General features: G+C 67.8%; 52 protein-coding genes and 1 tRNA gene (2 of these 53 running past the window's edge). 30 read left to right on the forward strand and 23 right to left on the reverse strand.

Translation table 11 applies throughout. The annotated features are described in order from the left end of the window. The 3 genes in view from ACPP3B_RS09445 to ACPP3B_RS09455 are tightly spaced (each overlapping or abutting the next) and all read right to left on the reverse strand, a layout consistent with a single transcriptional unit that may run on beyond the window. Window positions 1-40 carry the beginning of an error-prone DNA polymerase gene (locus ACPP3B_RS09445; RefSeq protein WP_424858817.1) on the reverse strand. It extends 3,260 nt beyond the left edge of the window, so only the first 40 of its 3,300 coding nucleotides appear in the window; its start codon is at window positions 38-40; its stop codon lies beyond the left edge, outside the window. Further along, window positions 37-1,371 (reverse strand): hypothetical protein, encoded by a 1,335-nt coding sequence (locus ACPP3B_RS09450; protein WP_424858818.1) that lies wholly within the window; start codon window positions 1,369-1,371, stop codon window positions 37-39. The genes ACPP3B_RS09445 and ACPP3B_RS09450 overlap by 4 nt, the downstream gene beginning before the upstream one ends. Next, the gene (locus ACPP3B_RS09455; protein WP_424858819.1) at window positions 1,313-2,080 is read right to left on the reverse strand and encodes a translesion DNA synthesis-associated protein ImuA; all 768 of its coding nucleotides are present in this window, start codon (window positions 2,078-2,080) and stop codon (window positions 1,313-1,315) included. The genes ACPP3B_RS09450 and ACPP3B_RS09455 overlap by 59 nt, the downstream gene beginning before the upstream one ends. 206 nt (window positions 2,081-2,286) lie before the next feature. On the opposite strand from ACPP3B_RS09455, the gene ACPP3B_RS09460 reads away from it, so the two are divergent. Continuing rightward, window positions 2,287-3,516: a DesA family fatty acid desaturase gene (locus ACPP3B_RS09460; RefSeq protein WP_424858820.1), complete on the forward strand. Its 1,230-nt coding sequence runs from the start codon at window positions 2,287-2,289 to the stop codon at window positions 3,514-3,516. A 93-nt stretch (window positions 3,517-3,609) separates the two neighbouring features. On the opposite strand, the gene rpmG is transcribed toward ACPP3B_RS09460, so the two are convergent. From rpmG to trxB, 3 genes are all read right to left on the reverse strand, one after another. Continuing rightward, the gene (gene rpmG / locus ACPP3B_RS09465; protein WP_143901721.1) at window positions 3,610-3,780 is read right to left on the reverse strand and encodes a 50S ribosomal protein L33; all 171 of its coding nucleotides are present in this window, start codon (window positions 3,778-3,780) and stop codon (window positions 3,610-3,612) included. A 20-nt stretch (window positions 3,781-3,800) separates the two neighbouring features. Beyond that, window positions 3,801-4,034, reverse strand: coding sequence for a 50S ribosomal protein L28 (rpmB, locus tag ACPP3B_RS09470; protein ID WP_043698877.1), 234 nt, complete (start codon window positions 4,032-4,034; stop codon window positions 3,801-3,803). 238 nt (window positions 4,035-4,272) lie between these two features. Beyond that, window positions 4,273-5,223: a thioredoxin-disulfide reductase gene (gene trxB, locus ACPP3B_RS09475; protein ID WP_299023019.1), complete on the reverse strand. Its 951-nt coding sequence runs from the start codon at window positions 5,221-5,223 to the stop codon at window positions 4,273-4,275. A gap of 131 nt (window positions 5,224-5,354) precedes the next feature. Here trxB and ACPP3B_RS09480 point away from each other — a divergent pair, with 131 nt between their 5' ends. From ACPP3B_RS09480 to lysS, 8 genes are all read left to right on the forward strand, one after another. Beyond that, a complete protein-coding gene (locus tag ACPP3B_RS09480) occupies window positions 5,355-7,790 on the forward strand; it encodes a DNA translocase FtsK (protein WP_299023020.1) in 2,436 nt (811 codons plus the stop codon). 53 nt (window positions 7,791-7,843) lie between these two features. Further along, window positions 7,844-8,503 (forward strand): outer membrane lipoprotein chaperone LolA, encoded by a 660-nt coding sequence (lolA, locus tag ACPP3B_RS09485; protein ID WP_424858821.1) that lies wholly within the window; start codon window positions 7,844-7,846, stop codon window positions 8,501-8,503. Then, window positions 8,500-9,816, forward strand: a complete 1,317-nt coding sequence (locus ACPP3B_RS09490; protein ID WP_299023023.1) for a replication-associated recombination protein A — start codon at window positions 8,500-8,502, stop codon at window positions 9,814-9,816. Before lolA ends, ACPP3B_RS09490 begins: the two co-directional genes overlap by 4 nt. A 258-nt stretch (window positions 9,817-10,074) precedes the next feature. Continuing rightward, the gene (locus ACPP3B_RS09495; protein ID WP_299023025.1) at window positions 10,075-11,004 is read left to right on the forward strand and encodes a branched-chain amino acid ABC transporter permease; all 930 of its coding nucleotides are present in this window, start codon (window positions 10,075-10,077) and stop codon (window positions 11,002-11,004) included. A 25-nt stretch (window positions 11,005-11,029) separates the two neighbouring features. Further along, complete coding sequence (locus ACPP3B_RS09500; protein ID WP_424858822.1) at window positions 11,030-12,130, forward strand: ABC transporter permease subunit; 1,101 nt, start codon at window positions 11,030-11,032, stop codon at window positions 12,128-12,130. 10 nt (window positions 12,131-12,140) lie between these two features. Beyond that, entirely contained in the window at window positions 12,141-12,911 is a 771-nt protein-coding gene (locus ACPP3B_RS09505; protein WP_299023028.1) for an ABC transporter ATP-binding protein, read from the forward strand. A gap of 1 nt (window position 12,912) precedes the next feature. Continuing rightward, window positions 12,913-13,641, forward strand: a complete 729-nt coding sequence (locus ACPP3B_RS09510; protein WP_424858823.1) for an ABC transporter ATP-binding protein — start codon at window positions 12,913-12,915, stop codon at window positions 13,639-13,641. Window positions 13,642-13,754: 113 nt separating this feature from the next. Then, the gene (gene lysS / locus ACPP3B_RS09515; protein WP_424858824.1) at window positions 13,755-15,305 is read left to right on the forward strand and encodes a lysine--tRNA ligase; all 1,551 of its coding nucleotides are present in this window, start codon (window positions 13,755-13,757) and stop codon (window positions 15,303-15,305) included. 15 nt (window positions 15,306-15,320) lie between these two features. On the opposite strand, the gene rpoH is transcribed toward lysS, so the two are convergent. Beyond that, window positions 15,321-16,271 (reverse strand): RNA polymerase sigma factor RpoH, encoded by a 951-nt coding sequence (rpoH, locus tag ACPP3B_RS09520; RefSeq protein WP_299023035.1) that lies wholly within the window; start codon window positions 16,269-16,271, stop codon window positions 15,321-15,323. A 201-nt stretch (window positions 16,272-16,472) separates the two neighbouring features. Here rpoH and ACPP3B_RS09525 point away from each other — a divergent pair, with 201 nt between their 5' ends. The 6 genes from ACPP3B_RS09525 (at window position 16,473) to ACPP3B_RS09550 (ending at window position 22,632) form a co-directional block, all read left to right on the forward strand. Then, the gene (locus ACPP3B_RS09525; RefSeq protein WP_424858825.1) at window positions 16,473-16,784 is read left to right on the forward strand and encodes a PQQ-dependent sugar dehydrogenase; all 312 of its coding nucleotides are present in this window, start codon (window positions 16,473-16,475) and stop codon (window positions 16,782-16,784) included. After that, window positions 16,766-17,068 carry a hypothetical protein gene (locus ACPP3B_RS09530; RefSeq protein WP_424858826.1) on the forward strand — a complete coding sequence of 101 codons (303 nt, stop codon included), beginning with the start codon at window positions 16,766-16,768 and terminating at the stop codon, window positions 17,066-17,068. Before ACPP3B_RS09525 ends, ACPP3B_RS09530 begins: the two co-directional genes overlap by 19 nt. Window positions 17,069-17,257: 189 nt before the next feature. Then, window positions 17,258-20,014: a preprotein translocase subunit SecA gene (secA, locus tag ACPP3B_RS09535; RefSeq protein WP_424858827.1), complete on the forward strand. Its 2,757-nt coding sequence runs from the start codon at window positions 17,258-17,260 to the stop codon at window positions 20,012-20,014. Window positions 20,015-20,031: 17 nt separating this feature from the next. Continuing rightward, window positions 20,032-21,267, forward strand: a complete 1,236-nt coding sequence (gene argJ, locus ACPP3B_RS09540; protein WP_424858828.1) for a bifunctional glutamate N-acetyltransferase/amino-acid acetyltransferase ArgJ — start codon at window positions 20,032-20,034, stop codon at window positions 21,265-21,267. Between the two features lie 5 nt (window positions 21,268-21,272). Continuing rightward, the gene (locus tag ACPP3B_RS09545) at window positions 21,273-22,151 is read left to right on the forward strand and encodes an ATP-binding protein (RefSeq protein ID WP_424858829.1); all 879 of its coding nucleotides are present in this window, start codon (window positions 21,273-21,275) and stop codon (window positions 22,149-22,151) included. Window positions 22,152-22,170: 19 nt separating this feature from the next. Next, on the forward strand, window positions 22,171-22,632 hold the full coding sequence (locus ACPP3B_RS09550; protein WP_424858830.1) for an NUDIX domain-containing protein: 462 nt from the start codon (window positions 22,171-22,173) through the stop codon (window positions 22,630-22,632). Between the two features lie 7 nt (window positions 22,633-22,639). On the opposite strand, the gene ACPP3B_RS09555 is transcribed toward ACPP3B_RS09550, so the two are convergent. From ACPP3B_RS09555 to ACPP3B_RS09590, 8 genes are all read right to left on the reverse strand, one after another. Further along, window positions 22,640-22,846, reverse strand: a complete 207-nt coding sequence (locus ACPP3B_RS09555; RefSeq protein WP_424858831.1) for a DNA gyrase inhibitor YacG — start codon at window positions 22,844-22,846, stop codon at window positions 22,640-22,642. Between the two features lie 31 nt (window positions 22,847-22,877). Further along, the gene (gene zapD / locus ACPP3B_RS09560) at window positions 22,878-23,636 is read right to left on the reverse strand and encodes a cell division protein ZapD (protein ID WP_424858832.1); all 759 of its coding nucleotides are present in this window, start codon (window positions 23,634-23,636) and stop codon (window positions 22,878-22,880) included. A 7-nt stretch (window positions 23,637-23,643) separates the two neighbouring features. After that, window positions 23,644-24,249 (reverse strand): dephospho-CoA kinase, encoded by a 606-nt coding sequence (gene coaE, locus ACPP3B_RS09565; RefSeq protein WP_424858833.1) that lies wholly within the window; start codon window positions 24,247-24,249, stop codon window positions 23,644-23,646. Further along, a complete protein-coding gene (locus ACPP3B_RS09570; RefSeq protein WP_424858834.1) occupies window positions 24,249-25,124 on the reverse strand; it encodes a prepilin peptidase in 876 nt (291 codons plus the stop codon). Before ACPP3B_RS09570 ends, coaE begins: the two co-directional genes overlap by 1 nt. Window positions 25,125-25,212: 88 nt before the next feature. Continuing rightward, window positions 25,213-25,980 carry an ABC transporter permease gene (locus tag ACPP3B_RS09575; RefSeq protein ID WP_424858835.1) on the reverse strand — a complete coding sequence of 256 codons (768 nt, stop codon included), beginning with the start codon at window positions 25,978-25,980 and terminating at the stop codon, window positions 25,213-25,215. A 28-nt stretch (window positions 25,981-26,008) separates the two neighbouring features. After that, entirely contained in the window at window positions 26,009-26,845 is an 837-nt protein-coding gene (locus ACPP3B_RS09580; protein WP_424858836.1) for an ABC transporter ATP-binding protein, read from the reverse strand. Window positions 26,846-26,850: 5 nt separating this feature from the next. Beyond that, window positions 26,851-27,882, reverse strand: a complete 1,032-nt coding sequence (locus ACPP3B_RS09585; RefSeq protein ID WP_299021114.1) for an ABC transporter substrate-binding protein — start codon at window positions 27,880-27,882, stop codon at window positions 26,851-26,853. A 195-nt stretch (window positions 27,883-28,077) separates the two neighbouring features. Next, the gene (locus tag ACPP3B_RS09590) at window positions 28,078-30,387 is read right to left on the reverse strand and encodes an NADP-dependent malic enzyme (protein ID WP_424858837.1); all 2,310 of its coding nucleotides are present in this window, start codon (window positions 30,385-30,387) and stop codon (window positions 28,078-28,080) included. A gap of 44 nt (window positions 30,388-30,431) precedes the next feature. Between ACPP3B_RS09590 and ACPP3B_RS09595 the strand changes: the two genes are divergently transcribed. The 3 genes from ACPP3B_RS09595 (at window position 30,432) to ACPP3B_RS09605 (ending at window position 32,075) form a co-directional block, all read left to right on the forward strand. Further along, window positions 30,432-30,836 (forward strand): DUF2946 family protein, encoded by a 405-nt coding sequence (locus ACPP3B_RS09595; RefSeq protein ID WP_299021121.1) that lies wholly within the window; start codon window positions 30,432-30,434, stop codon window positions 30,834-30,836. 93 nt (window positions 30,837-30,929) lie between these two features. Then, window positions 30,930-31,565 carry an SCO family protein gene (locus ACPP3B_RS09600; protein WP_424858838.1) on the forward strand — a complete coding sequence of 212 codons (636 nt, stop codon included), beginning with the start codon at window positions 30,930-30,932 and terminating at the stop codon, window positions 31,563-31,565. A 33-nt stretch (window positions 31,566-31,598) separates the two neighbouring features. Further along, the gene (locus ACPP3B_RS09605) at window positions 31,599-32,075 is read left to right on the forward strand and encodes a copper chaperone PCu(A)C (RefSeq protein WP_424858839.1); all 477 of its coding nucleotides are present in this window, start codon (window positions 31,599-31,601) and stop codon (window positions 32,073-32,075) included. A gap of 53 nt (window positions 32,076-32,128) precedes the next feature. Here ACPP3B_RS09605 and ACPP3B_RS09610 read toward each other — a convergent pair whose 3' ends face one another. Then, window positions 32,129-33,268: an ABC transporter ATP-binding protein gene (locus ACPP3B_RS09610; protein WP_424858840.1), complete on the reverse strand. Its 1,140-nt coding sequence runs from the start codon at window positions 33,266-33,268 to the stop codon at window positions 32,129-32,131. Between the two features lie 154 nt (window positions 33,269-33,422). On the opposite strand from ACPP3B_RS09610, the gene ACPP3B_RS09615 reads away from it, so the two are divergent. Beyond that, window positions 33,423-35,015, forward strand: a complete 1,593-nt coding sequence (locus ACPP3B_RS09615) for an ABC transporter permease (protein ID WP_424858841.1) — start codon at window positions 33,423-33,425, stop codon at window positions 35,013-35,015. 36 nt (window positions 35,016-35,051) lie between these two features. On the opposite strand, the gene ACPP3B_RS09620 is transcribed toward ACPP3B_RS09615, so the two are convergent. The 5 genes from ACPP3B_RS09620 to ACPP3B_RS09640 form a co-directional block, all read right to left on the reverse strand. Beyond that, a tRNA-Arg gene (locus ACPP3B_RS09620) sits at window positions 35,052-35,126 on the reverse strand. 96 nt (window positions 35,127-35,222) lie between these two features. Beyond that, on the reverse strand, window positions 35,223-39,155 hold the full coding sequence (locus ACPP3B_RS09625) for a translocation/assembly module TamB domain-containing protein (protein ID WP_424858842.1): 3,933 nt from the start codon (window positions 39,153-39,155) through the stop codon (window positions 35,223-35,225). Then, the gene (locus ACPP3B_RS09630) at window positions 39,155-40,936 is read right to left on the reverse strand and encodes an autotransporter assembly complex protein TamA (protein ID WP_424858843.1); all 1,782 of its coding nucleotides are present in this window, start codon (window positions 40,934-40,936) and stop codon (window positions 39,155-39,157) included. Before ACPP3B_RS09630 ends, ACPP3B_RS09625 begins: the two co-directional genes overlap by 1 nt. Window positions 40,937-41,057: 121 nt before the next feature. Then, window positions 41,058-42,245 (reverse strand): vWA domain-containing protein, encoded by a 1,188-nt coding sequence (locus tag ACPP3B_RS09635; RefSeq protein WP_424858844.1) that lies wholly within the window; start codon window positions 42,243-42,245, stop codon window positions 41,058-41,060. Between the two features lie 7 nt (window positions 42,246-42,252). After that, entirely contained in the window at window positions 42,253-43,095 is an 843-nt protein-coding gene (locus ACPP3B_RS09640; protein ID WP_299019431.1) for an AAA family ATPase, read from the reverse strand. Window positions 43,096-43,181: 86 nt separating this feature from the next. On the opposite strand from ACPP3B_RS09640, the gene ACPP3B_RS09645 reads away from it, so the two are divergent. Further along, window positions 43,182-43,847: a c-type cytochrome gene (locus ACPP3B_RS09645; protein ID WP_299019430.1), complete on the forward strand. Its 666-nt coding sequence runs from the start codon at window positions 43,182-43,184 to the stop codon at window positions 43,845-43,847. Between the two features lie 192 nt (window positions 43,848-44,039). After that, entirely contained in the window at window positions 44,040-45,317 is a 1,278-nt protein-coding gene (gene speE, locus ACPP3B_RS09650) for a polyamine aminopropyltransferase (RefSeq protein ID WP_424858845.1), read from the forward strand. 14 nt (window positions 45,318-45,331) lie between these two features. Here the strand turns inward: speE and argH are convergent, their stop codons facing one another. After that, the gene (argH, locus tag ACPP3B_RS09655; RefSeq protein WP_424858846.1) at window positions 45,332-46,783 is read right to left on the reverse strand and encodes an argininosuccinate lyase; all 1,452 of its coding nucleotides are present in this window, start codon (window positions 46,781-46,783) and stop codon (window positions 45,332-45,334) included. Between the two features lie 127 nt (window positions 46,784-46,910). Here argH and ACPP3B_RS09660 point away from each other — a divergent pair, with 127 nt between their 5' ends. From ACPP3B_RS09660 to ACPP3B_RS09680, 5 genes are read left to right on the forward strand one after another with little or no spacing between them, the layout of a single operon-like run. Continuing rightward, on the forward strand, window positions 46,911-47,699 hold the full coding sequence (locus ACPP3B_RS09660) for a LytR/AlgR family response regulator transcription factor (protein WP_424858847.1): 789 nt from the start codon (window positions 46,911-46,913) through the stop codon (window positions 47,697-47,699). Window positions 47,700-47,709: 10 nt separating this feature from the next. Further along, entirely contained in the window at window positions 47,710-48,729 is a 1,020-nt protein-coding gene (gene hemC, locus ACPP3B_RS09665) for a hydroxymethylbilane synthase (protein WP_424858848.1), read from the forward strand. A gap of 6 nt (window positions 48,730-48,735) precedes the next feature. Further along, window positions 48,736-49,518, forward strand: coding sequence for a uroporphyrinogen-III synthase (locus tag ACPP3B_RS09670; protein WP_424858849.1), 783 nt, complete (start codon window positions 48,736-48,738; stop codon window positions 49,516-49,518). After that, on the forward strand, window positions 49,515-50,651 hold the full coding sequence (locus ACPP3B_RS09675; protein WP_424858850.1) for a uroporphyrinogen-III C-methyltransferase: 1,137 nt from the start codon (window positions 49,515-49,517) through the stop codon (window positions 50,649-50,651). The genes ACPP3B_RS09670 and ACPP3B_RS09675 overlap by 4 nt, the downstream gene beginning before the upstream one ends. A gap of 48 nt (window positions 50,652-50,699) precedes the next feature. Beyond that, on the forward strand, window positions 50,700-51,974 hold the full coding sequence (locus ACPP3B_RS09680) for a heme biosynthesis HemY N-terminal domain-containing protein (protein WP_424858851.1): 1,275 nt from the start codon (window positions 50,700-50,702) through the stop codon (window positions 51,972-51,974). A 24-nt stretch (window positions 51,975-51,998) separates the two neighbouring features. On the opposite strand, the gene ACPP3B_RS09685 is transcribed toward ACPP3B_RS09680, so the two are convergent. Next, window positions 51,999-52,604 carry a DUF2062 domain-containing protein gene (locus ACPP3B_RS09685; protein WP_299022979.1) on the reverse strand — a complete coding sequence of 202 codons (606 nt, stop codon included), beginning with the start codon at window positions 52,602-52,604 and terminating at the stop codon, window positions 51,999-52,001. Window positions 52,605-52,691: 87 nt separating this feature from the next. On the opposite strand from ACPP3B_RS09685, the gene ACPP3B_RS09690 reads away from it, so the two are divergent. From ACPP3B_RS09690 to glnA, 4 genes are all read left to right on the forward strand, one after another. Next, window positions 52,692-53,441, forward strand: coding sequence for a 16S rRNA pseudouridine(516) synthase (locus ACPP3B_RS09690; protein ID WP_299022981.1), 750 nt, complete (start codon window positions 52,692-52,694; stop codon window positions 53,439-53,441). A 23-nt stretch (window positions 53,442-53,464) separates the two neighbouring features. Further along, window positions 53,465-54,382: an EI24 domain-containing protein gene (locus ACPP3B_RS09695; RefSeq protein ID WP_299022978.1), complete on the forward strand. Its 918-nt coding sequence runs from the start codon at window positions 53,465-53,467 to the stop codon at window positions 54,380-54,382. Next, on the forward strand, window positions 54,379-55,233 hold the full coding sequence (locus ACPP3B_RS09700) for a competence/damage-inducible protein A (RefSeq protein WP_299022977.1): 855 nt from the start codon (window positions 54,379-54,381) through the stop codon (window positions 55,231-55,233). The genes ACPP3B_RS09695 and ACPP3B_RS09700 overlap by 4 nt, the downstream gene beginning before the upstream one ends. Window positions 55,234-55,370: 137 nt before the next feature. Further along, window positions 55,371-56,284, forward strand: partial view of a type I glutamate--ammonia ligase gene (gene glnA / locus ACPP3B_RS09705; RefSeq protein WP_299022976.1) — the 5' portion only. The gene runs 502 nt beyond the window's last position; 914 of the gene's 1,416 nt are visible here — the first part of the coding sequence; the start codon lies at window positions 55,371-55,373; the stop codon falls past the right edge of the window.

Here is a 56,284-nt window from a genome sequence, read left to right on the forward strand (position 1 = left end):
GCGCGGCGGGCGCATCGGCGGATGGGGGCGATGGGGTCATGCATACACCCCGGCCAAGAACCAATGCGGGCCTTCGGCCGCGCCGTCATGCACCCGGTACAGCCACCAACAGCGTCCGTCGGGCGTGGCGGCCACGTAAATATCCCGCGCGATGGGCATGTTCCACCAGCCGGTGACAATGCGCTGCGGGCCGAGCAGACGGCGCAGGGGTTGGCCCTGCAGCAGTGGACGCCCCCGCGCATCGAGGGCCAAGCGCCGAGGGTGCGGCAGCCGCCAGGCGGGTTCCCAGAGGGTGTCGGCTGGCGCCGTTGGCACCGCAGCCGACCGAGTCTCGCTACGGGCGCGCACACAGCCCGTCGCTGCGGTGCGTGGTTCGTGCGCCAGCGCCGGGTGCCAGGTTTGGCGCTGCAGCGGGTCCCAGTGTGCGGCCAATTGCGCTGCTTGCACCCGCTCGGGCCCTAGGCGGGCCACCAGCCGCTCCAGCACGGCGCTCCAGGTGAGCGCCTCGTCGGCGGGACGCCCCGGCAGCAGGCTGGCTGCCTCGGCGTGGTACGGTGCGATGTCGATCGTCTCGAGCCACAGGGCGTCGACCGGGGCGCTGAGCGCGGTGCGCGCCAGCGCTTCGTGCAGCAGCGGTCGCAGTTGTGCCGGGTCGCGCAACGGTCGACGGTGGCGAAAGTGCAGCGCGGCGTCGGTCGGCTGGCCCACCCAGCCCAGGCGCCATTGCAGCACGCCCGCCTGCCGCCGGTGCAGCCAGCGCGCCATCTGGACCAACAGGCGCTGGGCCGCAAAAGCGAGTGCACTGCCGTCGCTGCTGGGTGCGGGCAGCGCCAGGGTCTGGCGAAAGCGGGGCGGCGGCTGCCAGGGGCGCACGGCCAGCGCCGCCGTGCCATAGAGCGCGTCCAGCGCTTGCAGCAGCGCGGGCGAGGTGCGCTGCGCCAATTCATGACGCGGGCAGCCGCGCAGGGCCCCCAGGGTGCGCAGGCCCAGGGCATCGAGCACCGCGCCGTGGGGGCGGGTGGCGCTCAGGTGCGCGATGGGCAGGGCGTCGATGCGGGCCGTCCAGTCTGGCCCCAGTGCAGCGTGCAGCCCACCGTTGGCGGGAGTGCGGTGGGCGCAGGCCAGAGCGGCCAGCGCGGTGGGGGCGGCACCCAGGCGGCCCCAGCCATGCGTCAGGCCCTCGCGCCGCAAGCGTTGCAGCAGCGCCACGCGGCCACCGAAGAGGCGAATGCTGGCCGACACGTCGAGCACCCAACCGTCATCGTGTGCGGCGGGCTGGGGGCCATAGTGCGCCAGCCACGGACCGGCGGGTTCAGGCGCAGGCGAGTGGCCGGTGGGCAGGCAGGCGATCCACAGGGCAGGGGTCGACATGGCGGGTATTTGGGCTGGCACAGAGGGCGTCGGGCGCGGGCAACAGGCGGCGCAGCGGCAGCGGCGCATCCAGCCAGATAGGATGGGACAGGGGCGGTCCGCGGCGCTTGCGGACGTGCACCCGCAGGCCATCGGCATCGCCGGGTTCGACGACCAGCCGCAGCGCGGCGGCCGAAGCAGGCAGGGCGCGCGTGTCCTCCACGCTGGCCAACACCAGTGGCGCGGGCCAGGCGCCGGGGCGTGTGGTGTCGCGCCGCGCCGCGGCAGCCGCTAGCTGCAGCCGCCGCATCCATGCCACCGTGGGCTGACGGGCGTGCACCCAGCACACAGCGCCATCGGGGCAGCGCAGCACCTGCTCGGCCGCCCACAGGGCATCGGCATCGGTGTGCGTGTGCACGCGCAGCAGCCGTGAGGGTTCCACCCCCTGGGCCGCCCAGGCGGCGGCGTGGGGCTCCAGCGGCAGGCCGATCAGGACGATCGGGCCGTGTGCTGCGGCCGCTCGCAACGCGGGCTGCAGCAGCCGCCACGGCAGCGCCTCTGGGGCCACGGCACATTCGATCAACGCGCCCAATGGCCAACCGCGCCCCGGCAGGGCGGCATCGAGCGCCGACCATCCGGTCGGGGTGGTCGGCTGTTCGCTGGGGGCGAGCTGGTCGGCCCACCAGACGTCGGGGCGAGGCAACGGCAGCGGCATACCGATACTGTACATAAAAACAGTATCTCGTGGGCGGCTGCTGTCCGTCGATACCCGCGCAGGCGCCCCAACGGGCTTCCCCATCCGCCCAACGGTGGCCCGCCCTCTTGGTGAACGGCCCGTCTGCCCCTACAATGGATTGGTCACTGGGTGCGGTGGCAGCTCACCATGGGCTGAGCTCCGCGCGGCAAGTGGCGTGTCGAGTTTGTCAAAGGTATCGCATGTTTGCAATGGAATCGGCCTGGAGCGCGTTCATCGACTTCCTGGCCCAGGGGCTGACCGCAGCCTCGTGGTGGCAGATCGTTCTGTTCACCCTGGTGATGACGCACATCACCATCGTCAGCGTCACGCTGTTTTTGCACCGCCACCAGGCGCACCGCGCGCTGGATCTGCACCCGGTGGTGTCGCACTTCTTCCGCTTCTGGCTGTGGCTGACCACCGGCATGGTTACCAAGGAGTGGGCGGCCATTCACCGCAAGCACCACGCCAAGTGCGAGCAAGAGGGCGACCCACACAGTCCGCAGGTGTTTGGCATCCGCAAGGTGTTCTGGGAAGGCGCCGAGCTGTACCGGGCCGAGGCGAAAAACCCGGACACCCTGCGCCGCTACGGGCACGGCACGCCCGACGACTGGATCGAGCGCCATCTGTACACCCGCCATTCGCGCCTGGGCGTGAGCCTGATGCTGATCCTGGATGTGGTGCTGTTCGGTGCTGCGGGTCTGGCCGTGTGGGCGGTGCAGATGGTGTGGATCCCGTTCTGGGCGGCGGGCGTCATCAACGGCATCGGCCACTACTGGGGGTATCGCAACTTCGAGGCGCCCGACGCCAGCACCAACGTGTCGCCCTGGGGGGTGATCATCGGCGGTGAGGAGCTGCACAACAACCACCACACCTTCCCGACGTCGGCCAAGTTTTCCGTCAAGCCCTACGAGTTCGACATCGGCTGGCTCTACATCCAGGCGCTGGCCAAACTGGGGCTGGCCACGCCGAAGAAGGTGCCGCCCAAGTTGGCGTTTGGCGATGTCAAGCCGGTGCCGGATGAACAGACGCTGGAAGCCATCGTGGCCAACCGCTACGAAGTCATGGCCCGATACGCGCGCGAGATGCGTGCCGCCATGCGCGCGGAGTGGGCGTCGCTGCGTGCTCAGGTGGGTGACGAGTCGCTGCTGAAGTTGGCGCGGCGTTGGCTGCACCGCGACACCGATCACGTGCCCACGCCGGTGCGCGAGCGGCTGCAGCAGGTGCTGCACGCCGCGCCGACGCTGGCCACCATGCATGCCATGCGCGAGGAGCTGCGCCGACTCTGGAGTGACAGCACGCTCACGCGCGAACAAATGGCGCGCGAGTTGCAGGCGTGGATCCAGCGCGCCGAAGCCAGTGGCATCCAGGCGCTGCGTGACTTTGCCCAACGGCTGCGCGCCGCCCGCATGAACACGGCTTCGCCCGCATGAACACGGTGGCCGTCTAAAAACAAAAACCGCCAGCAGCGCTGGCGGTTTTTTATGGGTGGGAAACGATCGTCACCGGCCGGGACCGGCCGATGCTCACTTGAGCTTGGTTTCCTTGTACTCGACGTGCTTGCGCGCCACCGGATCGAACTTCATGAACGACAGCTTGTCCGGCGTCGTCTTTTTGTTCTTGGTGGTGGTGTAGAAGTGGCCGGTCCCCGCGGTGGATTCCAGCTTGATTTTTTCGCGTCCGCCTTTGGCAGCCATGATGGACTCCTATGTGGTGATCAGGCCTGACCGCGGGCACGCAGGTCGGCGAGCACGGCATCGATGCCGACTTTGTCGATCAGGCGCAGCGCCGCGCCCGAGACGCGCAGCCGCACCCAGCGGTTTTCGCTCTCGACCCAGAAACGGCGGGTTTGCAGGTTCGGCAGGAACCGGCGCTTGGTTTTGTTGTTGGCGTGGGAGACGTTGTTCCCCACCATGGGCTTTTTGCCCGTGACTTCGCACACGCGTGCCATGTTGGCCACTCCAGAAAAAATGTAAGCCGCCCCGGCCTGGTGGGCCAGGGCTGCACCTCGCTTGCGTCCTGTGTTGCGCCGCCTGCCACACGTGGAGTGCCTGTTGGAAAAGGATTCACGCCGTGTGGACGGCTCCGGCTCGCAAGCGGCCCAATTGCTGCTACCAGTCTGCTGCCACCAGTCAGCAGCAAACCCAAGATTATAACGGCTCGCGCAGTGGGTGTCCTGCGCGGCGGCCTCAGGCGGATTGCTGTTCCAGAAAGCGCTGCGCGTCCAGCGCCGCCATACAGCCCGTGCCGGCACTGGTGATGGCCTGGCGGTAGACGTGGTCGGCCACGTCGCCAGCGGCAAACACGCCTGGTACGCTGGTCATGGTGGCAAAGCCCTCTTGCCCGCCGCGGGTGACGATGTAGCCGTCTTTCATCTCGAGCTGGCCTTGGAAGATCTGCGTGTTGGGGCTGTGCCCGATGGCGATGAAGACGCCTTGCAGCGCCAGCTCTTCGGTGGCGTCGGTCTGCACGTGGCGGATGCGCACGCCGGTCACGCCGCTGGCGTCCCCGAGTACCTCGTCGAGCACGTGCCACAGCTTGAGTTCGATTTTTCCCTCGCGCACCTTTTCCATCAGCTTGTCGACCATGATGGCCTCGGCGCGAAATGTGTCGCGGCGGTGAATGAGCGTGACTTTGCGCGCGATGTTGGACAGGTACAGCGCTTCTTCGACCGCGGTGTTGCCGCCGCCGACCACGCACACGTCCTGGCCGCGGTAGAAAAAGCCGTCGCAGGTGGCGCAGGCGCTGACGCCTTTCCCCATGAACGCCTGCTCGGAGGGCAGGCCCAGGTATTTGGCCGAGGCGCCGGTGGCGACGATGAGGGCGTCACACGTGTAGGTGCCGCTGTCGCCCGTGAGGGTGAAGGGGCGGCGCGACAAGTCCACGGTGTGGATGTGGTCGAAAACGATCTGGGTGGCGAAGCGCTCGGCGTGCTGTTGGAAGCGCTGCATCAGCTCCGGCCCCTGCACCCCGTGCACGTCGGCAGGCCAGTTGTCCACCTCGGTGGTGGTCATGAGTTGGCCGCCTTGCGCCAGCCCGGTGATGAGCACCGGTTTCAGGTTGGCGCGCGCCGCATAGATGGCGGCGGTATAACCGGCCGGGCCGGAGCCGAGAATGAGCACGTGGGCATGGGTCGTCATACGCCCGATTGTACGGAGACGTCGGCCGCGCCGGGCATGGGTCTGGTCATGACCATGGGTGCACGGGTGGTCGTCGGCGGGTGCCAAGCCGGGTTAAGCTTCGGGGTGCGCATCAACCTTCGTCTGTCCCCATGAGTCGATCCGTCAATGCCCTCAACGCCGATCTGGCCGCGCCCGGCCGGGGCTGGATGCGTTTTGCGCAAGAGATCGCCTTGCTGTTGGGTGCCGTGGTGCTGGGGTTTTGGTGGTTGGCGATGATCAGCCACCATCCCGCCGATCCCGCATGGTCCACCTCGGGCACGGGGGTGGGGTGGCGCAACTGGGGAGGGCGGCTCGGGGCCTGGGTGGCCGATATCGGGTACTACGTCTTCGGCGCGTCGGTTTGGTGGCTGTTGCTGGCCGCCGCGCGCGCATGGCTGGCCGGGCTGGCGCGCTGGCTGCGCGCGGCGCCGACACAGCCACCCCAAGCACCCGTGCCGTGGTGGCGCACGCCGCTGTGGCGGGGTCTGGGCTACGCGCTGGCGCTGGTGTTGCTGATGTTGTCGAGCTGCGTCATCGAGTGGAGCCGGCTGTATCACTGGGACGCGTGGTTGCCCGGCCATGTCGCCGGTGGCGTGGTCGGTGCGCTGGCCGGGCCGGTGGCGGTGCGCTGGCTGGGCGAGACGGGGTCCGCCCTGGTGGCGATTGGCGTGTGGGCGGTGTCGGTGGCGGTGGTGTTGCGCTTTTCGTGGGCGCAGGTGGCCGAGCGCGTGGGCGCGGCGATCGACCATGGGATCGAAGCCTGGCGCGAGCGCCGCGAGCGTGACGAGGATGTGCGCATCGGCCAGCGGGCGGCGCGCGAGCGCGGCCGCGAAGAAGCCGCGGCGCGCGCGGCCCACCCCGCGCACGAACCGCATCTGCCGCCGGACGCCGCGGCTGTGCCGACGTCCGATGCCGACACCGCGTCGGCGACGAGCGACGAGGCACCGCCCCCGACACCGCCCAAGAGCGCGCGGCTGCAGATCGAGCCCGCGGCTGCCGCCGTCGAGCCCAGCGCGCGCGTCGTCAAGGAACGCCAGCAAGCCCTATTCGCCGAGGGCGAATCGCCGCTGCCACGGTTGGATCTGCTCGACCCGCCGGCGCGCCAGCCCACGACCGTGGCGCCCGAGACGCTGGAGATGACCAGCCGCCTGATCGAGAAAAAGCTCGCCGACTTCGGGGTCGAGGTGAGGGTGGTGGCGGCCCAGCCCGGCCCGGTGATCACGCGCTACGAGATCGAGCCTGCCACTGGCGTCAAAGGCTCACAGATCGTCAACCTGGCCAAGGATTTGGCGCGTTCGCTGTCGCTGGTGTCGATCCGCGTGATCGAGACGATTCCGGGCAAGAGCCTGATGGCGCTCGAGTTGCCCAACGCGCGCCGCCAGACCATCCATTTGAGCGAGATTCTGGGCTCCCAGGTCTACCACGAGGCCAAGAGCCTGCTCACGCTGGGCCTGGGCAAGGACATCGCGGGCCACCCCGTGGTGGCCGATCTGGCCAAGATGCCGCACTGCTTGGTGGCGGGCACCACGGGCTCGGGCAAATCGGTGGGCATCAATGCCATGATCCTGAGCCTGCTGTACAAGGCCGAGCCGAAAGATGTGCGGCTGTTGCTGATCGACCCCAAGATGCTCGAGCTCAGCGTCTACGAAGGCATCCCGCACCTGATCGCGCCCGTGGTGACCGACATGAAGCAGGCCGCCAACGGCCTGAACTGGTGCGTGGCCGAGATGGAAAAGCGCTACCGCCTCATGAGCAAGCTGGGCGTGCGCAACCTGGCCGGCTACAACGCCAAGATCGACGACGCCGCGGCCCGCGGCGAATCCATTCCCAACCCGTTTAGCCTCACGCCCGAAGCGCCCGAGCCGCTGCAGCGCTTGCCCTACCTCGTCGTCGTCATCGACGAGCTGGCAGACCTGATGATGGTGGTGGGCAAAAAGATCGAGGAGCTCATTGCCCGCCTGGCGCAAAAGGCGCGCGCCGCAGGCATCCACCTCATTCTGGCCACCCAGCGGCCCAGCGTGGACGTCATCACCGGCCTCATCAAGGCCAATATCCCGACGCGCATCAGCTTCCAAGTCAGCAGCCGCATCGACAGCCGCACCATCCTGGACCAGATGGGTGCCGAAGCTCTGCTCGGCATGGGCGACATGCTCTACCTGCCTGCCGGCACGGGGTTCCCGACCCGGGTGCACGGCGCTTTCGTCAGCGACGACGAGGTGCACCGCGTGGTGGCGTTTTTGAAGGAACGCTACGGCGAGCCCGACTACATCGACGACGTGCTGGAACACGCCGGCGGCGATGGCCTGGGCGGGCCGGACGCGGCGGGCGAGGGCGATGCCGCAGGCGAAAAGGACCCGCTGTACGACCAGGCGGTGGCCATCGTGCTGCAGGACCGCAAGGCCAGCATCAGCTACGTGCAGCGCAAGCTCAAGATCGGCTACAACCGGGCTGCGCGGCTGCTGGAGGATATGGAAAAAGCCGGCTTGGTCAGTGCGTTGACCGCCAGCGGCCAGCGCGACATTCTGGTGGGTTCGCGGCCCGAGTGAGCGCGTGACAACGCTCATCGGAACCCGCACCCCCTTCAAAGCTTCCAACACCCATGAACCGACGCCGTGTTTTGTCGACCCTGACCGCCTCACTGGCCGCTGCGGGATGGCTCGCGTGGCCCGCGCACGCCGCTGACGGCTTGCGTGAGTTGGAGGCATTCCTGGCTGGTGTACAGCAGGGGCGGGCAACGTTTACGCAAACGGTGACGGCCCCGCTGCGCGATGGGGAAACCGTGGCCCGCACCCGCACCAGCCGGGGGGAGTTCACCTTTTTGCGCCCGGACCGCTTCCGTTTTCATTACACGCAGCCATTCGAGCAGCTCATCGTGGCCGATGGGCAGACGCTGTGGCTGTACGACCCGGACCTCAACCAGGTCACGGCGCGCCGTCAGGCCGAGGTGCTGGGCAACACGCCGGCGGCGCTGTTGGCCGCGGCAGCCGACCTGCGCTCGGTGCGCCAGGCGTTTACGCTGTCCGAAGCCCCGCCGCAAGACGGTCTGCGCTGGGTGGAGGCGGTGCCCAAGGCGCGCGATGGCCAGGTGCAGCGCATCCGCATCGGCTTTCGGCAAGGCGAACTCGAAGTGCTCGATATTCTGGACAGCTTTGGCCAGCGGTCGGTCATGCGCTTCGGTCCGCTGGAGCGGGCAGCGGGTTTGACCGCAGCGAGCTTTCGCTTCCAACCACCCGCAGGGGCTGAGGTACTGCGTCCGTGACCGCGGTCACGCACGTCCCGCTGGCCGAGCGGCTGCGCCCGCGCAGCCTGGGCGAGGTCGTCGGTCAGGCCCACCTGCTCGGCGACGGCATGCCGCTGCGGCTGGCCTTCGAGAGTGGCCGACCGCACAGCTGCATCCTGTGGGGGCCGCCTGGCGTGGGCAAGACAACGCTGGCGCGCTTGATGGCCGACGCGTTCGATGCGCAGTTCATCGCCATCAGTGCGGTGCTGGGCGGCGTGAAAGATATCCGGGATGCGGTCGAGCGGGCCGAAGCCGCGCGTGCCGGGCTGCATCCCCAGCCCACCATCGTTTTCGTCGACGAGGTGCACCGCTTCAACAAAGCACAGCAGGACGCGTTTTTGCCGCACGTGGAAAGCGGCCTGTTCACCTTCGTCGGTGCCACGACGGAAAACCCCAGTTTCGAAGTCAACGCGGCGCTGCTGTCGCGCGCGACCGTGTATGTACTGCAGCCGCTGGCCGATGCCGACTTGCAAGCCTTGATCGACCGCGCACTGGCCACGGCAGAAGTGCCCGCGCTGGACGCGGCGGCCCGCCAGCGGCTGGTGGCTTACGCCGACGGCGACGCCAGGCGACTGCTGAACACGCTGGAGACGGTCGCCATGACCGCGCGAGCCCAAGGCCTGTCGGGGGTGGATGAGGCCTGGTTGCTGCGCACGCTGGGCGAGCGCCTGCGCCGCTACGACAAGGGCGGTGACCAGTTCTACGACACCATCAGCGCGCTGCACAAAAGCGTGCGCGGCTCGGATCCGGATGCGGCGCTGTACTGGCTGGTGCGCATGCTCGACGGTGGGGCCGATCCGCGCTACCTGGCACGGCGCCTGATCCGCATGGCCGCCGAGGACATCGGGCTGGCCGACCCGCGCGCGCTGCGCCTGGCGCTCGACGCAGCGGAGGTATATGAGCGCCTGGGCAGTCCCGAAGGCGAGTTGGCGCTCGCCGAGGCCACGGTTTACCTGGCGGTGGCGCCCAAGAGCAATGCCGTCTACCGGGCGTATCAGACGGCGCGCACCTTCGTGGCGCGCGAGGGCACCCGGCCGGTGCCGCTGCACCTGCGCAATGCACCCACGCGGCTCATGAAGGCACTGGGTCACGGTGAAGGCTATCGCTATGCGCACGACGAACCCGATGCCTTCGCCGCGGGCGAGCGCTACTTCCCCGACGGCGTGTCGGCCACGTTTTATCAACCGGTGCCTCGTGGTTTGGAGATCCGCATCGGCGAGCGACTGGCCGAGCTGCGGGCGCGTCAAGCGCAGGCCGTGGCGGGTCAGGCGCCGGTGGAGGATGCTAAATAAGCCGGACTAATGTTCCGTCACTTGTATTGATGAAAGTCGTACAACAGGTGTCGGCGGCCCGAAGTTTGCAGGGTAAACCCTAGGTTTTGACGGGCAGCCTAGGGCAAACACGCAGCGGTACGCCACGGGCCCTTGGCTACAATCGCGCCCACCGAACCCGCCCCAAGGCCCGATCCCGGCCGGAACTGGCGGGTTTTTTGCTAGCCCGGGTGGCCAGCCGCCGCTGGGGTTGGTGGTTCCTCATCACGGAGAGCTCTCATGGATGTATTGCTACAGCAGATCATCAATGGTCTGGTCCTGGGCAGCATGTACGCGCTGGTGGCGCTGGGCTACACCATGGTGTACGGCATCATCGGGCTGATCAATTTCGCCCATGGTGACGTGCTCATGATTGGCGCGCTGACCAGCTGGACCATCATCGTTCAGGCGCGCGAGGCCATGCCCGGCATGCCCGGTTGGGCGTTGCTGATCTTGGCCGCACTCATTTCGATGGTGGTGTGCGCGGTGCTCAACTTCTCGATCGAAAAGCTCGCGTACAAGCCGCTGCGCAACTCCCCCCGGCTGGCGCCCCTGATCACCGCCATCGGTATGAGCATCTTGCTGCAGACGCTGGCGATGATCATCTGGAAGCCCAACCCCAAGTCGTACCCGACGCTGCTGCCGAGCGAACCTTTCCATCTGGGCGGCGCGGTGATCTCGCCGACGCAGGTGATGATTCTGGCCACGACGGCCATTGTGTTGTCGCTGCTGATGTTCGTGGTCAACAGGACCAACCTGGGGCGTGCGATGCGTGCCACGGCGGAAAACCCGCGAGTGGCTGGCCTCATGGGCATCAAGCCCGACGTGGTGATCTCCGCCACCTTCATCATCGGTGCGATGCTCGCGGCCATTGCGGGCATCATGTGGGCGTCCAACTATGGCACGGTGCAGCATTCCATGGGCTTCATGCCGGGCCTCAAGGCGTTCGTTGCGGCCGTCTTTGGCGGTATTGGCAACTTGGCGGGGGCAGTCGTCGGCGGCATCTCGCTGGGCCTCATCGAGTCGCTCGGGGCGGGCTATCTGGGGCCGCTGACCGGCGGCTTTCTGGGCAGCCAGTACTCCGACATTTTCGCCTTCATCGTGCTGGCCATCGTGCTGATCTTCCGCCCCTCCGGCCTGCTGGGCGAGCGCGTGGCGGATCGTGCCTGACGTGGCCGCACGCAAGGAGATGAACATGAGTCAATCGAAAACCTCTACCAAGCTGATGGTGTTCGCGCTGGCGGCCGTTGGCCTGCTGGTGCTGCCGCTGCTGTTGCAAGCCACCGGCAGCAATTCGTGGGTGCGCATCGTCGACGTGGCGCTGCTGTACGTGATGCTGGCGTTGGGCCTCAATATCGTGGTGGGCTTCGCCGGCCTGCTTGATCTGGGCTTCATCGCGTTCTTCGCCGTCGGCGCCTACCTGTACGCCCTGCTCGCGTCGAGTCACTTGGCGGACAACTTTCCCGCCATCGCCGCGATGTTCCCCAACGGGCTGCACATCAGCTTCTGGATCGTGATCTTCCTGGCAGCGCTACTGGCGGGCTTGACGGGCCTGCTGTTGGGCTACCCGGTGCTCAAGCTGCGCGGTGACTATCTGGCGATCGTGACGCTGGGGTTCGGCGAGATCGTGCGTATCTTCATGCTCAATCTGGACCGCCCAATCAACATCACCAATGGGCCCAAGGGTATCGCGGGCGTCGATGCGGTGACGGTGTTCGGCCACAACATGGCGCAGCCGCTGCAGATGTCGCTCGGCGATTGGACCTTCACTTTCCAGTCGGTCACGATGTATTACTACTTGATTCTGTTCTTCGTGGTGCTGACGGTGGTGGTGGCGTATCGCTTGCAGGATTCGCGCATCGGCCGCGCCTGGATGGCGATTCGCGAGGATGAAATCGCCGCTAAGGCGATGGGCATCAACACGCGCAACCTGAAATTGGCGGCGTTTGGTACTAGCGCCACCTTCGGCGGCGTGGCCGGTGTGCTGTTTGCCTCGCTCATGCGTGGGGTCTATCCCGAGTCGTTCATCCTGATGGAGTCGGTGATGATCGTCGCGATGGTGGTGCTGGGGGGACTGGGCCACATCCCGGGCGTGATCTTGGGTGCGCTGTTGCTGGCGGGCTTGCCCGAGCTGCTGCGCCATATGGCGGGGCCGCTGCACCATCTGACCGACGGGCGGCTCGCGCCGGAGATCCTGCGTCAGCTGCTCATCGCGCTGGCCATGATCATCGTCATGCTGCTGCGCCCGCGCGGCCTGTGGCCCGCGCCCGAGCATGGCAAGTCGCTGAGCAAGTGAGGAGCCCGACATGACCGACACTATTCTCAAAGTCAGCGGCGTCTCCAAGCGCTTCGGCGGTCTGCAGGCGCTCTCGGACGTCGGCATCGAAATCAAGCGCGGCCAGGTCTATGGCCTGATCGGCCCCAACGGCGCGGGCAAGACGACGTTCTTCAACGTGCTGACCGGGCTGTACACGCCTGACAGCGGCACCTTCGAGCTCGACGGCAAACCGTACACCCCGACGGCGGTGCATGAAGTGGCCAAGGCGGGCATCGCGCGCACCTTTCAAAACATCCGCCTGTTTGCCGAAATGACCGTGCTCGAAAACGTCATGGTCGGCCGGCATGTGCGCACGCGCTCCAACATCATCGACGCCATCCTGCGCACGCCGCGCTTCAAGGGCGAAGAAAAAGCCATCGCCGAGCGAGCCATGGAGCTGCTGGAGTACGTGGGCATCGCCAAGTACGCCGACTACAAGGCGCGCACGCTGTCGTACGGCGACCAGCGGCGCCTCGAGATCGCGCGTGCGCTGGCGACGGACCCCAAGCTGATCGCGCTGGATGAACCGGCCGCGGGCATGAACGCCACCGAAAAGGTGCAGCTGCGCGAGCTGATCGACCGCATCCGCCACGACAACCGCACGATCCTGCTCATCGAGCACGACGTCAAGCTCGTCATGGGGCTGTGCGACCGCGTCACCGTGCTCGACTACGGCAAGCAGCTCGCCGAGGGCACACCGGCGGAGGTGCAGCGCAATCCCAAGGTCATCGAGGCCTACCTGGGCACCGGAGGACACTGAAATGGCCAATACCCTGCTCAAAGTCACGGGTCTGAAGGTTTCGTATGGCGGCATCAAGGCCGTCAAGGGTATCGATCTGGAGGTGCGCGAGGGCGAGCTGGTGACCCTGATCGGCTCCAACGGCGCGGGCAAGACCACGACCATGAAGGCCATCACCGGCATGTTGTTGGCCGAGGCCGGTGATATCACCTACCAGGGCCAGCCCATTCGCGGTATGGGTTCGTGGGACTTGGTCAAGCGCGGCCTGGCCATGGTGCCCGAGGGGCGAGGTGTGTTCACGCGCATGACCATCACCGAAAACCTGCTCATGGGCGCGTACGTGCGCGACGACAAGGCCGAGATCCAGCGTGACATCGACCGCATGTTCGAGCTGTTTCCGCGCCTGAAGGAGCGCCGTGACCAGCTCGCGGGCACCATGTCGGGCGGGGAGCAACAGATGCTGGCCATGGCACGCGCCCTCATGAGCCGGCCGAAGCTGCTGCTGCTCGACGAGCCGTCGATGGGCCTGTCGCCCATCATGGTGGACAAAATCTTCGAGGTGGTGCGCGACGTGCACGCGCAGGGCGTGACCGTGCTGTTGGTGGAGCAAAACGCTCGCCGCGCGCTGCAGGTGGCTGACCGGGGCTACGTCATGGACTCGGGCGAGATCATCATGGTCGGTGAGGCCAAAGCCATGCTGGACGACCCCAAGGTGCGCGCGGCGTACCTGGGCGAAGCCGCGATCGCCTGACACTCGGGGCTACGCAGCTGGGCACCCACCGACGGCGGGTCGATCCCGGGCGGAGCCTACAATCGAGGGTTTTGCGGTACCCACCGCAGGACCCTTTCTTTTCGTGCACAGCCATGACCGATCACGAGCATCGAACCCCCGCCGACGGCGCCAGCGAAAACCAGCTGATGGCCGAGCGCCGCGAAAAGCTGCAGGCGCTGCGCGCCGCCGCCGCGCAGGGGGCGGGGCCCGCGTTCCCCAACGACGTGCGTCCGCAACACACGGCCGAAGGGTTGCAGGCCGAATACGGCCACATGAGCAACGAGCTGCTCGAACCCCTGCAGGCGCGCGTGAGCGTCGCTGGGCGCATGATGCTCAAGCGCGTCATGGGAAAGGCCAGTTTTGCCACCATCCAGGACGCCTCGTTCGGCCCGACCGGGGGGCGCATCCAGCTCTACCTGACCAAGGATGCACTGGGCGAGGCCACCTATGAAAGCTTCAAACACTGGGATCTCGGCGATATCCTGTACGCCGAAGGCACGGTGTTCAAAACCCGTACGGGTGAGCTCTCGATCAAAGCCGACCGCCTGCGCTTGATCGTCAAAAGCCTGCGCCCGCTGCCGGACAAGTTCCATGGCGTCCATGACCCGGAGCTCAAGGTCCGCCAGCGCTACGTCGACCTGATGACCGACGTCGCGGCTCGCCAGCGCTTCGTGGCGCGCAGCCAGGCCGTCACCGCGGTGCGCGACTTCATGGTGCAGCACGGGTTTCTGGAGGTCGAGACCCCCATGCTGCATCCCATTCCTGGCGGGGCCAACGCCAAGCCGTTCGTCACCCACCACAATGCGCTCGATCAGGACATGTACCTGCGCATCGCGCCGGAGCTGTACTTGAAGCGGCTGTTGGTGGGCGGGTTCGATCGCGTGTTCGAGATCAACCGCAACTTCCGCAACGAGGGGATCAGTGTGCGCCACAACCCCGAGTTCACCATGATGGAGTTCTACGCGGCGTACTGGAACCACGTGGACATGATGGCCTTCACCGAGCGGCTCATCCGGCACGTAGCGCACACCGTGTGCGGCAGCGGCCGGCTGGTCTACCAGGGGCGCGACGTGGACCTCGACGCCCCGTTCGAGCGCCTGACCATTCGCGAAGCCATCCTGCGCCACACCGACGCGGGCGAGCGCGTGGACGACCCGGATTGGTTGCGCGAGCAGTTGCGCCGCCTGGGGGTCGACCCCGTCAAGGAGCGGCTCGATCGCCGCAGCCTGCCCGGGCTGCAGGTGTTGTACTTCGAGGAGACGGTCGAGGACAAGCTCTGGCAGCCCACGTTTATCTGCAACCATCCGACCGAAATTTCGCCGCTGGCGCGGGCGAGCGACACCGACCCTAGCATCACCGAGCGCTTCGAGCTCTACATCACCGGGCGCGAGGTGGGCAACGGCTTTTCCGAGCTCAACGACCCCGAAGACCAAGCCGCCCGTTTTCACGCCCAGGTGGCCAACAAGGACGCGGGCGACGACGAGGCGATGTACTTCGACGCCGACTACATCCGCGCGCTGGAGTACGGCATGCCGCCGGCAGGCGGCTGTGGCATCGGCATCGACCGCCTGGTCATGCTGCTGACCGACAGCCCCAGCATCCGCGACGTGATTTTGTTCCCCGCGCTGCGGCGCGAGGAGTGAGGGGCCGGCCAGGGCTTAGGCGTACGCCTCCAACGCCTTGCGCAGCTTCTTGAGCGCCGCGGCCTCGATCTGGCGGATACGTTCGGCGCTGACGCCGAATTCCTCTGCCAGCTCGTGCAGCGTGGCGCCGCCGCTGCCATCGTCTTTGACCTGCAACCAGCGCGCCGTGACGATGCGCCGCGAACGCTCATCCAACTGGGCCAGCGCGTGCTCGATGCCTTCCGAGCTCAGGCGCTCGCGTTCGCGCGCCTCCAGCACCGCCGTCGGCTCGTGGCGCTGATCGGCCAGATACGCGATGGGGGCGTGGTGGTCTTCTTGGTCATCCTGCGGCAGCGGGTCGAGCGCGACGTCCGTGCCCGACAGGCGGGCTTCCATCTCGATCACGTCTTCGCGACGCACGTTCAATTCGCGGGCGACGGTGTCGATCTCGGCCTCCGTCAGGCGTTCGCGCCCCACGGCATCGTCATCGGCGTCGGCCTTGAAGCCGCGCTTGAGCGAGCGCAGGTTGAAAAACAGCTTGCGCTGCGCTTTGGTGGTGGCCACCTTGACCATGCGCCAGTTGCGCAGGATGAACTCGTGGATCTCCGCTTTGATCCAGTGCACCGCGTAGCTGACGAGTCGCACCCCCTGCGCGGGGTCGAAGCGCTTGACAGCCTTCATCAGGCCGATGTTGCCCTCCTGGATCAGGTCTGCCTGCGGCAGGCCGTATCCCAGGTACTGGCGCGAAATCGCCACCACCAGCCGCAGGTGCGACATGACCAGCTTGCCGGCGGCCTCCAAATCCTGTTGCTCGCGCCAGCGCCGGGCGCATTCGCGCTCCTCCTCCGCGCTGAGCATGGGGATCTGGTTGACGGCGCGGATGTAGGCATCCAGGTTGCCCAGCGGTGGCAACACGAGCGCGCGGCTCGACCACGAGGCGGCCGGCAGCGTCTGGGTGGCCGGGGCGAGGGCAAGCGTCGTGGACATGGGATCTCCTCTCCTGTGGGTTTCCATATTAGCACTCTCTTTGATCGAGTGCCAGTCGTCCAAGTTCCCCAAGCGATGGGCGCGATGCCCAACATCCCGCCAGGGAAATGCCGCTGCCCGGGCTTGACGCCCCACCGCCATTCGGCGACGCTGCGCCCATGGCAGTGATCTGGCGTTTTTTGGGTTGGGCAGCAGACGCCCGTGCGTGGCGTGGCGTGGGCCGCTGAGCGCTGGCTTGGCTGGCTCTATTTCTGTTTTGCCGAGCCCGGCGCGGACGGAGAGGGCAACGCGACCGCGCTGGCGCGCGCGGTGCTGGCACCCGATGCGACCCGCTTGCAGGAGGTGCAGGTCATCTTTCGGCAGCGGCCACGGCACGAGGGCCGATTGCACTTTGGCTACCGCATCGTGGAGGCGCCGGACGGCTGCTGCGGTTGTTGCCAGCGCCCTGACCGGCTTAGAGACCACACGCGGCGCTGCGCGTACACTTGGTGGATATGTCCCGAAATGTCCTGACCTTGCAACAGGCGGTGCGCGCGCACCCGGTGCTGGCCGATGTGGCCGAGCGCGCCTGGGCCTCGCGCCGCCTGTTACAGCGCGTGGCCGTGCATTTGCCCCCGGCGCTGCGGCCCTTGGTGACGGCGGGTCCGCTGGAGGAAGGTGTGTGGTGCCTGCTGGCGGCCAATCCATCGGTGGCGGCCAAGGTGCGCCAGCTCACCCCTGTGCTGCTGGCGGCGGCGCGTGCGGCCAATGCCGAGGTGCAGGTGCTGCAGGTGCGCGTGGCGGGCCGATCGACATAGCCGCGCCGGCAGGGCGCCGGCAGGTTCCACGGTGCGACTTGCTACAGGGCTACAATGGCCATATGACTGACCCGGGGCGCCGCTGTGCCGCGGGCTCGGTATCGGTTGCGCGCCGCCGTGGGCGGGGTGGCGACCTCGTCATCGTTTTCTTTGAGCCGCACGCCTGGCGGGCCGTGCGGTGGGGTTTGTATGGCCATCCCTTTTCTGACCAAGATTTTCGGCAGCCGCAACGATCGGCTGCTCAAGAGCTACCGCAAGACGGTCGAGCGCATCAATGCGCTGGAAGCCTCGTACGCCATGCTGACGGACGAGCAACTGCAGGCCAAGACGGCCGAGTTCCGCCAGCGGCTGGCCAATGGCGAGTCACTCGATGCGCTGCTGCCAGAGGCATTCGCCACCGTGCGCGAGGCGAGCAAGCGCGTCATGAAGATGCGCCACTTCGACGTGCAGCTCATCGGCGGCATCGCGTTGCACCAGGGCAAGATCGCCGAGATGCGCACCGGTGAGGGCAAGACGCTGACGGCGACACTGCCGGTGTACCTGAACGCGCTGACCGGCAAGGGCGTGCATGTGGTCACCGTCAACGACTACTTGGCCAACCGCGACGCGCAGTGGATGGGCAAGCTCTACCAGTGGTTGGGGCTGAGCGTCGGGGTCAATTTGCCGTTGATGTCGCGCGAGCAAAAGCAAGCCGCCTACGCTGCCGACATCACCTACGGCACCAACAACGAATACGGCTTCGACTACTTGCGCGACAACATGGTCTATGAGGCGCGCGACCGCGTTCAGCGCGGGCTGCACTACGCCATCGTGGACGAGGTGGATTCGATCCTGATCGACGAGGCGCGCACGCCGCTCATCATCAGCGGCCAGGCCGAGGACCACACCGAGCTGTACCAAAAGATCAAAACCCTGGTGCCGCACCTGAAGCGCCAGATCGGCGAGGCCGACCCGCGCACAGGCGAAGGCGTGATCGAGCCGGGCGACTTCACGGTCGATGAGAAGTCGCACCAAATCCACCTGACCGAGCAAGGCCACGAGCGGGCCGAGGAATTGCTCACACAAGCTGGCCTGCTGCCCGCGGGGGCATCGCTGTACGACCCGTCCCATATCACGCTGCTGCACCATTTGGTGACGGCGCTCAAGGCGCAGCATCTGTACCACCGCGACCAGCACTACGTGGTGCAAAACGGCGAGGTGGTGATCGTCGACGAGTTCACGGGCCGGCTGATGGTGGGTCGGCGCTGGAGCGATGGCCTGCACCAGGCAGTGGAGGCCAAGGAGGGCGTGGCCATCCAGCCCGAAAACCAGACGCTGGCGTCGATCACGTTCCAAAACTATTTCCGCCTGTACGAGAAACTGGCCGGCATGACCGGCACCGCCGACACCGAAGCCTACGAGTTTCAGGAGATTTATGGGCTAGAGACGGTGGTCATCCCGCCCAACAAGCCCAGCCAGCGGCGCGACGAGCAAGACCGGGTCTACAAGACGGTGGCGGAGAAGTACCAAGCCGTCATCGCCGACATCCGGGAGTGCCACCAACGCGGCCAGCCGGTGCTGGTGGGCACGTCCTCGATCGAAAACTCCGAGCTGCTGTCGCAAATGCTGCGCCGCGAGGGCCTGCCACACGAGGTGCTCAATGCCAAGCAGCACGCGCGCGAGGCCGAAATCATCGCGCAGGCGGGCCGCCCGGGTGCGATCACCATCGCCACCAACATGGCTGGGCGCGGCACCGACATCGTGCTCGGGGGTAACCTGGAGAAGATGATCGCCGCCGTCGAGGCCGACCCGGCGCTGGACGAGGCGGCCAAGCGCCAGCGCATCGAGCAATTGACCGCCCAGTGGCAAGCCGACCATGAGAAGGTCAAGGCGCTGGGGGGGTTGCGCATCATCGGTACCGAGCGCCACGAGAGCCGTCGCATCGACAACCAGTTGCGCGGGCGTGCCGGGCGCCAGGGCGACCCCGGATCGTCACGCTTTTACCTGTCGTTGGATGATCCGCTCATGCGTATCTTCGCGGGCGACCGGGTGCGCGCGATCATGGACCGCCTCAAGATGCCCGAGGGCGAGGCGATCGAGGCCGGCATCGTCACGCGCAGCATCGAAAGTGCGCAGCGCAAGGTCGAGGCGCGCAACTTCGACATCCGCAAGCAGTTACTGGAATACGACGACGTCGCCAACGACCAGCGCAAGGTCATCTACCAGCAGCGCAACGACATCATCGACGCCGTGGACCTGTCAGCCCAAGTGGCCGCGCTGCGCGAAGGGTGTCTCACCGACCTGGTGCGGCAGTACGTGCCGGCCGGCAGCGTGGAAGAGCAGTGGGACCTGCCCGGCCTGCAGCGCGCATTGGCCGAGGATTACGGCCTGACGCTGGACTTGGTGGGCGAGCTGCAGCGCGCCGAGGCGATGGACGACGAGGACATCGTGCGGCGCGTGGTCGAGGCTGCGCACGCGGCCTACGAGGCCAAGGTGGCGCAGGCGGGGCGCGCGGCGTTCACACCGTTCGAGCGTGTCGTGCTGCTGCAAACCCTCGACAGCCACTGGCGCGACCATCTGGCGGCGCTGGACTACCTGCGCCAGGGCATCCACCTGCGCGGCTACGCGCAAAAGCAGCCCAAGCAGGAGTACAAGCGCGAGGCGTTCCAGCTCTTTGCCCAGATGCTCGACGCGGTGCGCGACGAGGTCACGCGCATCCTGATGAACGTTAAAGTGCAGTCGCCCGAGCAGGTCAGCGACGCGGCGCAGCAGCTCGAGCAGCACGCCGAGCGGCTGAGCAACGTGACCTACACCGCGCCCACCGAGACCGGCGAAGCCGAGACCACCGCCGACCAGGGCCTGCTGAGCCAGCCGGCGGCCCCCGCCGTGCCGCGTGTCGGGCGCAACGACCCCTGCCCGTGTGGCAGTGGCAAGAAGTACAAGCATTGCCACGGTAAGCTCAGCTGAGTGGCAGGAGTCGACCCATGGCCGTCAATTGGACCGCCCCTGATCCCCAGACCTTGCTGCCCGTGGCGGGCGTGCGCCTGGGGGTGACCGAAGCCGGTGTGCGCAAAGCCCACCGCAAGGACCTCACGGTCGTGCTGCTCGACCCCGGCACCGCGGTGGGCGGCGTATTCACCCGCAACCGTTACTGCGCCGCGCCCGTCCAGGTGTGCCGTGACCATCTGGCCGCAGGGGTGGGCATCCGTGCGCTGGTCATCAACACCGGCTGCGCCAACGCGGGCACAGGGGAGCAAGGGCTGATCGACGCGCGCACCGTGTGCATCGCGCTGGCGCAAAAGCTCGACCTGGCGCCCGAGGAGATCCTGCCCTTTTCCACCGGCGTGATCATGGAGCCGCTGCCGGTGCAGCGCATCGTCGATGGGCTGGGCGCGGCCATCGCCGACGCGGCCGCCGACGGCGCCCACTGGCTGCGCGCGGCCGAGGGCATCATGACCACCGACACCGTGCCCAAGGCGGCCAGCGCGCGGGCCACCGTCGCGGGTGTGCCGGTGGCGGTGACGGGTATCGCCAAAGGGGCGGGCATGATTCGGCCGAATATGGCCACCATGCTGGGGTTCGTGGCCACCGATGCGGCTGTGGCCCCTGACTTGGTGCCGGAGCTGACGCGGCGCGTGGCCGACGCATCGTTCAATCGCATCACGGTCGATGGCGATACCTCGACCAACGACTCGTTCATCGTGATGGCCACGGGGCGTGCGGGCAACCCGCCCGTTGTGTCCCTGGACAGCCCGAACGGACAGGCGCTGCTGGCGGCGCTGACCGACGTGGCGCGTACACTGGCGCACGCCATCGTGCGCGATGGCGAAGGCGCGACCAAATTCATCACGGTGCGCGTCGAAGGCGGGCGCGATGCCGACGAGTGCCTGAAGGTGGCGTATGCGATCGCGCACTCGCCACTGGTCAAGACGGCATTCTTTGCCAGCGACCCCAACCTGGGCCGGATCCTGGCCGCGGTTGGCTACGCCGGCATCGATGACCTGGACCAGAGCCGCATCGAGCTGTTCTTGGACGACGTGCACGTGGTCACGCGCGGGGGGCGTCACCCAGGCTACCGCGAGGAAGACGGCGCGCGCGTGATGCAGCAGAGCGAAATCACCGTGCGCGTGGACCTGGGGCGTGGCCCCGCGGCCGAGACGGTTTGGACCTGTGACCTGAGCCACGACTACGTCAGCATCAACGCCGACTACCGCAGCTAAAGGCCATGAACGAGCCCATCGAGCGCCTGCTGATGCGGGCTGAGGCGTTGATCGCCCGCCTCGAATCCATCCTGCCGCAGCCGTTGGGCGCGCCCGACTGGGGCGCCTCGATCGCCTTTCGCTACCGCAAGCGCGGCGCGCACGGGGTGCTGGAGCCGGTGCGGCACGTGGCAACGATTCGGCTCGAGGACCTGCAGCAGATCGACGAGCAAAAAGCCAAGATCCAACGCAACACCGAGCGCTTCGTGCGCGGGCTGCCCGCCAACAACGTACTGCTGACCGGTGCGCGCGGTACGGGCAAGAGCTCGCTCATCAAGGCCTGCCTCAACGCCTACGCCGACCAGGGGCTGCGCTTGATCGAGGTGGACAAGGCCGACCTGACCGACTTGCCCGACATCGTCGACGTGGTCGCGCCACGGCCCGAGCGGTTCATCGTCTTTTGCGACGACCTCAGTTTCGAGGAGGGTGAGTCGGGCTACAAGGCGCTCAAATCGATGCTCGATGGGTCGGTGGCCGCGGCCAGCCCCAACGTGCTGATCTATGCCACCAGCAACCGGCGCCACCTGTTGCCGGAGTACCTGCGCGAGAACCTCGCCGTCACCCACACCGACGACGGTGAGGTCCACCCAGGCGAGGCGGTGGAAGAAAAAATCTCGCTGTCCGAGCGCTTCGGACTGTGGGTGAGCTTCTACCCCTTCAGCCAGGACGAATACCTGGCCGTGGTGCGCCAGTGGTTGCGGCACTACGGTGTGGACGAAGCGGCGATCGAGGCGGCACGCCCGCAGGCCCTGGTGTGGGCGCTGGAGCGTGGCTCGCGCAGTGGGCGCGTGGCCTACCAGTTTGCGCGCGACTATGTGGGCCGTCAGGCCGATGCGTCGGCTTGACGGGGCGGGGAGTCGTGCGATGACCGAAGTGCTGGTGGCCGACCCGCAGCAGCCGCGCCACGCCAGCGCGCGGTCCGTGACCGAGGTGGCCGTGGGCGTGTTGATCGATGCCGAAGGGCGCTTCTTGTTGACCACGCGGCCGCCTGGCAAGGCGTATGCCGGCTACTGGGAGTTTCCTGGCGGCAAGGTCGAGCCCGGAGAGACCGTGGCGCAGGCCCTGCGCCGCGAGCTGCAGGAGGAAATCGGCGTGACCGTGGGCGACGTCCACCCGTGGCGCGAACAGGTGGTGGACTACCCCCACGCGCTGGTGCGGCTGCATTTTTGCCGTGTCTATGACTGGCACGGCACGCTGCACATGCGCGAAGGGCAGACCCACGCCTGGCAGCGCTTGCCCGTGAGTGTGGGGCCGCTCTTGCCGGGCACGGTGCCGGTGCTGGCCTGGTTCGAGACCGATCCGCCGCGTCCGCCCGCCCGGGCCTGAGCCGGCTTTAGTGCAGGCGGGTATCGTCGGCGTTGGGGTCTTGGACCGGTGGCGCGGGGTCGGGCACGCGAAACTGCTCGCTGGCCCAAGCCCCCAGGTCGATGCGTTTGCAGCGCTCGCTGCAAAACGGGCGCCACGGGTTGTCCGGCGCGTAGCGCGACGGCCCGCTACAGGTGGGGCAGGTGACGGTGCGGGGAGTGAACGGCTGCGTCATGAACGGTATCGGGATGCCGCAAGCGCATCGGTTACACGCACAAATGCACTTCGAACTCGGCCTCGGCGTCCGCGGCGTGTTCGAGTCGTCCTTCGTCGGTGCGCCGCAGCAGCCGCACCGAAAACAGCAGCCGATTGCCGCTGATTTCGGGGATCAGCCCGAGTGCGGGGTCGAGCCACACCCGCAGCAGCTGAAAGGTGCGGCTTTGCGGCAGGCTTTGCTGATAGTGCCCCTGCGTCGCAAAGACCTTTTGGGCGACGGCCGACTCGCGCAGCAGCTGCAGCAGCAGGTGGATCGGCTCGGCCAGACAGGCAATCTCGCCCGCCCAGCGCGCCAAATCGGCCTGGCGCTGTGGCGCGGGCCGGTGCTGCCAGTCATGATAGGCCGGCAGGTCGAACGCGCACGTGCCGCCGGGAATGGTGATGCGGTTGCGCACGGCGCTGAGCCACTCGATACCCGCCAGCGCATGTCCTGCCTTGCCTTCGTCGTCGCGCAGCGTGGCGTAACAGGTGTCGATGCGCGCGATCAGTTGCTCCAGCGCCACCTCCGAGATGGCGGGATTGCCGCGATAGCCCACGAAGACCTGCTTGTGCCGGTCCAGATCTTTCAGGATCTCGGATTTGAGGTCGGCGCGCGCGCCCACCTCCATGATCTCGAACAGCGTCTGGATCGCGAAGTGGTGATCCAGTGGGTGCGCACGCGCCAGCAGCTCACCGAGCCGCAGCAACAGATGCTCCAGGCGCAGGTAGGTACGGATGCGCTCGTTGAAGGGGTATTCGTACAGAATCACGCGGGCATCATACTGGCAATCGGCGTCGCTCCCACGCGGCGCGCACGCGCGCGCGCAGGGTCTCCAGATCGACGCCGTCGTTGTCGATCACGACATCCGCTGCCGCCAACCGTTGTGCACGGCTGGCTTGCAGCGCCAGCACCGCCAGCACCTGCTCGCGTGGCCAGCCGCTGCGCGCCATGACGCGCTCGATTTGCGTCTCGGGCGTGCAGTCCACCACCCAGACGCGGTCACAGCGCTCGCGCCAGCGGGGCGATTCGACCAGCAGCGGCAGGTCGAGCACGACCGTGTCGGTCGTGCAGGCCGCGATGCGGCGGTCGATTTCCGCTCGCACCAGCGGGTGGATGATGGCCTCCAGCCGCGCTTTCGCCTCGGGGTCGCGGAAGACGAGCGCACGTATGTGGTCACGGTCGAGCGCGCCGTCGGGCGCGATGAAGGCGTTGCCGAAGGTGTCGCGAATGGGCTCGATCGCGGCCCCGCCGGGCGCGGTGCAGGCACGTGAAATGGCATCCGCATCGACCACGGTCGCACCCAGCGCTGCCAGCATGGCGGCGACCGTGCTTTTGCCGCTGCCGATGCCGCCGGTCAGACCGATGCGCAAAGGAGCGCCCATCACAACCCCAACACTGCCAGAATCGCCCCCGGCCCCATCGCCCACACGAGCAGCCCGCCAAACGCCAGAAACGGCCCGAACGGCACGTAGCGGCCCTCGCGCAGGGCGTCGCGCGCCCTCATGGCCAGTCCGACCACGGCCCCCAAGGCCGAGGCCACCAGCACCAGCGGGATGAGGGCTTGCCAGCCCAACCAGGCGCCGAGGGCGGCCAGCAATTTGAAGTCGCCGTAGCCCATGCCTTCCTTGCCGGTGACCAGCTTGAATGCCCAATACACCGCCCATAGTGACAGATAGCCCGCAACCGCGCCCCACAGCGCGTCGGTGAGCGTCACGCCACTGAAGCCCAGGCTGGCGGCGATCAGACCGGCCCAGGTCAGCGGCAAGGTGATGTCGTCGGGCAACAGCGTCGTGTCCCAGTCGATGAGGGCCAGCGCCAGCACGGCAGCCACGAACCCCCACCAGGCCAGTGTGGCTCCGGTGGCGCCGTAGCGGGCAAAGACCAACGCGAAAGCCACCCCCGTGACCAGTTCCACCAGCGGATAGCGCCATGAAATGGCGGCGCCGCACGCGGCACACCGCCCCCGCAGCACCAGCCAGCCCAGCAATGGGATGTTATGCACCCACCGGATGGGGGTTTGACACGCCGGACAGTGCGAGCGTGGTACCCACAGGTTGAACGGCGCGCCTTGTGGTGCTGCGGGTGCTTCCGTGGCGCTGGCCTGCAGCGCCGCGCATTCGTCCGCCCAGCGCCGCTGCAGCATCAGCGGCAGGCGGTGGATGACCACGTTGAGGAAGCTGCCGATGACCAAGCCGAATAAAACGGCGACAACCAGCCCCCATGGGCTGGGCAGAAGGAAGGAGGGGTCAGCAGACATGGTGACAGCGGATCGTTCGCGCAAAAGCACGAAAGCTGGCAGTGTAACGTCTCGTCACGCGCCGAGGCAGCCTCGCATCGGACCTTGTTCATGCCGCCTGACTGCCGCGGTGTGCCCAGCCCGTGATGCGCTTTTCCAGCCAGCTGAACAGCTCGTACATGATCATCGCCATCAGGCCAACGACGATCAACCCCGAAAACGCCAGCCCCATCTGCATCGACGAGCCGGCGGAAATGAGCAGGTAGCCGATGCCTTCGTTGGAAGCGGTCATCTCGGAGACGGTGGTGCCGACGAAGGCCAGCGTGATGGCCACCTTGAGCGAGCCGAAGAAATACGGCATCGAGCGCGGCAGGCCGACTTTGGTCAACACGTCCCAGCGCCGTGCCCCCAGCACGCGCAGCACGTCTTCCAACTCCGGCTCCAGCGTCGCCAAGCCGGTGGCGATGTTGACCATGATGGGAAAGAAGCTGATCAAGAAGGCGGTCAGGATGGCCGGGCCCGCCCCGATGCCAAACCAGACCACCAGGATGGGGACGAACGCCGCCTTGGGCAGCGCATTGAACGCCGTCATCAGGGGGTACAGCGCCGCATAGGCCAGGCGCGACGAGCCCAACAGAAAACCCAGCAATACGCCCACCACGATGGCGATGCCAAAGCCCGCCATCGTGACCCAAAACGTGCGCCAGGCATGCCCCAAGATGGCCGTGTGATGCTCCAGGGTTTGCGCCCAGATGCGCGAGGGGCTGGGGAAGATGAACTCCGAGACTTGCAGCTCGCGTGTGATGCCCTCCCAGACGACGATGAGGGCAATCAGCAGCAGCAGGGGCGACAGGCGCTCGACGATGCGACGGTTCATGTGGCGGGTGGGAAGAAAGGAAAAGCCATCACTGCTGCAGGGGCACGCCGGGCCGGCGCATGGCGCCGATGTGGCCGCGCAGCTCGTGCACGATGTCGGTAAATTCGGCCGAGTAGGTGACCTCCAGATCGCGCGTGCGCGGAATCGGGATGTCGCGCCGCACCACGAACCGACCGGGGCTCTTGCTCATGCAATAGACGGTGTCGGCCAAAAAGACCGATTCGCGCAAGTCGTGCGTGACCAGAATGACGTTGAAGCGCTGCGCCTCCCACAAATCGCGCAGCGTGCACCACAGCTCCTCGCGCGTGAAGGCGTCCAGCGCCCCGAAGGGCTCGTCGAGCAACAGCATCTTGGGCTCGTGAATGAGCGCGCGGCAGATGCTGGCGCGCTGCTGCATGCCACCGGAGAGTTCCCACGGGTATTTGTGCTCGTAGCCCTCCAGCCCCACCGAGGCCAGCAGGCGCCGCGCGCGCTCTTCGAACTCGCGTCGGCGGTCCTTGAACTGACTGCGGTAGGGCTCGACGATCTCCAGCGGCAGCAGCACGTTGTCTAGCGTGGTGCGCCAGGGCAGCAGCGACGGCGCCTGGAACGCCATACCGGAGATTTTGAGCGGCCCGTCCACAGGGCGACCGTCGACGCAGATGGTGCCGCGCGACGGGCGTTTGAGCCCCGTGGTCAGCTTCATGAACGTGGATTTGCCGCATCCCGAGGGGCCGACGATGGCGATGAATTCGCCGCGGCGCACCGTCAGGTGGATGTCCTCTACGGCGTACACCCCCTGCGCCTGCAGCGCCGGGGTGTACGCCAGCCACACGCCATCGAAGACGACGAAGGGGTCGGTTTCGTGCGCAGTGGTTGTCGTCATGGGGTTCAGCGCTTGGGCAGGACGTCGAGCACGCGCGCATCGGGGAGGAATGAACCATCCCACACTTTGCTGACGTCGACCCGGGTTTTGGTTTGGTAGGCGTCCGAAACCTGACTGGCCATCAGCGACAGGCGGCCAGGGTTGACGCGCCCGAAGCCTTCGGCGCGCGCGTCGGGGCTGGCCACGACCGAGTCGATGGCCAGCCGCAGCCGGCGCAGCTCCAGGTCGGTGTTGATGATGCCGTCGCGGGCCTTGACCGCCTGGATGCCGGTTGCGGGGTTGGCCATGACCTCGCCCGCCCCCTTGGCGAAGGCTGCCAAGAAGGCGCGCACCGCGGCCGGATGTTCGCGCAACAGCTTGGGGCTGGCGATGATGGCGTTGCCGTAGAGCTTGACCCCATACTGTGCATACGGCAGCACGACGATGTCCTCGGTCTTGACGCCGCGCGCCTCCAGGTTGAGCAGTGACGTGAACGAAAAACCCGTGATCGCATCGACGTCACCACGCACCAGCATGGTTTCGCGCAGCGGTGGGTCCATCGACGTCCAGGAAACCGGCCCCACGCCGTTGGCTTTTTCGAAAATCGGCCAGGCTTTGCGTCCCGCGTCAAAGACGGGTGCCCCCAGTTTTTTGCCGGTCAGGTCCTTCGGGCTTCGAATGCCCGACGACTTCAAGGCCAACACCGCCGCGGGGGTGTTGTTGTAGACCATCATGATGGCCACTGGCTTGTTGGGGGCGTCGGGGTTGTTGGCATGGAACTCCATCAGCGCCGCCATGTCGGCCAGACCCATGTCGTAGGTGCCGGAGGCCACGCGTGTGACCGTGCCCGCCGACCCGCTGCCGGCATCGATCGTCACGTCCAGGCCGGCATCCCGGAAATAACCCTTGCTGACCGGGTGCAGAAAGAGCGCGGCGGGCCCTTCGAAGCGCCAGTCGAGCTGGAACTTGATGGGCTTGTTTTGCGCGTGGACGACACCGACGGCGAGCGTGCCCGCCACGAGGGCGGCTGCGGTGCGGAGGAACTGGCGCTTGTGCATGGGGACTCTCCAACGGGTCAAGGGTGAACGGCGGCCCGCTAAGGGCAGCGCTGAGACAGCCCACCCATGCAAAACCGATGCCAGGCGGACGCTATGCCCCGCATTGTTCGCGAGACGGGCGCTGCCGGAACCCGTGGAAACCCGCACCGCTGCACCACGCTGGTGCGGCCTTGCACCGACCCGGCGTCCCGTCGCTCAGGTCGGCGCGGGCGCCGAGCGCACGCGCGCGGCGGCCACCGCCGTCATATTGAGCACGCGCCGCACCGTCGCCGCAGGCGTCAGGATGGTGGCCGCGCCTGCCACCCCCATCAGGATGGGGCCAACCGTGACGCCGCCGCTGGTCGTGGTTTTCATCACGTTGTAGAGGATGTTGGCCGCATCCAGATTGGGGCACACCAGCAGGTTGGCGCTGCCCGACAGCGTGGAGTCGGTCAGGAAGCGTTGCCGAATCCCGGGGTCGAGCGCTGCGTCGCCGTGCAGCTCGCCGTCGCATTCGATGTCGGGGTGGGCGGCCACGAACAGGTCGCGCGCCGCGCGCATCTTGCGGGCGCTGGCGCGTTTGGACGAACCAAAGGTGGAGTGCGACAGAAACGCCACTTTGGGCACGATGCCGAAGCGCTGCACCTCTAGCACCGCCATGGCGGCGATCTCGGCCAGTTGCTCGGCGCTCGGGTCTTCGTTGACGTAGGTGTCGGTGATAAAGATAGGGCCGCGGTCGGTGTTGACCGCGTTGAGCGCGGCATAGAGCGACGCACCGGGCTGACGCCCCAGGATGGCATCGATGCGCTCCAGATGGGTGGTGTAGGTACCCACCAGTCCACAGATGAGCGCATCGGCGTCGCCCAGGCGTAGCATGAGCGAGCCGATGATGGTGTTGGAGCGCCGAACCGCGGCCTTGGCCACCTCGGGCGTGGCGCCGTCTCGCTTGAGCAGATGGTGGTAGGTTTCCCAGTACTGGCGAAAGCGCGGGTCGTCTTCGGGGTTGACGTTCTCCACGTCCACGCCCAGGCGTAGGTGCAGGCCGGCCTTGCGGATGCGGGCTTCGATCACGGCGGGGCGCCCGATCAGGATCGGCTGGGCGATACCTTCTTCCAGCGCCAACTGGGCCGCGCGCAGCGCGCGCTCGTCCTCGCCGTCGGCGTAGGCGACGCGCGCCTTGGGTTGGGCGGCTTTGGCCACGCTGAAAACCGGGCGCATCAAAATACCGGTTTGGTACACGAAGCGCTGCAGGCTGTCGCGGTAGGCCTCGATGTCAGCGATCGGGCGGGTGGCCGCGCCCGAATCCGCTGCCGCTTGCGCCACCGCCGGCGCGATGCGCAGAATGAGCCGCGTGTCGAAGGGTTTGGGGATGAGGTAGTCCGGCCCGAACTGCAGTTCTTGCCCGGCGTAGGCGGCAGCCACCTCGTCGCTGATTTCGGCCTTGGCCAGCGCAGCGATCTCGCGCACGCAAGCCAGCTTCATCGCGTCGGTGATGCGCGTGGCCCCGCAGTCGAGCGCACCGCGGAAGATGTACGGAAAGCACAGGACGTTGTTGACCTGGTTGGGATAGTCCGAGCGCCCGGTGGCGATGATGCAATCGGGCCGCGCGGCCTTGGCCACCTCGGGACGGATTTCGGGCTCGGGGTTGGCCAGCGCCAAGATAATGGGTCGCTCGGCCATGGTTTGCACCATCTCGGCGCTCAGCACGCCAGGGGCGGAGCAACCCAAAAAGACGTCCGCGCCGCGCACGGCGTCAGCCAGCGTGCGCGCGTCGGTGCGGCGGCAGTAGCGGCGTTTGGATTCGTCCAGTCGCCCGGCGAGCGCGTCCTCGCGCTGGTCGTGGATCACGCCCTTGGAGTCGCACACCAGGATGTTGTCCGCCTGGGCACCGAGCGCGACGAAGAGGTCTAGCACCGCGATCGCGGCCGCGCCCGCGCCCGAGACCGCGATACGCACTGCGTCGATGGGCTTGCTCACCAGCTCCAGCGCGTTGATCAGCGCCGCTGCGGAGATGATGGCCGTGCCGTGTTGGTCGTCGTGAAAGACGGGGATTTGCAGGCGCTCACGCAGTCGCCGCTCGATATAAAAACACTCGGGTGCCTTGATGTCTTCCAGATTGATGCCGCCCAGCGTCGGCTCCAGCGCGGCGATGATGTCGACGAGCTTGTCGGGGTCTTTCTCGGCCAGCTCGATGTCGAACACATCGATGCCAGCGAATTTCTTGAACAGGCAGCCCTTGCCCTCCATCACCGGCTTGCCTGCCAGCGGGCCAATGTCGCCCAAACCCAGCACCGCGGTGCCGTTGGTGATCACACCCACCAGGTTCGCGCGGCTGGTGTAGTCGGCGGCCTTGTGGGGGTCGGCGGCGATTTCCAGGCAAGGGTACGCCACTCCGGGCGAGTAGGCGAGGCTGAGGTCGCGCTGGTTGGACAGCGCCTTGGTTGGCGTGACCGAAATCTTGCCACGGGTGGGGGTGCGGTGGTATTCGAGTGCGGCGTCGCGCAGGGCTTGTTCGGCAGGGGTCATGATGGATGGCGGTCAAAAATATGCCGACCTATAATAAATCAGCCATGCATCGACCCGCCTACCGCTGGCCCTATTGGCTGGCCCTCATTGCCGTGCTGTGGACGTCGCTGTCCCCAGCACTCGCACGGGTGTGGGTGGACGAGAGGGTCGAGCGCATCGAGATTTGCACCAGTACCGGTGTCGTCTGGGTGTCTGCCGGTGCGCCGACGGACGGTGCGGCGGACGTCGGCAGTACCCCTACAGCGCCGGCGATGGCTGCCATGGCGTGCGACTGGTGCCTGTTGCACGCGGGAGCGTGGAACGTTCCACCGGGTGAGCACGTCGCGCCGGTCGCCTTCGCGGTAGCCATTACCCTTGCCGACGCGCCCATCGCTTCTGCTTTGGACGAAGATCATTGGTGGCGTCCCCAGCCGCACGCGCCACCGCTCCTGTCGCCGTCTCTGCGCTGATTGGGCGGCCAACCCTCGGCCCGCTAGGTGGCGGGTCGGAGTGGCCTGACGCAGAGGTCCGCCAGATGGCGGGCCGTTGGACAGGAGTGATCCATGGCATCGACAAACGATGCGCACGCGCCGGGCCGTCGCCGGGTGCTTGGGCTTGCGGCCGCGTGCATGATCGTCGCAGCGGGACTTGCCGCCTGCGACCGCTCGCCCACCCCCGCGTTTCGGGGGATCGACGTCACCGGCGCGCCCTATGGGCGTGAGTTACAGCTGACCGACCAGTTCGGGCAGCGACGCACCTTGGCCGATTTTCGTGGCCAGGTCGTGATGCTGTTCTTCGGCTTCGTGCAGTGCCCAGACGTTTGCCCGACATCGCTGGCGCGCGCGGCGGAGGTCATGCAGCGGCTGGGGCCCGACGCCGACCGGGTGCAGTTGCTGTTCGTCACCGTGGACCCGGAGCGCGACACGCCCGCGCTGCTGCGCGAGTACCTGGCCGCGTTTCACCCTCGCTTTCTGGGGCTGACCGGAACGCCGGACGAGATCGCCGCAGCGGCGCGCGAATTCAAGGTGTATTACGCCAAGGTCCCCACCGGTAGCAGCTACACCATGGATCACTCCGCGCAAACCTATCTCATCGACCCGCAAGGGCGGCTGCGCATCGTGCTCAAGCACGAGCAGTCGGCCGAGGATTACGCCCATGACGTGGCTGCTCTGCTGCGCGAAAGCGCCAGCGGCGGGTAGATGCCTTTTTGTTTTTTCTCAAGGAGCCCAACCATGAAAACCTGGACCCGCTTGACTGCCGCCGCTGCCACCGCCTTGGTTGCCAGCGCCGTATGGTCACAGACCGTTACCGTCGAGGAGCCGTGGGTGCGCGGGACGGTCGCACAGCAAAAAGCCACGGGCGCTTTCATGCGCCTGAAAGCCGACCAGCCGGTGCGCCTGGTGGCAGCCGCCTCGCCGGTGGCCGGTGTCGTGGAAATCCACGAAATGGCCATGGACAACAATGTCATGAAGATGCGCCAGATTCCCGGGCTGGACTTGCCCGCCGGCAAGACGGTCGAACTCAAACCGGGCGGTTATCACGTGATGCTGATGGACCTCAAGCAGCCCGTGTCTGCGGGTCAAACCGTACCGCTGACCCTGGTGTTCGAGACCGCGGACAAGCGCCGTATCGAGCAGCAGGTGCAAGCGCCGGTGCGGGCGCTGGGCGCCCGGCAGGAGCCGTCTCACGATCACGGCCACAAACACTGAGAGAGAACCGGGTTCGGTCCCGATTGGATCGGTGTGCGTTGCGATGTCGCGGCTCACCCGGGCAGCGTTGCTTCGGCGGCGGCGCGCTCGGGACGGCGGAGGGCGGTGGCGGGTGGCGATGCGGCCCCCGCGCCGCGCTCGAACGTGACCACATGATCCATCTCGACGCGGATGCCGATCCACTCGCCCACTGCATGGTCGTGGTGGGACGGCACGTGCGTCATCACCGTCTCGCCGCTGGCCAGCCGCAGGGTGTACAGAAACTCCGAGCCGCGAAACGCCTTGCGCACAATTTGCGCTTTGACCGGGGCGGCGTCGTCGTGCACGATGTCGTCGGCGCGCAGCAGCACATCGCACAGCCCGTCGGGATAGGCGGTGGGCAAGGGACATTCCTGCACGTCGCGCAGGTCGCCCAGCGGTGTCTCGACCACGACGTCGTCGCCCAGCGCGCGGATGCGGGCCGGCGCGAATACCCCGTGGCCGATGAACTCGGCAACGAACCGTGTCGCGGGGCGGTGGTAGAGGGTGTAGGCGTCGTCCCACTGGTGCAGTCGGCCCTGGTGCATGACGCCGATCACGTCACCAATGGCAAACGCTTCCAACTGGTCGTGCGTGACGAATAGGGCGGTCAGGCCGGCCGCTTTGAGGATGGCACGGATTTCGTGCGCCAGACGCTCACGCAAATCCACGTCCAGATTGGAAAAAGGCTCGTCCAGCAGCAGCAGTCGCGGCTGTGGCGCCAATGCCCGCGCCAACGCCACTCGCTGTTGTTGTCCACCCGAGAGCTCGTGCGGGTAACGCCCCTGCATGCCGGCCAGCCCGACGAGTTCGAGCACCTCCGCCACACGCGCGCGGCGTTGCGGTGCAGGCAAGTGAGCCAGCCCGAAGGCGATGTTGCGTTCGACGTTCAGATGGGGAAAGAGCGCATAGTCCTGAAACACCATGCCGATGCGGCGGTGTTCGGGCGGCACATGCACGCCCGGGGCGCTCACCTCCTGACCGCCGAGCACGATGGCGCCGCCGCTCAAGTGCTCCAATCCTGCCACCGCGCGCAGTAGCGTGGTTTTGCCGCAGCCCGACGGTCCGATGAGCACGCCGATATCCCCGGCACGCAGCGCGAGCGTGACGCCATCGACGGCAGGCTGACCCGATCCAGGGTAGCGCACCGTCGCCTGAGTGATCGACAGTTCCATACGCGCATTGTAGATAATGCGTATTCTCATTTCTTGCGCCATGAAACCTGTCCACTCCACTGCTGTCAGCCATCTTGCTGCGTCGGTGCCTTCCGTACCCCCCCGGCGGCGCTCCCATGGGGTGGCACCCTCGCGTGCCCTGGCGCGGATCGGTTTGACGTTGTTTTCGCTGTGGCTCGCTCTGCCCGTGTTGGCGCTGCTGCTGGCAGCGCTCACCTGGGATGCGGGCTCGACCGCCGTGTTGCGCGAGATGGCGGTCACCGTGCTGCCCGACTATGTGCGCACCACGCTGTGGGTGTGCGCGGTGGTAGCCGTCGCCGTCGGCGTCGTGGGGTCGGCAACGGCCGTGGCCGTCACGGTCTTTGACTTTCCGGGCCGGCGCACGGCCGAGTGGCTGCTGCTGCTGCCGCTGGCGGTACCCGCTTACGTGGTCGCCTACGCTTACACCGACTTTTTGCAGTACTCGGGGCCGCTGCAAACCGCGCTGCGTGAGTGGACCGGCTGGCAAGGCCGGTTGTTGCCCGAGATCCGCAGCCCCTGGGGCGCGGCTTGGGTCTTTACCTTCACGCTCTATCCGTATGTGTATTTGTTGGCGCGCACCGCGCTGAGCGAGCGCGCCCCCCAGTTGCTGGAAGCCGCGCGGCTGCTGGGCGCGCCGCTGGGCCGGCGGCTGCGCGAGGTGGCGCTGCCGATGGCCCGCCCCGCGATCGCGGCCGGTGTGGCCCTTGCGCTCATGGAAACCTTGGCGGACTTTGGCGTCGTCAGCTACTTTGGGGTGCAGACGTTCACCGCGGGCATCTACAAGGCGTGGCTGGTGATGGACGACCGCACCGCCGCGGCACAGTTGGCCATCATGTTGCTGGCGTGGGTGGCGTTGCTGTTGTGGGTGGAGCAGCGCGCGCAGCGACGGATGCGCTTTGCCACCCAGCGTGTCGCGCGCGGCAGCGCGGAGGCGCAGCCAGTGCGCTTGCGCGGGGGGCAGGTGGTGGCCGCGTGGTTGGTCTGTGCGCTGCCCGTGATGTTTGGGTTCGTGCTGCCGGTGCTGTTCATGTTGCGGCCGTTGTGGCATGGCTGGGACGAGCTGCCGTGGCACGCCTTTGGGGGCTGGGCGCGCAACAGTCTGGTGCTCGCGGCAAGCAGTGCCGCGCTGGCCACGGCAGCCGCTTTGGCGCTGGCGCATGCGGCGCGTCGCTTGCCCGGGGCGCTCACGCGGATGCAGGTGCGCATCGTGGGCCTGGGCTATGCCGTACCCGGGGCCGTGGTGGTGGTGGGCCTGCTGCTGCCGGTGGGTTGGGCACAGGCGCGCTGGCCGGACAGCCATGTGGCGTACTGGGTCACGACCACCGTTTTGGGCATTGTGTGGGCCTATTTGGTGCGCTTTACCTCGGTGGCGCTGCAATCGGTGCAAAGCGGCTACAGCCGCATTCCCCGCAGTTGGGATGATGCGGCGACGACGCTCGGTGTCGCCGGTGCGACGCTATGGTGGCGCGTGCATTGGCCGCTGCTGCGCCGATCCGTGCTGGCCGGAGCGTTGCTGGTGTTCGTCGATGTGATGAAAGAGCTGCCAGCAACGTTGGTGTTGCGCCCGTTCGACATGGACACACTGGCAGTGGTCGCCCACCAGTTGGCGCGCGACGAGCGCCTGGGCGAGGCGGCGTTGCCCGCGTTGACGCTGGTGCTGGTGGGGTTGCTGCCGGTGGTGCTGCTCAGCCGCGCGCTGCGCCGCGGCGAGGTCGGTGCCACGTGAGCCGCGAGCGCGTGTACGCCAGCGCACCACACCCGATGGTCCCCCCGCCAGGAATCGAACCTGGATTTGCCGCTTAGGAGGCGGCCGTTCTATCCGTTGAACTACGGCGGGTCACGCAGTCCGAATTATCACCCACCCGCTGTCCGTGACAGGCGCGGCCGTTGTCGCGGTCCATGCACCCGCAGGGGGCTGCGTTCACGGCGGCACTCAATCGTAGCGGCGCTGGTAGAGCAGTTCCACGGCTTGCTCGTCGCCCGCGCGGGCGCGCAGTGTCAGATGGCGGGAGAGGTCGTACAGCACCGACACCGTACCCACCAAACCAAAAACACTGCGCTGGTAGCCAAGGTAAAGCCGATCGGAGAGGCGTTTTCCCAGCGATACCGATGCCGCGCGCACGCTGCCATCACCCTGGGGACCACCGGTGTCGACGCTGAGCTCGTCGAGCCCCAGGCGGGCTGGGAGTGAGGGACTTCCACCCTGGCGGGCACTCAGCAGTGCCAAGGCGGCACGCTGCACGAGCGCGGCCTCGGCGCCGGCACCACTCAGGGGGCGGCCCAATATCAGCCAGGCCAGGATGTCGGTCTCGGGCAGGGCTGGATCGGCGTACAGGCGCACACGCGGTGCCTGCGCCGTACCCGAGACTGTGATGCCCACGGTCTGCTGGGATACGGTTCGGGTTGCCAACAGGTCCAGCGCGGGGTTGTCGATGGCGCCATTGAAACGCAATACCCCGTGCGTCAGGGTCAAACGCTGGCCGTAGATGCGGTAGTGCCCGTCCACGGTGCGCACTTCACCGACCAGTTGTGGGGCCAGGTCGTCGCGCTGCCGCCAGTGCAGCGTTCCGCGTAAACCGGTGTCCAGCCCACGGCCACTGATACGGGCATCGGCGCCGAGATCGATGCCGAGGTCCACGGACCCGGTCCATCCAGCGGGCCATAGGGACGGCATGGCGGATGGCGTGCGCCCGCGCACCACGACGTCGGCGCTCAATGTCGGCGTGTCCTCGTTCGGTAGCAGCCAGCGCAGCGTATCCAGCCGCAGCTGACCACCGAGGTCGAGGCGACGTTGCTGCGCACGCATGTCGAGCATGCCGCTCAGAACGACTCTTCGGTCGACACGCGCCAGTGGGCGCCAGCGATCCGCGCGCGCGGTCAGCGCAACGCGCGGTGTACGGGTTTCGGCATCCCATTGCGCCCAGCCGCTGAGCTGTAGCGTGCCGCCGATATCATCGGCTGGGTCGTTGGCAGCCGTGCGCAGCGTCAGCGCCTGCAGGGTCAACCGGTGGTCGGCCACAGTGGCGCGCAGGGGGCTGACACGCCAGTCGATGCCCTCGGCTCGTTGGGTCAGACGTATGTCGTCACCGGTGAGGGAGCCACTCCACTCGGGCTCGCTCCAGCTACCGCTGATGGCGACGTTGGCTTGGAGCTGGCCATCGATACGCCAGCCGGGGGGCAACCAAGGGGTCAATACCGCCAGGGGCGGTGTGCGCAGGCGTGCCGTGCCGCGCACGGCCGCATCAGGCGGCGGCAGCCAGGGCAGGGTAGCCATCGTCGCCTGGTGGGAGGCAGGCCAGTTCAGCGTCAGCTGAATGTCGGCGTCACCGCCCAGGCGGCTATCCCAGCGCAGCCGGGCCTGGGCTGTGGCGCCGTCCCAGCGTAGGTGCGCGAAGGCCTCGCGCAAGCCTGCCGCGGGTGCCGGCTCGACTTCGGTCAGCGCGCGCAGCCACACATCCCCATGGTTTCGTTGCAAGGTCACGGCCAGATGCGGGCGGGTCCGTCGTGCCGCCTCTGCGGTCAGCGGCAGGGTCACGTCCCATTGCGCCCCTAAGGCAAAGGACGCATCGGGCTGCAGGGGGGCATCTGCGGGTGGTTCGAACCCCAGGGCGGCCAGCCATGGGGTCAGCGGCAGGGAGCCGGTTTGTCCCGCAAGCTGCACCACGCCGGCTTCCCACACCAGATGCTGTAGCCTCAGCTGCGCCGAGGCGTCGCCGGCATGCACGAGCAGCGGCACGTCGTTGGCCCAAACGCGGGCCGTGTGCGGGTTTTCGCCGCTCCACGCAACGGTGGCGTCGGGCAGCGCCAGCCGCAGTGTGCGTGGCGTCCGCGGTAGCGTGGCGCTGGCGCGGAGGTGAGCGCGGTGGCCCTCGCCGGTGGCTTCGAACCGCATCGTTTGCACACGCAGCGGGCGGTCGCGGGTGTCACCCATAGGGGGCCACTGCAGTCGGTGGCTGCTCAACATCAGCCGCCAGGGGTCGGCGCCGCGAGCGTCGCGCAGCGGCAGCCGCGAACCCCAGTACGCCTGCACCATCACATCGCCGTCGGGCACAGCATCGGCGGCGCGGGCGATGCGTTGCGCCAGCTCCGGCGCGATGGCGGACGCGCGCGCAGCACCGTCCTGCAGCCAGCGCCGCAGGTGGCTAAGGTCATCGCCGCGCAGCGCGAGCTGGCCCCCGTGCGGCAAGGCGAGCAGGCGCTGGCCCAAGGGCAGCGCTCCCTCGGCCTCGAGCCGCGCGCCGGGCACGGTGGCCGCCAGCGTGCCCGTGACCTGCTGGCCGGGGTACCAACGGCCGCGCGCGTGTGCGTGCAGCGTTGCACCCCAACGTAACGAGGCGTCGAATGTCGCTGGGACGGCCGCAGAATGCCGTGCCGTGTTGCCTCGCTGCCATTGCAGCACGGCTTGTAACGGGGTGGGATCCAGTCCTGCCCACACCCGCGCAGGGTCGAGGTCGTGTAGCGTCAGGCTTAGGGTATGGACGGCGTCCACGGTGAGCCTGCCCTCGGCTGGCGGGACGGCGTTGGCGCGCGCGGTCAGTTGGCCCTGGGCCAGGCGCGCTTGCAGCGCTTCGATAATGAGGGTCGAACCATCGTGGCGCAGGATCAAGTCGACGCTGTCCAGCGGCAGTCCGCCACGGTTCCAGGGGGCTGGGCGGGCGTTGCGCAGCGAGGCGCGTAGTCGTCCGCTTGTCCCGTCGGCAGCGTCGGCATCGGGTTGCCACCGTGCGGTGCCGCTCAGATGGGTGTGTGGTGCCCCCGGCCACAGTAGGGCCAGGTCCAGCGCCTGCGTATCGAGTGTCAAGGCGCGCACCGGCCACGCCGCCCAGGGCGCAACGGTCAGATCGGCACTCAGCGTCATGGCGGGGGCATTACCGCTGCGTTCGGCGTGCCAGGTCAGCGCCGCACGCAAGGCCGCGTCGGTGCGCAGGGGGCCATCGAGGCGCAGCTGCATTGGTCCAGCCTGTGCAGGCCATCCGATGCGTTGACCGGACCACTGCCCCTTTGCATCGAAGGCGACCGTTACCTGTGACCCTGCCTGTAGCGCCAGTGTGGCATGGCCGCGCCAGCGCAACTGTCCGCTGGGGTGTGTCAGGCGCACCGTCGCAGTTTCGATGACCAGGGTGTGGCTGACCGTGGTGGCATCGTTCGCTGCTCGCACGGCGCCATGGTTTTGCGCCGTGGGCGCAAGGGACGAGGCATCTGCGTGCGCCGAAGCAGGGGGCGTCGGGTCGGCAGCAGCGCCGTTGCTGCCGACGTAGCGATATTCGGCCTGCAGCTGCTCGACGGTGACCCCGTCGCTGTCGAGCCGGGTAAGGTGTATTGGAACCTGGAGATCGGCGAGCCAGGGCAGCCGCAGTGCGCGGGCCTCGGGCGGCGGTGGCAAACCAGTGGTATCAGGGTGGACGCGCTCGCGCCGTAAAGTGACGATCCGGGCCCCTAGGGTCTGCAAGGCCACGCGTCGCTCACGCCACAGGCGCGGCCAGAAGTCGGCCGCCCAGCGCCAGTGCAGGCCCTCCACGTGCAGGCTGAAGCTTGGGCCATCCAGACGCAACGTGTCGATCTCGCCGCCTACCGCCAAGGGACCCCGTGCGCCGCTCCAGGTCAACTGCCACTCGGGGCCCAGCCAGCGTTGGCCCCAGGTCAGGGTCTGTGGTAGTGAGGTGTCCTGTCGCAGCCAGGTCAGGGCGGCGATCAGCAGCGCCAGGAGCAGTCCGGCCAAGGCGCCAGCAGCCGCCAGTATCCCCACTGCCAGTCGGCGCAGGCGGCCGCGCATCCAAAAGTGGCCGCGGGCGTTGCCTGGATCGACATTTCGCGCTGGTATCGGCTCAGCGGCGTCGGACGGGGTCGAACCGGTGATGTGCATCATCAGAATACGAAACCGACGCCCAGATGCAGCCGCCAGCGGCGATCCCGTACCGCGTAGGCGAGGTCGGCGCGCAGTGGCCCCACCGGGCTGCGATAACGCAATCCGGCACCCACGCCCAATGCGCTCTCCCGCGCCGACCAGCGATCGCCAGCCGTCGCGCCGTCCACGAACAGCGCCAGTTCCCACGGGGTGAGGGCGCCGTCGTGGCGCCAGGGACGCTGCCATTCCAGGCTGGCCAGTGCCAGCAGTCGGGCCGCCTTTGGCGCGCCGCCGTCGCCGGGGGCGCCGATGCTGCGGGGGGCGTAGCCGCGCACACTGCCGTCGCCGCCGGCCCAAAAACGCAGGCTGACCGGCACGCGGGCGCCGGCTGCTGCCCACACGGCGCCGCCCTCCAGCGTCAACGCCAGCCGTTGTCCCCGGCTGTCGTCTGCCGGCGACCACAGCAGCAGGGCGCGCGCTCGTGCGCGCGCGTAGGGGCGTTGCTCGGGGGTTCGGGTCCAGCCGGCACCCAGTTCGGCCACTAAGCCGTAGCCGTGTCGGGGGTCGTCCAGATCGTCGAATGCGCGACGGGTCCATGTCCATCCCGCGCCCAGGCCACTGGCACGTTCAGGGGCGGCACCGGCACGGCGTTCGGTCGAGGTGTCCCACTGCACGAATAGGGCACGGTCCAGCCGCAGGCCCGGTTGTTCGCGCGTCCAGCGCCATTGCTGCGTCCGCGTGTGCGACTCGTCGCGTTGCGCTTCGGCTTGCCAGCCCAGACGCTGGCGCCACCCTTGGCCGTCGAGCGGGCTGACACCTTCGAGGCCAACGATCGTGTCCTTTTGCGTCCAGCGCAGCCGCGTATCCAGCCGCCAGTCCAAGCCGGGCAGCCGAAGGTGGGTGTACTCGGCACTCAGCCGCCCGCCGCTGTCGGTGCTCAGCCCCAGTCCGATTTGCAGACGCTGGCGTGGCGCCTCGCGCACCTGTACACGCACCGGCAGCGCATCGGGCGGACCGTCGTCGGCCAACAGGACGAAGGCGCTGTCGTACAGGCCACTTTGCGTGAGTTGCCGTTGGGCGGCCAGCAGCAGCGTCTCATCGTAGGGCAGGCCAGCACGCAACCCGGCGCGCTCGGCCCAGCGCAGCGCTTGTTCGTCGGGGTAGCGCTGTGCCCCTTCTACCTGCGCCGGACCAAGCCGGATGGCGGGTCCGCTGTCCCAATGCAGGTGCAACGTGGCGCGAGCGCGTTCGGGGTCGATGTCGGCGCGGCTGGCGACCAGACGGGCCCGCGCGAAGTCGCGCTGCTGCAGAGTCCGAAGTGCTTCCCGTTTGGCTTCATCCCAAGCTGCCTGAGTGAAGTATGCGCCCTCCGGTAGGCGCCACTGGCGGCGTACTTCGGTCACGAGGCGTTCGGTCCGTTCAGGATCGGGTCCGTCCAGTCGCAGGTCCACCGCCTCGATGGTGGTGCGCGGTCCTGGCTGCACCTGCAGGTGCAGCCGCGGCGGCTGTATCTCCGGCGGGCTGAGCACCACTTGGATCAGGGGACTGAAATAGCCTTGGGTGGCCAGCAAATCACGCGCTTGTGTCGGCAGTGTCGTTTCGATGCGCAGTAACTCGCTGCGGGTGAGGTCGGGTACGGCGCGCAAGCGCTGCGCGTCGAGGTGTTGCTGCAGCAGCGCGGCCAGCGCAGGCGGGGCATCGATGTCGAGCGTGAAGGCGCTGGGGCTCGGTTCAGGGGGGCGGCGTCGGCGCTGGGGGCACTCGCGCAACCGGCCAAGGCGGCACTCAACAGAACGGCCCATACAGCCCGGTACCAGTCCATACCGGTGGGCCAGTACCCGCGCGTCACCGTTGGCGCGGGCGCCGCCATGGGCCGTCGAACGCTGGGTGGTACCCGCGACCGCGGGTGCCGCTCGGCAGCACTCATTTGGACAGCAGCCGCATCGCCTCCTCCAGACCCTTGAGGGTGAGGGGAAACATGCGTCCGCCCATGAGTTGCTGGATGATGGCGATGCTTTGGCGGTAGGCCCACAGACCCTGCGGCTCGGGGTTGATCCAGACGTGGTGCGGAAAGGCGTGGGTGAGGCGCTGCAGCCACTCGGCCCCTGGCTCCTCGTTGTTGTACTCGACGCTGCCGCCGGGTTGCAAAATCTCATAGGGGCTCATGGTCGCGTCGCCGACGAAGATCAGCTTGTAGTCTTTGTTGTAGCGGCGGATCACGTCCCAGGTCGGGAACTTCTCGGCGTAGCGGCGGCGGTTGTTTTTCCACAGATAGTCGTAGACGCAGTTGTGGAAGTAATAAAACTCCAGGTGCTTGAATTCGGCCCGTGCCGCCGAAAAGAGTTCCTCGACGCGTTGGACGTGCTCGTCCATCGTGCCGCCGACGTCCATCAGCAGCAGGACTTTGACGTGGTTGTGCCGCTCGGGCACCATCTTGAGGTCCAGGTAGCCGGCGTTGGCCGCGGTGGCGCGGATGGTGTCGGGCAAATCGAGCTCCAGCGCCGAGCCTTCACGCGCAAAGCGCCGCAGCCGTCGCAGCGCCATCTGGATGTTGCGTGTGCCCAGCGCCTGCGTGTCGTCGTAGTCGCGGTAGATGCGCTGGTCCCACACCTTGACGGCGCTCTTGCCGCCACCCTTGCCGCCGATGCGGATGCCTTGCGGGTTGTAGCCGCCGTGGCCGAAGGGGCTGGTGCCGCCGGTGCCGATCCACTTGTTGCCGCCTTCGTGGCGTTCCTTTTGTTCCTCCAGCCGCTTGCGCAGCTCCTGCATCAGTTCGTCCCACTCCAGCCGCGGGGCGTTGGCCTTTTGCTCGTCGGACAACAGGCGCTGCAGCGTCTGGCGCAGCCAGTCGGCGGGGATTTCCTGCGTGAAGTCCGCGATCTGCTCCACGCCGCGAAAGTACGCCGCAAAGGCGCGATCGAACTTGTCGTAGTGCCGCTCGTCCTTGACCAACGTGGTGCGCGCCAGGTAGTAAAAATCGTCGATCGAGCACGCCTGCGGGTTGCGCGGGCCGACCACACCCGCCTGCAGCGCCTCCAGCAGCGTCAGGTACTCCTTGACCGACACGGGCAACCGCGCCGCGCGCAAGGTGTAGAAAAAGTCGATCAGCATCGGGCGGTCAACGGTTGCGCTGGTTCATGAAGACGAGCTTTTCGAACAGCACCAAGTCCTGCTCGTTCTTGAGCAGCGCCCCCACCAGCGGTGGCACGGTCAGTTTGCCGTCGGCGGACTGCAGGCTGCTCGGGGCGATGTCTTCGGCCGCCAGCAGCCGCAGCCAGTCCAGCAGCTCCGAGGTGGAGGGCTTTTTCTTCAGGCCCGGCAGTTGTCGGATGTCGAAGAACGTGCGCATGGCGGCGCTGACCAGCTCGTCCTTCAGGCCAGGGAAGTGCACGTCCACGATCTGCTTCATCGTGGCCGGCTCGGGGAAGCGGATGTAGTGGAAGAAGCAGCGGCGCAGAAAGGCGTCGGGCAGGTCTTTCTCGTTGTTCGACGTGATGAAGACCAGCGGCCGGTGCCGGGCGCGGATGAGCTCGCGCGTCTCGTAGCAGTAAAACTCCATGCGGTCGAGTTCGCGCAACAGGTCGTTGGGAAATTCGATGTCGGCCTTGTCGATTTCGTCGATCAGCAGCGCCACGGGCCGATCGGCTTCGAACGCCTGCCACAGCACGCCCTTGACGATGTAGTGGCGGATGTCCTTGACCCGGTCGTCGCCGAGCTGGCTGTCGCGCAGGCGGCTGACCGCGTCGTACTCATAGAGCCCCTGCTGGGCCTTGGTGGTGGACTTGATGTGCCACTGCAGCAGTGGCATGTCGAGCGCGCGCGCCACCTCCTCGGCGAGCATGGTCTTGCCCGTGCCGGGCTCGCCTTTGAGCAGCAGAGGCCGCTGCAGGCGGATGGCTGCGTTGACCGCCAGCACCAGATCTGGCGTGGCGACGTAAGAAGGGGTACCCGTGAAAACCATGAGTTCGTCTGCCGTGGTGAAGTGGAACGAGTCTATATAATCGGTCGTTGATTTTTGTCAAACGTCCCTCTCATTGTGCTGGCAACATGAATCGAACGCTGACTCCATTGCTCAAAACCATTGTCGCGGGCGCGACCGTCGTCGCCGCTGCCGCTGTACAGGCCCAGACACCCGCGGGGGACGTCAAAGCCGGTGAGGCCAAAGCCGCGATGTGCATCGGCTGCCATGGCATCCCGGGTTACCAGAACAGCTTCCCCGAGATCCACAAAGTGCCCATGATCTCGGGTCAGTCGGGGCCGTACATTGCCGCAGCCCTGCAAGCCTACCGCAAGGGCGACCGCAAGCACCCCACCATGCGCGGTATCGCGGGTTCGCTGTCCGATCAGGATATCGCCGATCTGGCCGCATACTATGCGAGCCACCAGACCGCTGCGGCGCCCGAACAGCCCAAGGCGGCGTCTGCCGCCGTGGCGGCTTTGCTTGAGAAAGGCGCCTGTGTGTCCTGCCACGGTGCCAATTTCAGCAAACCGATCGACCCCAGCTACCCCAAGATCGCTGGCCAGCACGCCGACTACCTGTACGTGGCGCTCAAGTCGTACAAAGTCGAAGGAAACCCGTACATCGGTCGCAACAACGCGATCATGGGCGGCATCGTCCAGCAGTTCAGCAATGCCGAGCTCAAGCAAATGGCCAACTACCTGGCGTCCATCAAGGGCGAACTGACGGTCAAGCCGCAGCCGCGCTTCCGCTGACTGCATCGCTCGCCACGACAGCGACAGCCCCGCACGCCCGTGCGGGGCTGTCGTCGTTTGGGGCATTCCCATGCCGCCACGCCGGGTTGGGCTACGGGAAAACCCTAGTGCTGGGCTGGTATAATCTCCGGTTTCGCCCAGGCCGCCTCGGCGTGCCTGGTGGTGCAACACGATTGGATGGGGGATCGAGCCATGCAAGGGCTTCATCTGACGGCTGATCTGTACGACTGCCGGGGGGCCGACGGTCTGATGACCGATGCGGCGGTATTGGCCGAGTTGTGCCGACGCCACACGATCGGGGTGGGGCTGACCCTGGTCGATGAAAAATGGCACACGTTTCCGCCCTACGAGGGGCAGCCCGGCGGGGTGACGGGGATGTTGCTGCTGGCCGAGTCGCACCTGGCAGTGCATACCTGGCCCGAGCGGCGCGCCGTCACGCTGGACGTGTACGTCTGCAACTTCACCACCGACAACTCGGCCAAGGCCGAGGCGCTGTTGCGTGAGATCGTGGCCGCATTCGAGCCGCAGCGCAGCGAAATCCACCGCCTGCAGCGCGGCAGCGAGCAGCGCCCCCCGATCGAGACGATTCTGGAGCCGCTCAACGACGCGGGTGATGCCGTCTACGGCTTCGTCAGCAGCGAGCGCGTGCTGGCGCGGCGCAGCCCGTACCAGACCATTGAGCTGCTGCGCACGCCGCGCTTCGGGTTGGCGATGCGCATCGACGGGCACTTCATGACGTCGGAGGGCGAGGAGTTTTATTACCACGAATGTCTGGTGCACCCGGCGGCGGTCGCACACGGCGCCGTGCGCGACGTGCTCATCATCGGCGGCGGCGATGGCGGTGCCGCCGAGGAGGTGCTCAAGCACCGCAGCGTGCAGCGTGTGGTGATGGCCGAGCTCGACGGCGAGGTGGTGGCGCTGGCGCGCGAGCACCTGCGCGCCGTGCACCGCGGCGTGTTCGACGACCAGCGGCTGGAAGTCAAGATCGGCGACGGGTTGGCGTACGTGGCCGAGACGGCCGAGCGCTTCGACCTGATCTTGCTCGACCTGACCGATCCCGAGACGCCCGCGGGGTCGCTCTATACCGAGGCGTTTTTCCGCTCGCTGCGGCGCATCCTGCGCCCGGGCGGGGCGGTGGTGCTGCACACCGGGACCCCTGTCTTCGAGCCCGATCAGGTTCAGCGTATCAACGCCGCGCTGCGCACGGTGTTCGAGCAGGTGCACCCGTTTGGGCTGTACGTGCCGCTGTACGGCGCGTACTGGGGCTTTGCGGTGGCGTCCGACCGGCTGCAACCCCGTGCGCTGGATGCCGCGACGCTGCAGGCGCGGGTGGACGCCTTGCCCGACCTGCAGTACTACAACGCCGAGGTGCACCCGGCCCTCTTTGCCCTGCCCACTTACTACCGTCGTCTGGTGCAGCCCGAGGTGGCCGCCCCCGCGCGTGCAGCGCTGGCCGAGGCGGCGCTGTAAGCCGCCCCGCCGCTTCAGCCCAGCCGGGCGCGGTGGCGCGCGATCTGGCGCCGCACCTGTTCTGGCGCGGTGCCGCCCACCGTGTTGCGCGCCTGCACGCTGCCCTGTAGGGTCAGGGCCTGGAACACGTCGGCTTCGATCGCGGGGTGAAAGCGCTGCAGGTCGGCCAGCGGCAGGTCGGCCAAGTCCACGCCCAGCCCAGCTGCGTGTCGCACCGCCGCCGCGACGGTCTCGTGCGCGTCGCGAAACGGCACGCCTTTGCGCACCAGGTAGTCCGCCAAGTCAGTGGCGGTGGCGAAGCCCTTGCGCGCGGCGGCCTCCATCGCCTCGCGGTTTACGGTCAGGCCCCCCGAGCGCTCGCCCGTGGCGGGGTCGCGCTCGCCGCCGATCATGTCGATGAAGATGCGCAGCGTGTCGCGCACCGTGTCCACGGTGTCGAACAGCGGCTCTTTGTCTTCCTGGTTGTCTTTGTTGTACGCCAGCGGCTGGCCCTTCATGAGCGTGATCAGGCCCATCAAGTGGCCCACCACGCGCCCCGTCTTGCCGCGCGCCAACTCGGGCACGTCGGGGTTTTTTTTCTGCGGCATGATGGAGCTGCCGGTGGTGAAGCGGTCGGCCAGGCGCACGAAGCCGAAGTTCTGGCTCATCCACAGAATGAGCTCTTCGCTCAGGCGGCTGATGTGCACCATGATGAGCGAGGCGGCGGCGGTGAATTCGATCGCGAAGTCGCGGTCGCTGACCGCGTCCAGGCTGTTGAGGCACAGCTGCGGCTGGCCGTCGTCGTCCACCATGCCCAGCGTGCGTGCCACGCGCTCGCGGTCCAGCGGGTAGGTGGTGCCGGCCAGCGCCGCGCTGCCCAGCGGCAGCCGGTTGGTGCGTCGGCGCACGTCGCGCAGGCGCTCTTCGTCGCGGGCGAACATCTCGACATACGCCAGCAGGTGGTGCGCAAAGCTGACCGGCTGCGCCACCTGCAGGTGGGTGAAGCCCGGCAGGATGACGTCGACATGGCGCTCGGCCACCTCGACCAGCGCGCCTTGCAGCTCGCGCAGCAGCGCGATCAGGCCGTCGATCTCGTCGCGCAGCCACAGGCGCACGTCGGTGGCCACTTGGTCGTTGCGGCTGCGGCCAGTGTGCAGCCGCTTGCCGGCGTCGCCCACCAGCTGCGTCAGGCGCGCTTCGATGTTGAGGTGCACGTCCTCCAGCGCCAGTTTCCACTCGAAAGTGCCGGCTTCGATCTCTTGCGCGATCTGCTGCAGGCCGCGCTGGATGTCGGCCCCGTCTTGCGCGCTGATGATGCCCTGCGCGGCGAGCATCTCGGCGTGCGCGAGCGACCCCTGGATGTCGGCCTTCCACAGCCGCCGGTCGAAAAAGACGCTAGCGGTGTAGCGTTGCACCAGCTCGCTCATGGGTTCGGAAAACAAGGCCGACCAGGCCTGGGATTTGGCATCGAGCTGGTTGTGCGACATGGCAGGTCAGAGGACGGGCGCGCCGATGGACGAAGCTGCAGCGTCGGTTTATAAAGGCGGTGACGTATAAAGAGAAGGAAGAAATTGTACCGGCGGCACGGGCGCCGACGGGGTGGAGGTAGACACGATGGTTACTCGGGTGCTGGTGGTCGATGACGAGGCTTTGGCGCGCGAGCGCCTGCGCGATCTGCTGGGGCGGCTGCCCCTGGCACTGGAGGTGGACGAGGCGCCGGAGGCGCGCAGCGCCTATGCCCGGCTGATCAGCGAACCTTGGGATGTGGTGTTGCTGGACGTGCAGATGCCGGGGCTGGACGGGCTGGGTCTGGCCGAGCTGTTGCGTGGGCGACCGTCGGTGCCGGCCTTGATATTCGTCACTGCGCACGCCGAGCACGCGTTGCGGGCGTTCGAGCTGGATGCGTTGGACTACCTGACCAAGCCGGTACGGCTAGAGCGACTGCAGCAGGCACTAGACAAAGCGCTGCGCTGGCGCGCGGCGAGTGCCCCGGCCACTGGCGCCCCCACCGTGGCGGACGCGGGTGTCGGGGCGGGCAGTCTGGTCATCCACGAGCGGGGGCGCACCGAGCGCGTGCCGATCGCCGATATCGTCTACCTCAAGGCCGAACTCAAGTACGTGACGGTGCGCACGCGCGAGCGCAGCTACATCTACGATGGCTCGCTGCACGAGTTCGAGCGCGCGCAGCCCGAGCGCTGGCTGCGCATCCACCGCAATGCGTTGGTAGCGCGTGACCGGGTGCGCGCGCTGGAGCGCGTGCACGAACGCCCCAGCGCGCGCGCCGACGAATCGTTCGATGGCTGGGTGGTGCGACTGGACGGGGTGGAAGAACGGCTGCAAGTCTCGCGCCGCCAGCTGCCCGTGGTGCGCGAGGCGCTGCAGGGCGAGCGGCTGGCGTGCTAGCATCGCCGGCATGTCGTCCTCTGCACGCTCCGGGGCTGGGTGCGCCCAGCCCGACACTGCTTTCCCCCCCCTCGACCTGACCATCGCCACCCGCGAAAGCCGCTTGGCCCTGTGGCAGGCCGAGCATGTGCGCGACCATCTGCAACGCCTTGGGCACCGGGTGCGCCTGCTGGGCATGACCACGCGCGGCGACCAGATCCTCGATCGGGCGCTGTCTAAAGTGGGCGGCAAGGGCCTGTTCGTCAAGGAGCTGGAAGTGGCGATGGACGAGGGCCGGGCGGATTTGGCGGTGCATTCCCTCAAAGACGTGCCGATGGAGCTGCCCGCGGGGTTTCGGCTGGCTTGCGTGATGGCGCGCGAAGACCCGCGCGATGCCTGGGTGTCGCCCGTGTGCGACGGGCCCGAGGGCTTGCCCGCGGGGGCGGTGATTGGTACGTCCAGCCTGCGGCGGGTGGTGTTGCTGCGCGAGGCGCTGGCGCGCCTGGGGCGGTCGGACGTTTCCATCGAGCCGCTGCGCGGCAACCTGGATACCCGCCTGCGCAAGCTCGACGAGGGCCGCTATCACGCCATCGTGCTGGCGGCCGCCGGCCTGCGCCGGCTGGGGTTGGAGACGCGCATCCGGCGTGTGTTCGAGACCCGCGAGATGCTGCCCGCGGCAGGGCAGGGGGCGCTGGGGATCGAAATCCGCATCGAGCGTGACGACGTCGCCACCGCGCTGGCACCGCTGGCCCACTGGCCGACGTGGGCCGCGGTGGCGGCGGAGCGCGCCGTCTCGCGCGCGCTGGGGGGTAGTTGTTCGGTGCCTCTGGCCGCGCACGCCACCTGGGTCGAGGCGCCGCCGCCAGCGCCGAGTGAGGCGGCACGGTTGCGTGTCGAGGCCGCCTGGGGGGATGCCGAAGGGGCGGCATCGCTGCTGCTGCGGGCAGCCGTCGAGGCCGACGTGACCGATCTGGCCAGCGCCGAGGCCGCTGGCGCGCGCGTGGCGCAAGCCCTGATCGACCGCGGGGCCCGGATCCGCATGCCGGAGTAGGGCGCCGTGTCACCCGTCGCCGCGCCGCGCCCCACGGTGGTCGTGACCCGGCCGGCCGCGCAGGCGGCGCCCTGGGTGGCGGCGCTGCGCCAGGCCGGTTGGGCTGTGCTGCCCCTACCGCTGATCGACATTGCCCCGGTGGCGGACGCGGCGACGCTGCGCGCCATGATGGGGCCGTGGCACGGCTGGGCTGCGGTGATGGCGGTCAGCCCGGCGTCGGTCGAGGTGTTGCGCGCCGCCGGTGTGCCCGCGCCACCCGACGGCGTGCGCTGCTGGGCACCTGGCGAGGGCACGGCCCAGGCCTGGCGGGCGTGGGGGGTCGATCCGGGGCGCATCGATCACCCTCCGCGGGATTCTGCCCAGATGGACTCCGAAGCGCTGTGGCCGCTGGTGCGGCAACAACTGGCCCCCGGCGCGCGTGTGCTGATCGTGCGCGGGGCGTCGCCCGACGGGCGCACCGGACGCGACTGGCTGGCGCAGCGTTGCCGCGAGGTCGGCGCGCAGGTCGTGGAGCGCGTCGTGTACCGGCGCGTGCCGCCCACGTGGGACGCCGATCGCGCGCAGCAGGCGCGGCTAGCCGTGGGGCCGGGCGCGGTGTGGCTGTTCAGCAGCAGTGAGGCCATCGCCAACCTGCCGCAACTGCTGCCGCAAGCGCCGTGGGGTCACACCCAGGCCATCGCCACGCACCCCCGTATCGCCGACGTCGCCCGTGCCCTGGGGGTGGGTCGGGTCCACACCTGCCGCCCTGCGTTGCCCGACGTGCTGCAGGCCCTAGAATCCTTGGCGTGAACGATACCGTGACGCTCTCCCCAGAACCCGCGGCACCGAGCGGGGCGGTACCGCCGCGCCCGGCTGCGATGGCGGGTGGTGCTGCGCGCGGGTGGCCACTCGCAGCGGTGCTGGTGGCGGGGCTGTCGCTGGCGGCCAGCGTCGTGCTCTGGCAACGGGTGGCGCGTGTGCAGGAGGAGCTGGCCCGCCGCAGCGCCGATACCCAGGCCGACGCCGCCGCCACGCGCGCCCTGGCCGAGCAGGCGCAGGCCACCGTGGCCGAGTTGCAGGCCCGCATCGGCGTGGCCGAGCTCAAGCTGTCCGAGGTGTCGCTGCAGCGCTCGCAGCTGGAAGAGCTGATGCTGTCGGTGTCGCGCTCGCGCGACGATGCGCTGGTGCAAGACCTGGAGGCCGCGTTACGCTTGGCCATCCAGCAAAGCCAGCTCACCGGCAGCGTGCAGCCCATCGTGGTCGCTTTGCAGGGGGCGCAGCAGCGCATCGAGCGCGCCGCCCAGCCGCGCCTGAACCCGGTGCAGCGCGCCATCGCGCGCGACCTCGAGCGTATCCGCGCGGCGTCGTTGCTGGACGTGCCTGCCCTCGTGACGCGCCTGGATGAGCTGGCTCGCGCGGTGGACGAGTGGCCGCTGCGCGCCGGGCCGCCGTTGGACGAACCCGTCGGCACGCCCGAGCCCGTCGCCGCCGAGCGCGAGACGCCACACGAGCCCGAACCGGCGGCTGCGCCGGCCAAGGCTGCCGACGATCGGTGGGCGCGCTGGCGGGCGGCGGTACAGCCTTGGGTCGAGGCGGGCTGGGCGCGTTTGCGCGCCGCCGCGCGCGACCTGGTGCGCATTCGCCGCATCGACCAGCCCGAGGCCGTGCTGCTGGCGCCGGAGCAGGCTTACTTCTTGCGCGAGAACGTCCGCTTGAGCCTGGTCAACGCCCGGCTCGGCGTGCTGGCGCGCCAGTTCGACAGCGCGCGTGCCGACGTGCGTGCCGTCGAGCGCCACCTGCGCCGCTATTTCGACACCGACTCGGCGCGCGTGCGCCAGGCGCTGCAGACGCTGGCCGAGCTGGAGCGCGATCTGCGCCACGAAACGCTGCCGCGTCCCGACGAGACGCTGGCCGCGCTGGCCGCCGCTGCCGGAGGGCGCTGACGTGCGAGTCAGCGCCCTTGCAGTCCATGGGGCCGACGGAGGTCGACCGTGAGGGGCATCTTTGGCCTGTTGTTTATCGCGGCGCTGGCGGTCGTCGCGGCGCTGCTGATGGGCGACAACCCCGCCACCGTGACCCTCTTTTGGCCGCCCTGGCGCGTCGATGTCTCGTTCAACCTGGTCGTCATCGCCCTGGTGGTGGGGTTCGTCGTCGTCTATGGGGCGCTGCGCGGCGTCGCGTTGCTGCGCGAGTTGCCGCGCCGCGCGAGCCGCTGGCGCGCCCTGCAGCAGGAGCGCGCCACGGTTGGCCTGTTGCTGCAGGCCTGGGGCTATCAGCTCGGGGGGCGGTTCGTGCGTGCGCAAAACGCGGCGCGCGAGGCGATGGCGCGCCTGCGCAGCACCGACCGCGATGCCTTGCCGTACACCGACGCCATGTGGGTGCTGGCGCACCTGACCGCCGCCGAGAGCGCGCACCAGCTCAGCCAGCGCGAGCAGCGTGACGCGTGGCTGGCCGCGGCCATCGACCCCACGCGTTCGCGAGGGGCACCCGAGGCCCGCGAGGGGGCCCTGCTGCGGGCCGCCGAGTGGGCGCTCGACGCCCGCGACGCCGAAGCCGCCGCGCGCTGGCTGGCGGAGTTGCCCCAGGGCGCGGCGCGGCGCATCCAGGCGGTGCGGCTGCGGCTGCGGCTGGCCCAATTGCGGCGTGACAACCGGGCGGCACTCGACATGGCGCGCTTGCTGGCCAAGCACCGGGCGTTTTCGGCCGAGGCCGTGCGCACCGTGCTGCGCGGCCTGTGGACGGAAGCCCTACGTGACGTGCGCGATGAGGAAGGGCTCGAGGCCGTTTGGCGCAACCAGCAGGGCGACGAGCGCCGCGACCCCGCGCGTGCGCTGGCGCTACTCGCGCACGCCCAGCGTATGCGAGGGCAGGGACAGTTGGCGCCGGAAGGGCCGCTGCCGCGCGCGGTCGACGAGGCCATCCGCGTCGCCTGGGCGGGGTACGACACGCTGTCGGCGAGCGAGCGGCTGCGCGCCGCCGGCCTCGTGGAGCCGTGGCTGCCGCGCCTGGACGCCGCTTGGTTGCCCAGGCTGGAGGAGGCCCAGCGGCGCCTGCCCGCCGATGTGGGGTTGCAGTATCTGGCAGGGCAGGCCTACCGCGCCCGGGGCCTGTGGGGCAAGGCGCAGACGTTGCTGCAACAGGTGGCCCCGCGCCTGGACGAGCCCGAGCTGCGCCGCCGGTGCTGGTGCGCCTTGGCCGAACTCGCCGAGGAGCGCGGGGACGAGGCAGCGGCACGCGACGCGTGGAAACGCGCGGCGCAGGGTTGAGAGTAGGCGGCGGCCGGGCAGTGGCTATTTGGCCGCCGTTTCGCGCCGACGCAGGCGTTGACGGCGCGCCAGCCGCACCCTCCACACCCACAGAGCATTGACGAGACCATAGACCACGATCCCGGTCACACTGGCCACGATCGCCAGCCCCACGGCAAGCGGCTTGCCGATGCCGGAAACCCAATGCCAGAGATCGGCAGCCCACGCCCACCAAGGCCGGTTTGCCCCATCGTCAACGGTACTCTCCATGGACGCGCCGGGGGTGGCCAGGATAATGCCTTCCGGGCCCGTCGTCACCCCCGGGCCGGGCTCGCTTTGCAAAACCCACGCCCCCAGCTTATAGGCTCCGTAGTACACCGGCCCGAACGTCACCGGGTTGGTGACCAACGTGCTGGCGACTGCCGCCGGCAGGTTGGCCCGCAGCAGCACGGCCAACGTGGCCGATGCCGGGATCTGGGCCACTGGGATCAGCAATCCAAAAAAGACCCCCAGTGCCAGCCCGAGTGCCAGCCCTTTGCGGTTGAGATGCCACAGCCGCGGATGGTGCAGATAGGGTGACAGCCAGCGCAACCAGCGCATGCTGTGCAACCGTTCGCGGCTGGGCAGCAGGGACAGGACGAGGTCTTTCATGGAGGGTCGTGTGTCGATGACGCGATTTTGACCGATTCCGCCGTCGCTGGTTCAGCGGGTCATCGCCCGTTATGCTCATGCCCCATGATGCGATGGGAAGATGTGTTGTATTCGCAGGGTTTCGGCACGCGCCGCGCCTGTCGGGCGCTGGTGCGGGCGGGCCTAGTCGAGGTCGGTGACGAGCGGCGCCCCGTGACCGATCCCGATGCGCCGCTGCCGCCCGAGCAAGCGGGGGCTGGCTGGGTGTTTTGGGTGGACGGCCAGCGCTGGCCCTACCAGCCACGCGCGTACCTGATGCTGCACAAACCCGCGGGTTACGAGTGCTCGCGCCGCCCGTCGGCCTGGCCGTCGGTGCTCACTCTGCTGCCTGCGCCGTTGCGCCAGCGCCCCGGTGGCGCGGCGGCAGGGGTGCAGCCGATTGGACGGCTGGATCAGGACACCACCGGCCTGCTGTTGCTGTCCGATGACGGTGCCTTCATCCACCGGATGACCTCGCCGCGTCACCACGTGCCCAAGGTGTACGTCGTCACCTGTAAGCACGCGCTCGACGACACGCAGCTGCAGCGCCTGCGCGCGGGCGTGGTGCTGCACGACGATCCGCGGCCGGCCGTGCCGGTCGGCGTCGAGCCGATCGATGCCCATCGACTGCGGCTGACCTTGACCGAGGGCCGCTACCACCAGGTCAAGCGCATGGTGGCCGCCGTGGGCAACCGCGTCGAGGTGCTGCACCGCAGCGCCGTCGGCCCGCTGACACTGCCGCCCGACCTGGCCCCGGGGCAGTGGCGCTGGCTCGGTGCGGACGAAGTGGCGGCGCTGCAAGGCGCGGCGCGGTCGTGACGTCGTGCGGTTATGCTTGCGGTATGCGCGTCTTGCTCGGTTCTTTCTGGCGCTCGGTGGCCTATTGCCTACACCCGCGGGTGATTGGGCTGTCGTTGCTGCCGCTGGTGTTGATGGTGGCGGGGGCCTTCGCGCTGGGCTACCTGTTCTGGGATCGGGCCGTCGATGCCGTGCTGGCCTGGCTGGAGAGTTGGGCACTGGTCGAGTTCGTGCTGGGCTGGCTGGACAGCGTCGGTCTGGGCGCGTTGCGCACCGTGGTGGCGCCGCTGGTGGTGCTGGTGCTGGCCACGCCCCTCATCGTCGTCGCGTCCCTGTTGCTGGTGGCGTTTTTGATGACACCGGCCATGGTCGAGCTGGTCGCGCAGCGGCGTTTCCCGGACCTGCAACGCAAGCGCGGCGGGGGCTTTTGGGGCAGCCTGGGGTGGTCGCTGTGGTCTACCCTGCTGGCGCTGCTGATGCTGGTGCTGTCATTGCCCTTTTGGCTGATTCCACCGTTGGTGCTGGTACTGCCACCGCTCATCTGGGGCTGGCTGACCTACCGCGTTTTTGCCTACGATGCGCTGGCGGAGCACGCTTCGGCCGACGAGCGACGTGCCCTCTTGACCGCGCACCGCGTGCCGCTGTTGGTCATGGGCGTGCTGGTCGGCTTGCTGGGCGCGGCACCCAGCCTGTTGTGGGCGTCAGGCGCGATGTTCATCGCGCTGGCACCGTTGCTCATCCCGCTGGCCATCTGGATCTACGCGCTGGTGTTTGCGTTTGGCTCGCTGTGGTTCGCCCATTACCTGCTGCAGGCCCTGGCCGAGTTGCGCCGCGCCAACCCGGCGCCGTCCACGGTAGCATCGTCGGATCCGGCTGCGGCCGACGGTGCGGTCATCGACGTGCCGGCACGCCCCTTGCCAGCACCCCCTCCCGCCTCGGCCCCCAACCCTCCTGCGTCATGAAAGACTCTGCCGTGCCGGTGCGTGTGCCGCGCTTCGGTCTCATCGTCATCGGGGACGAAATCCTGTCTGGCAAACGGCAGGATAAACACCTGTCCAAGGTGATCGAGCTGCTAGGGGCACGCGGACTGGCGCTGTCGTGGGCGCGCTACGTGGGCGACGATCGCGCCGCCATCACCGATGTGCTGCGGCAGGCGTTTGCCAGCGCGGATGTCGTGTTTTCTACCGGTGGCATCGGCGCCACGCCGGACGACCACACGCGCCAAGCAGCCGCTGCCGCGCTGGGCGTACAGGCGGTGCTGCACCCGCAGGCCAAGGAACTGATCGAGCAGCGCATGCGCGAGGTGGCGGCCGAGCAGGGCGTGCCCTACGAACCCGATCGCCCCGACAACGTGCACCGGCTCAACATGGGTGTTTTCCCGGTGGGCGCGCGCCTTATTCCCAATCCGTACAACCGCATTCCGGGCTTCTCGTGCGATGGGCCTGGGGGTGGCACGGTTCACTTCGTGCCGGGCTTTCCGGTCATGGCGTGGCCGATGATCGAATGGGTGCTCGACACCCAATACCCCGCCTGCCACGGGCGGGCGGCGCAGGCCGAGCGCTCGGTCATCGTCTATGGCGCTATGGAGGCCGCCTTGACGCCGTTGATGGAGCGTATCGAGGCCGACTACCCGGGTGTCAAGGTCTTTAGCCTGCCCAGTGTCGACCACCCCGAATATGGGCGCCACATCGAGCTGGGCGTCAAAGGCGAGCCAGCGGCCGTGGCGGCGGCGTATGATGCGATGCGCGGTGCGTTGCTTGCCCAGTCGGCGCGGCTGGGCCCCGAATTGGTGCGCGGTGGGGATGCACCATGATGGGTCTTCCGCACCAAAATAGTGCCAAAGTGAATGACCGCTCTCATGGTGAGCATGGCCGGTGAGCGCTGGCATGGAAACTGCATTTCCCCCGCGACCGTTTTTCTTCGACCCGACCCTTTAGTAGGAGCATTCTGATGGCCAAGACCGTCGCTGACGTGATGAACATGGTGAAAGAAAACGACGTCAAATTCGTCGACTTTCGCTTCACCGATACCCGCGGCAAAGAGCAGCACGTGACCGTGCCCATCTCCGCCTTCAACGAAGACAAGTTCACCTCGGGCCACGCGTTCGACGGTTCGTCCATCGCGGGCTGGAAGGGCATCGAAGCGTCGGACATGCTGCTCATGCCCGACCCCAACACCGCCAACATCGACCCGTTCTTCGAAGAAACCACGCTCTTTTTGCAGTGTGATGTCATCGAGCCCAGCGACGGCAAGGCCTACGACCGCGACCCGCGCTCCATCGCGAAGCGCGCCGAGGCATACCTGAAGGCCTCCGGCCTGGGCGACACCGCCTACTTTGGCCCCGAGCCCGAGTTTTTCCTGTTCGACGGCGTGCGCTGGAGCACCCAGCCCGGGCACTGCTTCTACGAGATCGAGGAGTACGAAGCACCCTGGAATACCGGCGCGAAGTTCGAGAATGGCAACCGCGGCCACCGGCCGCGTACCAAGGGTGGCTACTTCCCCGTGCCGCCGGTGGACAGCACGCACGACATGCGCGCCGAGATGGTGTTGATCCTGGAGTCGCTGGGCATCCCGGTCGAGGTATTCCACCATGAGGTGGCGGGTGCCGGCCAGTGCGAGATCGGCACCAAGTTCAGCACCCTGGTCGAGCGTGCCGACTGGACGCAGGTGCTCAAGTACGTGATCTGGAACGTGGCCAACAGCTACGGCAAGACGGCGACCTTCATGCCCAAGCCCTACCACGGTGACAATGGCAGCGGCATGCACGTGCACCAGTCGGTCTGGAAGGACGGCAAAAACCTGTTCGCCGGCGACGGTTACGCGGGGCTGAGCGATTTTGCGCTGTACTACATCGGCGGCATCAT

The organism is Tepidimonas sp. HKU77 (assembly GCF_049728535.1).
GTDB lineage: Bacteria > Pseudomonadota > Gammaproteobacteria > Burkholderiales > Burkholderiaceae_C > Tepidimonas.

Coding starts and splice junctions, on each gene's coding strand:
- ACPP3B_RS09575 (WP_424858835.1), bottom strand. CDS start 25,980: ATGAACCGTCGCATCGTCGAGCGCCTGTCGCCCCTGCTGCTGCTGATT.
- coaE (WP_424858833.1), bottom strand. CDS start 24,249: ATGGGCGCTCCTTTGCGCATCGGTCTGACCGGCGGCATCGGCAGCGGC.
- ACPP3B_RS09610 (WP_424858840.1), bottom strand. CDS start 33,268: ATGGAACTGTCGATCACTCAGGCGACGGTGCGCTACCCTGGATCGGGT.
- argH (WP_424858846.1), bottom strand. CDS start 46,783: ATGTCGCACAACCAGCTCGATGCCAAATCCCAGGCCTGGTCGGCCTTG.
- ACPP3B_RS09595 (WP_299021121.1), top strand. CDS start 30,432: ATGCATCGACCCGCCTACCGCTGGCCCTATTGGCTGGCCCTCATTGCC.
- rpoH (WP_299023035.1), bottom strand. CDS start 16,271: ATGTCCACGACGCTTGCCCTCGCCCCGGCCACCCAGACGCTGCCGGCC.
- ACPP3B_RS09500 (WP_424858822.1), top strand. CDS start 11,030: ATGAGTCAATCGAAAACCTCTACCAAGCTGATGGTGTTCGCGCTGGCG.
- ACPP3B_RS09590 (WP_424858837.1), bottom strand. CDS start 30,387: ATGACCCCTGCCGAACAAGCCCTGCGCGACGCCGCACTCGAATACCAC.
- argJ (WP_424858828.1), top strand. CDS start 20,032: ATGGCCGTCAATTGGACCGCCCCTGATCCCCAGACCTTGCTGCCCGTG.
- speE (WP_424858845.1), top strand. CDS start 44,040: ATGCAAGGGCTTCATCTGACGGCTGATCTGTACGACTGCCGGGGGGCC.
- ACPP3B_RS09695 (WP_299022978.1), top strand. CDS start 53,465: ATGCGCGTCTTGCTCGGTTCTTTCTGGCGCTCGGTGGCCTATTGCCTA.
- ACPP3B_RS09685 (WP_299022979.1), bottom strand. CDS start 52,604: ATGAAAGACCTCGTCCTGTCCCTGCTGCCCAGCCGCGAACGGTTGCAC.
- ACPP3B_RS09570 (WP_424858834.1), bottom strand. CDS start 25,124: ATGTCTGCTGACCCCTCCTTCCTTCTGCCCAGCCCATGGGGGCTGGTT.
- secA (WP_424858827.1), top strand. CDS start 17,258: ATGGCCATCCCTTTTCTGACCAAGATTTTCGGCAGCCGCAACGATCGG.
- ACPP3B_RS09480 (WP_299023020.1), top strand. CDS start 5,355: ATGAGTCGATCCGTCAATGCCCTCAACGCCGATCTGGCCGCGCCCGGC.
- ACPP3B_RS09660 (WP_424858847.1), top strand. CDS start 46,911: ATGGTTACTCGGGTGCTGGTGGTCGATGACGAGGCTTTGGCGCGCGAG.
- ACPP3B_RS09690 (WP_299022981.1), top strand. CDS start 52,692: ATGCGATGGGAAGATGTGTTGTATTCGCAGGGTTTCGGCACGCGCCGC.
- ACPP3B_RS09505 (WP_299023028.1), top strand. CDS start 12,141: ATGACCGACACTATTCTCAAAGTCAGCGGCGTCTCCAAGCGCTTCGGC.
- ACPP3B_RS09510 (WP_424858823.1), top strand. CDS start 12,913: ATGGCCAATACCCTGCTCAAAGTCACGGGTCTGAAGGTTTCGTATGGC.
- ACPP3B_RS09495 (WP_299023025.1), top strand. CDS start 10,075: ATGGATGTATTGCTACAGCAGATCATCAATGGTCTGGTCCTGGGCAGC.
- rpmG (WP_143901721.1), bottom strand. CDS start 3,780: ATGGCTGCCAAAGGCGGACGCGAAAAAATCAAGCTGGAATCCACCGCG.
- ACPP3B_RS09545 (WP_424858829.1), top strand. CDS start 21,273: ATGAACGAGCCCATCGAGCGCCTGCTGATGCGGGCTGAGGCGTTGATC.
- ACPP3B_RS09640 (WP_299019431.1), bottom strand. CDS start 43,095: ATGGTTTTCACGGGTACCCCTTCTTACGTCGCCACGCCAGATCTGGTG.
- ACPP3B_RS09455 (WP_424858819.1), bottom strand. CDS start 2,080: ATGTACAGTATCGGTATGCCGCTGCCGTTGCCTCGCCCCGACGTCTGG.
- ACPP3B_RS09700 (WP_299022977.1), top strand. CDS start 54,379: ATGAAAGACTCTGCCGTGCCGGTGCGTGTGCCGCGCTTCGGTCTCATC.
- ACPP3B_RS09580 (WP_424858836.1), bottom strand. CDS start 26,845: ATGACGACAACCACTGCGCACGAAACCGACCCCTTCGTCGTCTTCGAT.
- ACPP3B_RS09530 (WP_424858826.1), top strand. CDS start 16,766: ATGTCCCGAAATGTCCTGACCTTGCAACAGGCGGTGCGCGCGCACCCG.
- ACPP3B_RS09600 (WP_424858838.1), top strand. CDS start 30,930: ATGGCATCGACAAACGATGCGCACGCGCCGGGCCGTCGCCGGGTGCTT.
- ACPP3B_RS09630 (WP_424858843.1), bottom strand. CDS start 40,936: ATGGGCCGTTCTGTTGAGTGCCGCCTTGGCCGGTTGCGCGAGTGCCCC.
- ACPP3B_RS09645 (WP_299019430.1), top strand. CDS start 43,182: ATGAATCGAACGCTGACTCCATTGCTCAAAACCATTGTCGCGGGCGCG.
- ACPP3B_RS09585 (WP_299021114.1), bottom strand. CDS start 27,882: ATGCACAAGCGCCAGTTCCTCCGCACCGCAGCCGCCCTCGTGGCGGGC.
- ACPP3B_RS09450 (WP_424858818.1), bottom strand. CDS start 1,371: ATGTCGACCCCTGCCCTGTGGATCGCCTGCCTGCCCACCGGCCACTCG.
- lysS (WP_424858824.1), top strand. CDS start 13,755: ATGACCGATCACGAGCATCGAACCCCCGCCGACGGCGCCAGCGAAAAC.
- trxB (WP_299023019.1), bottom strand. CDS start 5,223: ATGACGACCCATGCCCACGTGCTCATTCTCGGCTCCGGCCCGGCCGGT.
- ACPP3B_RS09625 (WP_424858842.1), bottom strand. CDS start 39,155: ATGATGCACATCACCGGTTCGACCCCGTCCGACGCCGCTGAGCCGATA.
- ACPP3B_RS09460 (WP_424858820.1), top strand. CDS start 2,287: ATGTTTGCAATGGAATCGGCCTGGAGCGCGTTCATCGACTTCCTGGCC.
- rpmB (WP_043698877.1), bottom strand. CDS start 4,034: ATGGCACGCGTGTGCGAAGTCACGGGCAAAAAGCCCATGGTGGGGAAC.
- ACPP3B_RS09635 (WP_424858844.1), bottom strand. CDS start 42,245: ATGCTGATCGACTTTTTCTACACCTTGCGCGCGGCGCGGTTGCCCGTG.
- hemC (WP_424858848.1), top strand. CDS start 47,710: ATGTCGTCCTCTGCACGCTCCGGGGCTGGGTGCGCCCAGCCCGACACT.
- ACPP3B_RS09605 (WP_424858839.1), top strand. CDS start 31,599: ATGAAAACCTGGACCCGCTTGACTGCCGCCGCTGCCACCGCCTTGGTT.
- ACPP3B_RS09555 (WP_424858831.1), bottom strand. CDS start 22,846: ATGACGCAGCCGTTCACTCCCCGCACCGTCACCTGCCCCACCTGTAGC.
- lolA (WP_424858821.1), top strand. CDS start 7,844: ATGAACCGACGCCGTGTTTTGTCGACCCTGACCGCCTCACTGGCCGCT.
- ACPP3B_RS09550 (WP_424858830.1), top strand. CDS start 22,171: ATGACCGAAGTGCTGGTGGCCGACCCGCAGCAGCCGCGCCACGCCAGC.